The sequence below is a fragment of the Paenibacillus lactis genome (assembly GCF_017873605.1).
Classification (GTDB): Bacteria; Bacillota; Bacilli; order Paenibacillales; family Paenibacillaceae; genus Paenibacillus_AQ; species Paenibacillus_AQ lactis.
The window spans coordinates 230,686-287,956 of sequence record NZ_JAGGKI010000008.1; the positions used below are offsets into that span (position 1 = coordinate 230,686).

The following is a 57,271-nucleotide window of genomic DNA, read 5'->3' on the forward strand; positions in this document are numbered from 1 at the left end:
ATCAAGGCATACGTCAATATCCGATGTGCACCGACCTTGTCGCTTAGCCTTCCGAGGATCGGTGAGGCGATCATGTTGGAGAGGCCGGTTACCGCAACGACGAAGCCGGCCCATATCGCGATATCCTCGGCCGTGCCGTGAAGCTTCTGGACGTACAGCGGCAAGAGCGACATCGGACTGATCATTGCGAACTGCAGCAGAAACGTAACGGCGAACAGTGACGGAAGCTGCGGAATATGGCTGAGCTCCTTCAGGCCGCCGATAACCGAGACCTGAGGCGTGTGAGCGGCTTCCTCCCGGTCGAATTTTTCCTTAACCAGAAACAAGGCAAGCAGCGAAGCGGCAAATATCAGACCGCCTGTAATGAAGAAGATCGGACGGTATCCGACCCAGTTGGCCATGACGCCGCCGATCAAGGGGCCAAGGATCGTTCCGGCAACTTGTCCGGATTGCATGATGCCCATGGCAAAGCCCATCCGGTTCTTCGGCGTGGTGCCCGATACAAGCGATATCGCCGCCGGGTTGAAGCCGGAAATCGTCCCGTTCAGCAGACGCAAGGCAAGCAGATGCCATGGATGGGTGGCAAATCCCATACAGCCGATAACGATCGCCATGCCGAACCCCGAACGAAGCAGCATCAGCTTGCGGCCGTACTTGTCGGCCACCTTCCCCCAGATCGGTTGAAAAATAAATGAGGTCAGGAAGTTGGCTGCGAATATGAGTCCTGCCCATACTCCAATTTCCCGTTCCCCCGTGACATGGAGGTCCTGCGCCAAATACAGTGTCAGGAACGGGGTGATCATCGTCATCCCGGAGTTGACCAAAAACTGCCCGAACCAAAGCACAATGAGATTGATTTTCCAACGGTTCAATGTGCTCACTCACTTCCTTTCTAAGCTGTCCAGCCCGAAGTGATCCGGGCCCTCAAATTATGCATACCCTAAAAAATGCCGTTCTTTCAGTATAACACATCTGAAAAGCGCCAAATGTTGACAATGTCATAAGATTGTCATCTGATTTTCATAGGATGTCCATGTAAGACGGTTGTTACTTACTTTTAAAAAGGGCATAATGAACATTAGGAAACTTTATACACATTGATGAACTATGATGAACTATGATGAACTATTGATGGGGGCCTAATCATGACCTACAACGATCAATTTATCCGCGCATGCCGCAAGCAGGATATCAGCCATGTTCCTGTATGGTACATGCGGCAGGCCGGGCGCTATGACCCGGAGTACCGAAAGATTAAAGAGAAATACTCCCTTCTGGAAATTTGCAGCCAGCCCGAGCTTGCGGCTGAAGTGACGCTGATGCCGGTACGGAAGCTCGGTGTCGATGCGGCGATTCTATATTCCGACATCATGAATCCGGTTGCTTCGATCGGGGTCGACTTCGATATTGTGAAAAATATCGGGCCCGTTATCGATCAACCGATACGTACAGCAGCCGATGTCGAAAAGCTCCGCCCGATTGATGTGGAGGGCGATCTTGGACATGTGCTGGAAACGATCCGAATCTTGGACAGAGAGCTGGAGGTGCCGCTCATTACGTTTGCGGGCGCGCCGTTTACGATCGCCAGCTATTTGATCGAAGGAAGACCTTCGAAAAATTATCTGCGGACGAAAGAGCTCATGTACAGCGAGCCGAAGGTATGGTTCTCCTTGATGGACAAGCTCGGCGATATGGTCATCGCTTATCTGAGAGCGCATGTGAGCAATGGCGGCAAGGCGTTCCAGCTGTTCGACAGCTGGGTCGGCGCGCTGTCTCCTCAGGATTTCCGCACCTTCGTCCTGCCGACGATCGAACGGATTTTTGCGGAGCTGGCGGATTTGAACGTGCCTAAAATTTATTTTCCGGGCGTCAGCTCCGGAGAGCTGCTGCCGACCCTGACGGAACTCCGGGCCGACGTCATCGGCCTCGACTGGAGAGTGTCCATTAGCGAAGGGCGCCGCCGCTTGGGCGGTAAATATGCCGTTCAAGGCAACCTCGATCCGACCGTGCTCACCGGTCCGATGCCGCTGATTCAGCAGTATGCGAAAGAAATTATCGATCAAGGGATTCAAGAGCCCGGCTTTGTGTTTAACCTGGGGCATGGACTGTTTCCGGAAGCTTCGCTGGAGAAGCTGCGCGAGCTAACCTCCTACATCCATGAATACTCGGCGCAGGCATTAAAGACCGCCGCACAGCGAGCTTAGAGAACGAATACTTAATAGCTAGAGGTGAGAAGGTTATGAAGAATAAAATTGGCGTGTTGGTCATGTCCTACGGAACGCCGGAAAGCATGGAAGGAATCGAAAGCTATTATACCCATATCCGCCGGGGAAATAAGCCTTCCGAGGAGCAGCTGCGCGAGCTGACGGAACGCTATGAGGCCATCGTGGGAGGCGTGTTCCCGCTCCGCGAGAATACCGACCGGCAGGTCCGTACGCTGCAGGACACGCTGAACGTGGACCCCCGCGCGACGGATGTCGAATTCGTTTGCTATCAGGGACTGAAGCATGCAGCTCCGTATATTGAAGACGGCGTGGAGAAGATGGTGCAGGACGGGATTACGAAAGCGGTCGGAATCGTCCTTGCGCCCCATTATTCTACGATGAGCATCGGCTCTTACGTGAAGCGGGCGAAGGCGAAAGCCGACGAGCTTGGACTCGACATTTCGTTCGTGGAAAGCTATCATCTGCATCCGAAGCTGATCGAGGCATTTGCGGACCGGGTATCGGCGAAGCTGAACCAGTTCGAGGAAGCTGGAGCGAACCGGGATAGCGTGCGCGTGCTGTTCAGCGCTCACAGCCTTCCGGAACGGATTCTCTCCATGGGCGATCCTTACCAGGATCAATTGCTGGAGACATCGAAGGCTGTAGCGGAGAAGGCCGGCGTGAAGCATTGGCAGTTCACTTGGCAAAGCGCGGGACGGACGGCGGAGCCGTGGCTAGGCCCGGACATTCTGGATACGCTCCAGACGCTGAATAAAGAGGAGCAGGTCGAGGATGTGCTTGTCGCTCCTGTCGGCTTCGTCTCGGACCATCTCGAGGTGCTTTATGACCTGGATATTGAGGCGAAGAGCATCGCCAAAGAAATGGATATGCGGCTTGAGCGGATCGACTCGTTGAACAGTGATCCGCTGTATATGGAAGCGCTCAGCGATTCCATCATTACCCTTCTGAACCTGTAAACGCACACGCCTAGCGTTTATACGAACCGGATCATGTCAAGGCAGAACCCCCCGTTAACCGGGGGGTTCTATTCTTTATAGGGATGCTGGTATAATGGGAGAAGCGACCTAATGCGAAGATCTCATCAGTGAATGAAGGAGTGCCCTATGCATCTGTCACGATCGGAGAAAAGCAAGGCCAAGAAGAAGGCCCGTAAGCAGCGGAGCGGACAGGTATGGTTAATCCTTAACCTTTGCCTGATTATGATGATCGCTGCTCTGCTGATCTATTATTTTAAGTTTAAGCAGCACGACCCGGCCGCGGGAACGGCCTACCCGGATCAGGCGGGCATCGGCATGGAAGGCGGCAGGGAAGCGGACCCGGGATCCGGGAAGGGCGCTGGCTCCGGCTCGTTCGATACCGGCGAATTGGAAGATCCCGATCCGGAGATTCCGGTTGCTGAAATAGAGGAAGTGCGGGATTCCGGCGAGGAGGAGCGGGTCGTTCTGCATTTTGCCGGGGATAGTTTATTCTCGGGCAAAGTGGAGAACGCCCTTAAGCAGCATGGCTATGATTATCCGTACCGGCATCTCGGCACGGCGTTTCTGGACGATGATCTGACCGTCTTAAACCTGGAGACTCCGGTGACAACGCGAGGCGTAGCCGCCGCGAATAAACAATTCGTGTTCAAGTCATCGCCGGATGTGCTGCCTGCGCTGCGGGCTGCCGGGGTCGAGGCCGTAAATCTGGCCAATAACCACATCCTGGACCAGGGTCAGGATGGGCTGCTCGATACGCTCAAGCACCTGGACGACCACGAGATACGCTACGTAGGGGCCGGCAGGAATGAAAAAGAGGCCTTTGCGGCACAGTATTTCGAGCTTAAAGGAATGACGGTGGCACTTCTCGGCTTCAGCCGCGTGCTGCCCGAAACGACTTGGTATGCGCTGGAGAACCGGCCCGGGGTCGCCGGTGCTTATGATCATGTTTTGCCGAAAGCGGTTGAAGCTATCGCCGCGGCAAGGCAGAAGGCCGATCTCGTCATCGTGATTCCGCATTGGGGTCAGGAGCTGCATAAGACGCCGGATGCGAACCAGATCAATCTGTCCCGCGCCTTCATCGAAGCCGGCGCAGACCTGATCATCGGCGGACACCCGCATGTGCTGCAGGGACTGGAGCAATATAAAGGAAAATGGATTGCGTACAGCACGGGCAATTTTATTTTTACCAAATCCTCCAATGCCGATACGTGGAAGACCGCGGTCTTTCAAGCTTCCTGCAATAAGCAGGGTGCATGTGACATCAAGCTGACGCCATACCGGACGGAAATCGGACAGGTCATTCCGCTCGAAGGCAAGGAGGCAGAGGCCGTGCTGAAGGAAGTCCAGTCCCGATCGATCGGCGGCGTTACCGTTACGCCTCGAGGGGAGGTAATCCCGGGAACGGCCAAGGAAATCTAAGCTACCAGTTACACCAAGGAGGTGCCATCATGAACAATTTATGCGTGGCCCATCGCGGCTTCTCCGGCAAAGCTCCCGAAAATACGCGCGCAGCCATTCAGATGGCGATGGATGAGCCATTCGTGCATTGGATGGAAATCGACGTGCAGCTGACCCGGGACGGCGTTCCCGTCGTCATCCACGATTTCAGCGTGGATCGGACCACAACCGGGCGCGGGAAGGTAAAGGACCTGACCTGGCAGGAAATTCGGAGAATGGATGCAGGCCAGTGGAAAGGACGCCAGTTCAAGGGAGAGCAGGTTCCTTCGCTGGACGAAGTGCTGCAGATGGTCAAGGGACGGCTGAAGCTGAACATTGAACTCAAGACAAGCGGCGATATGTACCCGGGCTTGGAGGAGGCCGTTCTGGAGCGGATTCGCGCATACCATATGCTGCCGGATGTGGTGCTTACCTCCTTTGAGCCGAAGGCGCTCATCAAAGCGAAGGAATTGGAGCCTGAAGTTCGAACCGGACTTATTATCGATGCGCATCCCCGGAATTTGATATCCCGGCTTAAGCAAATGAAATGTTCGTTTTTATCAATCGGGTACTCCCATCTGGATGCGGCCTTTGCAGCCGAGCTGATGCGGAACGGGATCACGCCGATGGCCTGGACCGTGGATGATGCCAAGAGCATGCGGACACTGGCCAAGATGAGCCCGGACATTATGATCTGTACGAACCGCCCCGATACGTGGGGGCAGATTTTTATTCAGAAAATTGCGCCCAAAGTTCCGTTCTGGCGACGAAAATGGAGGTTCTAATACCATGTGTGCATTAGTGAGTAACGTATATTGTGTCGGACGCAATTATCAGCTGCATGCGGCAGAGCTCGGCAATGCCGTTCCGGAGGAGCCGATGATATTCCTCAAGCCTTCCCATGCTGTCGTTCCTTTGGACGGCAGCGTGCTGCAGCTGCCGCTGGACCGGGGCAGTCTTCATTTCGAAGGGGAGTTGGTCATCCAGGCAGCCCGGGATTACGAGCCGGGGATGAGCGTTGACGAGCTGGTCGATACGATGGCGCTCGGCATTGATTTTACGCTAAGGGACGTGCAGTCCGTTATTAAAGAAAAGGGACACCCTTGGACCGCGGCGAAAGCCTTCAAATCGTCCGCTCCGCTGACAGCATCCATCGCCTTTCCCGGCACGGAGTCGCTTGCGGATACGGACTTTACGGTGATCAAGAACGGGGAAGAGGTACAGCGGGGGAATGTGAAGGATATGATTTTCTCCCTTCAGACGATTGTCGACTATATCGGTAAGCATTATGGCTTGGGTAAAGGAGATTTGATCTTTACGGGAACGCCGGCGGGTGTCGGTCCGACTGTATCCGGTGATGTATTTGAGTTGTACTGGGGCGATGTCCGTCTGGGCCGCTGCGAAATCGGTTAAGCATTACGCGATAGAGGTGGAGGGGTCCTGGAATGGATTGGTTGATCGGTGCCGTCTGTGCGGCGATGGTGTCCGCAGCGGCTTACCGGAGACGATCGCTCTCGGAATCCGGCGCGGCCGCCGCGATTCTGATGGGTACGATTTATTACGGAGCGGGGAACTTGTTTTGGTTCGGGACCCTGCTTCTTTTTTTCATCACCTCGACGCTGTTGACGAGGTACGGAAAGAGAAGGAAGGCAGAGCTGGAGAAATCCTATGCGAAGACCGGACGCCGCGATGCGGGGCAGGTGTTCGCCAATGGGGGCATCGGCATGATCCTGTGCCTGCTACATGCTATTCAACCCTCCGAGCTTTGGGTGATGCTGTACATCGGCGTCATGGCAACGGTAACGGCGGATACGTGGGCAACGGAGCTGGGAAGTCTAAGCCGCAAGCAGCCCCGCTCCATTCTTGGCGGCAGGAAGCTGACAGCCGGCGAATCGGGCGGCATAACCTGGCTCGGATCCAGTGCGGCCGGGGCGGGAAGCCTGCTGATCGGAGCCGGAGGGTGGCTGCTGGCTGAATGGAGCGGGATGGATCCCTCCTTTCTGCCTTACCTGACGGCAGGCCTGACCGGAGGGCTGGTCGGTGCGTTTGCGGATTCGATCCTAGGAGCATCTCTTCAAGTTATGTACCGCTGCCAAGTTTGCGGCAGAGCGGTAGAGGTCTCCCGGCATTGCGGCAAGGCAACCGTCTATCATCGGGGCTTCCGCTGGCTTTCCAATGATGCGGTTAACCTGATCAGCTCGCTGCTCGGAGGGGCCGCGGCTTACGGGACGGCGCTTCTATTTACGATTTATTGAATTACTGACGGCTAAAGAGCGAAGCGAACACCGAAATTTATATACAGAAGTAGGGATCAGAAGAATGAATATCTTGACCGTTGAACAGTTGACGAAGAGCTATGGAGAGAAAATCCTGTTTCAGGATGCCTCCTTCGGTATGGAGGATGGGGATAAGATCGGCATCATTGGCGTAAACGGCACGGGAAAGTCCACCTTTCTGCGGGTTATCGCCGGCCTGGAGCCGCCGGATTCGGGTAAAATATCGATCGGCGGACGCATTCGGGTGCGCTATCTTGCCCAAAATCCGGAATTTGCTCCCGATAACACGGTGCTGCAGCAAGTATTTGAAGGCGAGCTGCCGGAGATGAAGGCGATCCGGGAATATACGGAAACGATGGAGCTGCTGGAGCTCCACCCGCATGATGAGGCGCTTCAGCAGAAGCTGCTGAAGCTGAGCCAGCAGATGGACAATCTTCAGGCCTGGCAGCTGGAGAGCGACGCCAAGATCATTCTGTCCAAACTCGGAATCCGGAATTATGATGCCAAGATGGGGACGCTGTCCGGCGGGCAGCGGAAGCGGGTCGCTTTGGCCGCCGCATTGATTCAGCCCTCGGATTTGCTCATCTTGGACGAGCCCACCAACCATATCGATAATGAATCGGTAGCCTGGCTGGAGCAGTATTTGCAAAAACGCCGGGGCGCGCTCCTCATGATTACGCATGACCGGTACTTCCTTGACCGCGTGGCCAACGTGATGCTGGAGCTGGACCACGGACGCCTATTCCGGTACGAGGCCAACTACAGCCGGTTTCTTGAATTGAAGGCAGAGCGGGAAGAGCGGGAAGCGGCATCCGAGCAGAAGCGGCAAAACTTGCTGCGAAATGAGCTTGCCTGGATCCGCCGCGGCGCGAAGGCCCGGACGACGAAGCAGAAGGCGAGAATTGAGCGGTTTGAGAAGCTCAAGGAGCAGGAGCCGGTCCACAGCTCGGGCGAGCTGGACGTCTCGGTTGCCTCGACGCGGCTCGGGCGCAAGATTTTGGAGATCGAAGGGCTTTAGAAAACGGTCGGCGACAAGGTTCTTATTGACGATCTGTCCTATATTGCCGTTCCTGAGGACCGGATCGGGATCGTCGGTCCTAACGGCAGCGGCAAATCGACCCTGCTGAATCTCATCGCAGGCCGGCTTGAGCCGGATTCCGGGAATATCGTGATGGGTCCGACGGTGAAGCTCGGTTATTTCACCCAGGAGCATCAGGAGATGGACGGAAGCCAGCGGGTGATCGAATATATTAAAGATGAGGCGGAGGTCGTCCGGACAGCAGACGGCTCTGCGATTACGGCAGCCCAGATGCTTGAGCGCTTCCTGTTCCCTCCGGCGATGCAGTGGACGCCGATTGCAAGGCTGTCGGGCGGCGAGAAACGCAGATTATATTTGCTGCGGGTGCTGATGAGCGCTCCGAATGTGCTGCTGCTCGACGAACCGACGAATGATCTGGACATCCAGACGCTGTCGGTCCTGGAACAGTACTTGGATGAGTTCCCCGGGGTTGTTATCGTCGTGTCTCACGATCGTTTCTTCTTGGACCGTACCGGCGATAAAATCATGGCTTTCGAAGGCCAAGGACGTGTGCGTGTGCACGTAGGCTCATACAGCGAGTATGCGGAATGGATGCTGCGCAATGGTGGGGAAGCTTCCGGATCCGGAGCATCAGGAAGCCGAGATAGCGCCGGTACAGGAGCAGCAGGAAGCCCATCGGGGGAAGGGAGGGCGGCAGGCAGCGGAAACGGCAGCCCGGCGAAGGAAGCGCCTCGTGAAAAGCTCAGGTTCAGCTACAACGAGCAGCGGGAGTTTGAACAGATCGATGGTTTGATCGAGGCAGCCGAGAATAAGCTCGCCGCTGTCCAGACCGAGATGGAGGCTGCCGGAAGCGATGCTGCGAGGCTCCAGGAGCTGCTTCAGGCACAGGAGGCATGCGAGCAGGAGCTGGAGCGGCTGATGGAGCGCTGGACGTATTTGAACGAGCTGGCGGAGAAGATAGAGCAGAGCAAGAAGTCGTAACTCGCCGTTCGATGAAAAAGGGACGCCCGTCGGCCAATGGCCGTAGCGGGCGTCCCTTTTTACCGGTTCGGAGCTTATTTCTTTACATCTTGATTATTTGACATAAGCGGCAAGCAGCTTCACCGTATTTAATACGGCCTGTTTATGCGTTCTTTCCATCGCATGGGATGCGTGAACGCCCGGTCCGATGAGCGCTGCTTTGATGTTGCTGCCTGCGCCGAGCGCGGCCGATGCATCCGAGCCGTAATGAGGGTACACGTCAACGGCATACGCAATGCCTTCCTGTTCGGCCAGCTGGATCAGACGGCTTGTCATTTCATAATCGTATGGACCGGAGGAATCCTTGGCGCAGATCGAAACGTCGGTTTCCTTGCAGCTTAAATCATCGCCGATACAGCCCATATCCACGGCGATGAGCTCCTTGATGTCCGAAGGAATGTAAGCTGCGCCGTGTCCGACCTCCTCGTAGTTCGAGATCAGTACTTTAACATTGTATTTCGGCTTCCAATTCTCGCGTTTCATGCTCTCCAGAAGGCCGAACAGCGCAGCAACGCTTGCCTTGTCGTCAAGATGCCGGGATTTGATAAAGCCGCTTGGCGTAATGACCGCACGGGCGTCGAAGGATACGAAATCGCCGACGCCGATGCCGAGCTTCTTCACATCATCCGCAGACTCAACCCATTCATCGATTCGGACTTCCATATTGGCTTCCTCGCGTTTGAACTCGCGGGCATCGCTGTAGACATGCACCGATGGGTGCGTGGACAGGATAGTGCCCGTATATTTCTTGCCGCTGCGGGTGTGAATGACGCAGTATTCGTTCTCAATGCTGTTCATCATATAACCGCCGACGGAAGTGAGCCTCAGCGTGCCTTCGGATTTGATGGCGCGAACCATGGCGCCGAGCGTATCCACATGCCCGCTCAAGCCTACCGTACGGCTGGTATCCTGTCCCGTGATGGACAGGATCGCCCCGCCTTTTTCATTCCAGGCCAGCGGGACGGAGAGGGAGGCAGCCTCCTTTTCGATTCGTTTCATGATATGTCCTGTATATCCGGTCGGACTTGGGGTATCCAGCAATTCCTTCAACAGATTGAGGATATAGGTTTCATTCGGTTGTATCGACATCTAGCAACAGCCTCCTCGGAGTTGTATGTATGAGCTTGGAACAACCAATGGAAGCATAGGATGTGAATCCATAGGCAGGAACCGTTATCTAGAGCTTCGGACCTTCCTTGGATTCTTCCTTCTGCTCTTCCTCCAGCTGGTGATCCGCGGCATGCATTTCAGGGGTGTATCCCGTAACCTCACGGATATGGATGAGCTGCTCTGCGAGCGAACGGATTTCCTTCTGCATCTGATATTGGCGGTAGATGCCGAATGCTCCGACGATCAATCCCCCGATCAGCGAGCAGCCAATAATCAGCAGGATTAGCGGGATGTCGACGGTACCGAACAGCAAATTCACCTGTACCGGATTGACGTTGATGACGGCAAATACAGCCGTGATTAATGCAAACAGCAGGGCAGCGATTAATGACCATTGAATCTTCACTGGGAACACCTCCTTCCTCACACAGTATAAAATCCCTTGCCTGCAAGGGCAAGGGATTTTATTCCACCGGTCAATTGAGATCGATTGAAACGCGGGTAAGTGCTTGATCGTTATTTCGTCAACTGCTCCATTTGGTTGATAATATCCTCGAAAACGCTCATCGCTTCGCGAATCGGCTCCGGCGAGGACATATCCACGCCGGCTTTCTTCAGGATGTTAATGGAATAGTCGCTGCCGCCGCTCTTAAGGAAGCCGAGGTAACGATCCACCGCCGGCTGGCCGTCTTCCAGAATTTGCTTCGAGAAGCTCGTTGCAGCGGAGAAGCCGGTCGCGTATTTGTATACATAGAAGCTGGTATAGAAGTGAGGGATGCGGGCCCACTCCATTCCGATCTCCTTGTCTACCTGCATGCCTTTACCGTGGTACTTGACGTTCAGGTCGTAATAAATGTCCGATAGATCCTGAGCCGTCAAGGATTCACCGCTCTCGGCGCGCTCATGGACGATCTTCTCGAATTCGGCGAACATCGTTTGCCGGAAGACGGTCGTCCGGAACTGATCGGCATAATAAGTGAGCAGGTACATCTTCTGTTTCGGATCCTTGGCGTTCTTAAGCAGGTAATCCATCAGCAGCGCTTCGTTCGTTGTGGAAGCCACTTCAGCCAAGAAGATCGTGTACTGCGCATCACGGTATTTTAAGTTGTTGTCGGAATAATACGAATGCAGCGCGTGCCCCATTTCGTGAGCCAGGGTGAACATGCTGTTCAGGTTATCCTTATGGTTCAGCAGCACGTAAGGATGGGTGCCGTAAGCGCCCCAGCTGTATGCGCCTGTACGCTTGTTTTCGTTCTCATAGACATCGATCCAGCCGTTGTCATAGCCTTCCTGCAGACTCTTCAGGTAATCCTCGCCAAGCGGGGCGAGTCCTTCCTTGGTCATCTGCTTCGCTTCCTCGTACGTAATGTCCCACTTGTACTCTTCGACAAGCGGCGCGAACAAATCGTACATATGCAGCTCATCCACGCCAAGCAGCTTCTTGCGAAGCTCCATGTAGCGGTGCAGGAGCGGGAGGCTCTCGTGGATCGTATCGATCAGGTTTGTGTAGACTTCCTTCGGAATGTTATCGCCATATAAAGCCATCTCCAGCACGGACGGATACTTTCGTACACGCGAGTAGAAGATGTTCTTGTTCACATTGGCATTAAGCGTCGCGGCCAAGGTGTTCTTCTGCTTGCCGTAGGTTTCGTAGACGGCTTTGAACGCACGCTCGCGGACTTCGCGATTCGGACTTTCAAGGAATTGAATGTAGTTCCCGTGGGTCAGCTCCACTTCCTTGCCGTCCTCGTTCTTGATTTTCGGAAACTTCATATCCGCGTTGTTCAGCATGCCGAATATGGTCTGCGGCGCAGAGGATAGATTTCCGACCTGGGCCAGAAGCGCTTCTTCGGTTTTGGAGAGCACATGGGCTTTCTCCCGCTTCATTTCAACAAGGGTGAATTGATATTCCTTCAGCAGGGGATCGGCAATCAATTGATCCAGCTCCGCATCGGAGAGGGCCAGAATTTCCGGCGTAATGAAGGAGAGGGATTCGCCCACCTCAACATTGAGCTTTTTGGCTTTGGCGGACAAAGCCTGATATGTAGGATTCGCGGTATCTTCGTCATGATGCATATGAGCATATACGTACAGACGCTCGGCATGGTAGGAAATTTCGTCTTCGAGCTCGAAGCATTCCTTGATTGAAGCGGCATTGTTTAATTTGCCTTGATAATCGGCCGTTTTCTTCAGCAGGTCCTTCAGCTTGGCAAAGCTGTCGTCCCATGCCTGTTGATCGGCGAACATGTCCTCAAGCTTCCATTGGTGCTCCTTCGGGACTTCGGAGCGTTTCAGTAGTTGTTCCATAGAGATCCTCCTTGCATGATATGTATTATTTGGAGTCCGGGCTTCTTCAGTATAGGCTTCGGAGCGGGCAGCGGCACAAGGCAGCAGGCAGAGGACCAGCGTAATGCAAAGCGCCTTGGAACCTTTCATGGCACAACCTCCTCGAATTCATCGCATTCGAGCGATAGTATGCCGCGTACCCGGCTCTTTCATCCTTATAAATTATGAGGAACCCAGATTAATAAAAGTGTATACAATAAGGTAAAAGGCAAACAAAATGAAGGCGGCGGCAATCAGGGCCATTCCGCGGCGCAGCCTTGCCGGGATCCGGTCACGATTCAGGATCATGATGGCGCCAAGGCTGAACGCCAAAATAATGAAGATGACAATATTCGTGGTATCCATCGTTTACACCTGCTTAAAGGAAGCCATGATGTCCTGCCATTCCTCTTCCCGTCCTTCGAAATCCTCTTTGGGGAAGCGATTCCTAGCCCATTCCATCAAGGCCGGCCGGCTCATGAAGGTATGCGTCTCTTCGCCCCACTGGTCGGAAATTTCGCGGAGTACAATGTAGCGGCCCTGAACCTCGACCGTCATCATGTTCCACTTGTCTTTTTTGTATATTTCATGTTTTTTGATCATATGCATTCTCCGTCCGCTACTTAGGCTTTTGGGTCAATGATAACGCACACAAGGGCTCAAAAGCAAATCATGATGACGTAAAAATATCGGTCCAAAAAAGCTCCATCTGGGGGTTTGACGGATTGCATTGTCGGAAAACATGGGATATAATATGGATATTCGCCATAGATGGCGGTATTTTTAGGAGGTTGTTCATTTGAAAGGTACAGTTAAATGGTTTAACGCAGAAAAAGGTTACGGCTTCATTTCCGTTGAAGGTGGCGAGGATGTATTCGTACACTTCTCCGCAATTCAAGAAGAAGGTTTCAAAACTTTGGAAGAAGGTCAAGCGGTAGAATTCGAAATTACAGAAGGTAACCGTGGTCCTCAAGCAGCCAACGTAACAAAACTGTAAGCTAACTCCGAAGAGGAGATCTTATAGAATTACCTAGGCATGAAGCACAGTTCTCCCTGAGAACTGTGTTTTTTTGCGTGGGATGGCCTGTTCACGGGTACAGCTGATCCATCATGGTTGGTATATTATGATTGTCTTCTTGGGGATAGCTGGAAGTAACGGCCTTCCACCATGGCCTTTGTGCCGTCAATGACGTGTGTTATTTGTGCAAAATGACCGATCATATTATAATAGGTTTGATTTGGATAGGTATAAAAAAGACAACCATGTGGAGGCAGAGTTCATTGAATAATCAAGAGCTAAGCCGCAAGGTTCCGCGAAGCCCGGTTGGATTGATGAGCCGGGTATACCGATATATTCTCCCGGAAGTGCGGGCTGAATTGGAGAAGTGGCGCCGGGAGGCTGAGCAAATTCCGGATGAGGAGCTTCGGAAGCAGGCGTTGGCCAGTATAGAGACGAAAAGATTCCACTGCCAGGGAGGCGCGGTATATGCCGCCGCCAATTTGCCAGAGAAGCATATACTCATCCCGTTGATTGTTGCTTACCAGACGATCAGCGATTATCTCGATAATTTATGTGACCGCAGCACTTCGCTGGATCCGGCGGATTTTCGGCAGCTCCATCAATCGATGCTGGATGCCGTTACGCCTGAAGACGAGATGGCGGATTATTACTCGCTCCGAACCGAGAGGGAGGATGGAGGCTATCTGGCCGGACTGGTGCAGACATGCCGGGACTGCATCGGCCAATTGTCGGGATATGAGGCAGCAAAGCCATACATAAGGAAATTGGCCGGGCTGTACACGGATCTGCAGGTTTACAAGCATATCCACCCGGATCAGCGGGAGGCTGCATTGCTTGAATGGTGGTCCCAGCATGCCCATCATACGCCGCACTTGCGGTGGAATGAGTTTGCTGCTGCAACGGGATCCACGCTGGGCGTATTCATGCTGTTTTTGGCTGCGACCGATCCGTTTTTGGATGATGAGGATGCATCCAGAATTCATGCCTCTTATTTTCCGAATGTATGCAGTCTCCACATTATGCTGGATTACCTGATTGATCAGGACGAAGACAGGCTGGGCGGCGATCTGAACTTTTGCAACTACTACGAAGATGCCGATACGATGCTGAACCGCATTGCTTCCATTGTCGATTGGGCCCGGAAGGATGTCAGAGCAATTCCCTCCACCCCTTTTCATCGGATGATCATTGAGGGATTACTGGCGTTATATTTATCCGATCCAAAAGTCAGCGAGCAGCAGCTGGTTCGCACCGTGTCCAAACGCCTGATGAGGAGAAGCCCGATGACAAGGCTGTTCTTCTACGTCAACAGTCGTTGGATTCGCAAGCATAAGCATGAGTGACATAGAAGGAGGAAACAAGAATTATGACAGCAGTCAAAAAAATTGCAGTTCTTACGAGCGGCGGGGATTCCCAGGGGATGAACGCAGCGCTTCGCGCCGTGGTGCGCAGCGGTTTGTATTATGGGCTTGAGGTATACGGGATCCAGCGCGGATACCAGGGGCTTCTCGAGAACGATATTATCAAGATGGATCTTCGCAGTGTTGGGGATATCATCCAGCGGGGAGGCACGATTCTTCGGTCGGCCCGATCCGCGGAGTTCAAGACGCCGGAAGGGCAGCAGAGGGGCGCTGATGTGCTGAATCAGCACGGCATCGACGGACTCGTTGTCATCGGCGGCGACGGCTCTTACCAAGGCGCTAACAAGCTGAGCAAGCTCGGCATCAAAACGATGGGTCTGCCGGGAACGATTGACAACGATATTTCCTTTACCGACTACACGATCGGCTTTGACACCGCGGTAAGCGTCGTTGTCGATGCGGTTAACAAATTGCGCGACACGATGTCCTCTCATGCGCGCTCATCCGTCGTCGAGGTCATGGGACGCCACTGCGGCGACATTGCGCTGCATGCAGGGCTTGCCTCCGGCGCAGAGACTATTTTGGTCCCTGAAGTGGAATTTAACCTGGATGAGGTGGCAGAGCGCCTCAGAGAGAACTTTGCGAAGGGCAAGCGCCACAGCATCATTATTGTAGCCGAAGGCGTGGGCCGGGGCGAAGACGTTGTCAGCAAGCTGAAGGAATGTCATGCTTCCATCGACGCCCGCGTAACCGTGCTTGGACATATTCAGCGCGGCGGTGCGCCAACGCCGTTCGACCGCAATCTTGCCAGCCGTCTCGGCGACTTCGCCGTACGCAGCCTGATCAACGGAGAATCGGATAAAGGGTGCGGCATCATCAAAGGCGAACTCGTCCTGACCGATATTGACAAGGTCGTGAATACGAAGAAGGAATTCAATCGAGAGTTGTACGATCTGGCACTTCGTCTGTCGCAGTAATCGAATTACGGATTTCCTTTAATGCACAACCAAAAGAAGACCGCCTTCCATTGCAGAAGCTGAAGCGCTGCAATGGAAGACGGTCTTTTTTAATCGGGCTATTGATGATGAGGAAGCGAGGAAGCGGCTGATCGAGCAGGCATCTGTTGCTCGGTGAATCTGCGCTGGATCTTGACCAGGCGCCTCAGCATAAGCGCTGCACCGGCGGCAAGGCCCGTTATGAGGCCGATCCAATAGCCGAAGGCGTGCCAATCCGTGTAATTGGCCAGTACATATCCGACGGGCAAGCCGATCACCCAGAACGAGACGAGGGCCAGGATGAAAGCCACATTCACATCTTTGTACCCCCGCAGCGCTCCCTGCGTCGGTGTCGCAATGGCGTCCGAGATCTGGAAGAAGATCGCATACAGGAGAAACTGCTGGATGAGTGCGATTACGGCAGGTTCATTCGAGTACAAGCCCGCAACCTGGCGTCCGGCAACAAGCATAATGACGGCCGTTATCAGCGAGAGGATGACGGCGGTGCCGATCCCAAGCTTGGCGTACTGCCATGCATCCTTCATCCGACCCGATCCGACCTCGTAGCCTACCAGGATCGTTAAGCTCATGCAGATGCTCAGCGGCAGCATGTACAGCGTGGAGGCAAAGTTCAAGGCTGCTTGGTGCGCGGCGATCGTAGCCGTATCAAAGCCGCTCATCAGCAACGTTACGGCTGCAAACACGGCGGTTTCCAGGAAGATCGAGAAGCCGATGGGCAATCCGATCTTCAAATGTCCCTTCCAAGCGCTGAAGGAAATCTTGGAGAAACTGCGGAAGATGCCGTATTCAGCAAACGGGTGCACCCGGTGGACGGTTATGATCGCAATGACCAGCACCGCCCAGTAGGTAATGGCGGATGCAACGCCGGCCCCGACGCCTCCAAGCCTGGGAAAGCCCCAAAAGCCATAGATAAAGAGGGCATTCAGCCCGACGTTGATCGGAAGCGTAATCAGGGTGATGACCATGGAAATTTTGGTTTGTCCAAGGGCATCGATAAAGCAGCGGAGCACCGTATAGGCGAACAGCGGAATAATGCCTGCCGAAATGGCGGCCAAAAACCTCGCGGCGACATGGCGAACCTCAGGCTCCAGGTTCATCGCTCCGAGAATGCTCGGGACGACGGCGTATCCCGCAGCGAGCACGATAACGGCCAGCAAGATGGACAGCCACAGTGCCTGGTTAACCTGATAGGCCACCTTGTTCTCCTGGCGCCCGCCGACCAGCTGGGAGACGACGGGGGTAATTCCCATCAGAATGCCGCTGAGTCCGGTCTGTACCGGAACCCAGATGCTGGTGGCGATCGCAACGCCGGCCAGATCGACGGAGCTGAATTTGCCGGACATATTCGTATCGAAAAAAGTAATGGCGGATAAAGCCAGCTGTGTTACGAGAATGGGGATGAGAATGACGGCGAACTGCCTCAGTTTCCCCTGGATCGTCGTGGTAGATTGCATGCTGCATATTGCCTTTCTCTCTTTAGTATTTGCACGCTGTCCGAATGCGAGCGGTGACCATTCGTTAGATTCGTGCCACACCGCGCGCAGTAAAAGAACCAAAGAATGACATCCTTTTAGGCTCGGACCGGGAAAGTGCATGTCCCACAATCATCATAGCATCCGATGTCAAGACATGAATCCTTCGCCAAGCCTCCATATTCGTAAATGGAGCGAAAGGTTCATTTACGTCCATATGCCGGCCGAAATAACTCAATCTCTCCGTTCAGGCATGGGAGCACAGCCCTGTTCGAGCAGTCTCATGAAAAAGAGCCCGGCCGCATGATCGGCCTGGCTCTTAAGGTTTATTTATACTTCACGCCTTCCGTATAACGGTTGGAGGCGTTCCAGAGCAAATACTCGTCGACTCCGGTATCTTTCAAGGCCCGAATCTGCTCTTCAATCTGCTTTTTCCCGTATTTGATATAATTCCCTTTGCCCAGCCAGCTGGCCGTGAAATCCTGAATCCATGGGCGGATGATCGGCTTATTGTCGCCCAGCTCTTTGAGTTTCTTGTGGGTATCCTCCATCGATCCCTTAATGGTCTGGTACGGAGCCTTATCCGGCACCTCGGCGCCGAACCAGCCCGTCGTGTAGTGGCTCGGGTATACCATCGGGCTGATAATATCCACATTATTCGATATCTTTACAAAATCCTGGCCGATTCCTTCTGCTGCCGGTACCGATGCCGCGTAGCCGAAAATATCGACGGAAACGCGGATGCCGAGCGGTGCAAGCTCTTCACGGGCATACTGGACGAAATCCGATACGACATCGACGCGGGACTGCTCGGTTTTCACATACTTCAAAGCGTCGGCCCGCTTCTCAAAGCCTTCCGGGAACCGGACATAGTCGAACTGGATCTCCTTAAAGCCGAGCTTGGCTGCTTCTTTGGCGATTTCGATATTGTAATCCCATACCTCTTTGCTGTACGGATTGACGAAGCTGTCTCCGCCGCCGTTGGTCCACACGGTGCCGTCTCCTTTGCGGAAGGACAGCTCCGGATTCTTCTTGGCCAGGATCGTATCCTTGAACACGACGACACGGGCGATCGGATAAATGTCATGCTTCTCCAGCCGTTTCATCAGCTGATGGATATCCTTGATAAAGGGCTGGGACTTTCCAAGCTTTTGAAGCTTCGGATTATCGGTTTTGTACGTTATGTAGCCTTCGTCGTCCTTGATATCGATGACCATGGCGTTCAGCTCCGTTGTGTCCATCAGGTCAATAAGCTGTGTCATTCTGGAGCCGCCGGCACTGTAAGCTGTTACATAAATGCCTTTGACTTTCGGTGCGTCGACTTGCGGGTCGATCTCGGTCGTATTCGGCTTGATGCCGTTCTGTCCCTGACCCTTCCCCTGATTTTGATGCATGCTCTGAATCACGGCGGAGTTCCAGGAAGCCTGCAATTGGGTTGTAAGCGGGCTCTCCTGCGCGCCGGAGCCGCCAAAGCCCGCGGCAGCCAAGATGAAAAATGCCAAGATGATGTTCATAATTACTCTCTCCCTTGTCTACATTCACCATGATTATAATGGAACCGCAGCTTTCAAAAAGAACAGGTTTGTTACATTCGCCCAAGATATGGAGCTAAAGCATGCGGTATTGGTTCATTAAACGGGTGAAGGGCAATTTAAACGACTTTTCCATATTTACCGAAAGTGGACATAATTACGATAGGAAATTGAAGGGAGGACAGTTAATTGCAGACGGATCGCCTAGATCAACGATCCTGCATCGGATTTTAGAAATGCACCGGCAAAGACGAGCGATAATGTTTAGGATGAGGGGCTTAAGCTTGGCCAAGCCGGGCTGTCGTCGTAGGAGAATTCGGGCAAAAAATGCCGCTGTTCAGCGGCATGCACCGGTGAACAACGGCATTGATCTTGCAAATATTTCAAGCGGATATTCCATTAATGCAGCAGCGTGTGGCTTTGGTGTTCGCAAATGCTGTACTGAATAATTTCCAAAGCGTCATCCTGCTCCAAAATATTCAGCCCGTCCCTCAAAACGATCATGGAATTTAGCTCGCTCTGTCTGAAGAACGGAATCATTTCCGGGAACCACTTCATGACGATCTGTGACAATTTTACCGTTTCCATTTCCATAAAAAATCACCCTCTCCTTCCAAATTTGGTCAGGCAGGACGTTCTTATTGTAAAACGGAAAAACATTAAAATTGGGGCAACGAAGAGTAGCTCATGAATATTGTAGGAACCTGGCATTCATATTATACCACAAAAATTGCCGTGTTTTCATCTTGGCAATTAGTTCTTGCGGAACTGTCCCATCACCGCAACCGTCTCCACGATGTTGACGAAGGCGTCCGGATCAGTCTGTGTAATGATATGCTTTAATTCAGCGAGCTCGTATTTCGTCGTGACCGTCATCAGCATGTCCTTCTCCTTGTGGCTGAACGCCCCCTGGGTTTTGATCTTCGTAACGCCCCGTGGGCGCTTGAGCAGCTTCTCCAGCAGGGCCTCGGTCTGATTCGTTACAATGAACACGGTCACTTTGATATGGCTGATGTGCAGCATATCGATCATTTTGCCCGCCAGGTAAATGGACACCATGGAGGCAAGCGCGAGGTTCCAGTCGTTCTCGAGATAAGTGACGGCCAGGATAACGATGGCGTTCAGCGATACCAGGACGCTGCCGACCGGAAAGTCGCGATATTTCGTGACGATGGAGCCGATGATGTCAAATCCCCCGGTCGAGCCGCCGACCCGGAAGGACAGGCCGGTTCCGAAGCCGACCAGGATTCCTCCGAAGACGGCGGAGAGGAGCATGTCGGTGGCGACGGCGCTGACCGGAATGATCTCGAGAAACACCGTTGTCACGAGGACCGAGAGCACGCTGAGCACGACAAAATGTTTTCCAAGCTGGAACCACCCTGCAAGGAGGATGGGAATGTTGAGCACGAAGTACAGGATGCTGATATTAAGCGGCGTGAAATAACCGATCAGCATGGCAACGCCGGAAACGCCGCCGCTGAGCAGATGGTGCGGAATCAGAAACAGATTGAAGCCTGCGGCAATGATGATGCCGCCGAATAGGATGGAGAAGTAGGTCCATAGACGCTTCAACATAGGAATCACCTCCCGGTTATTATGACTTCTTGAAGCTTGCTGGTATTCCAGAAATGTTTTGTGATATAATGTATTGGATATTCTTGAGTAGTCCGTTACAATGATAACTTTTTGGAAGCTTATCAGGATGATTATACATTAACCAGTTACACCGCTGGTGATCAGAGAGAAATATACCGGTTCACCTCATGCAGAAAATCCTGCTGGCCGGGAAAGCCTATAAACGTTACCACTACTTAAGAATACAGAGAAGAAAGTGGAGTCCACAGATAGAAGGAGTATGAACCTATTGAAAAATTTTGCAGATTTTGGCTTGGAGCCCCGAGTGCTTCAAGCGATTACGGAACTTGGATTTGAAGAAGCGACACCGATTCAATCCCAATCCATCCCGATTGCCCTCACCGGAAAGGACATGATCGGACAAGCACAGACAGGTACCGGTAAGACCGCAGCATTCGGCCTTCCTCTTATTCACAAAATCGCGAAAGAAGAAGAGCGGATCGTCGCTCTCGTCATGACGCCAACCCGCGAGCTCGCCATTCAGGTTGCCGAAGAGATCGGCAAATTGTCCAGATTTAAAGGGATCCGCTCCCTTGCGATTTACGGCGGACAAGATATAGGCCGGCAAATTCGCGCTTTGAAAAAGAAGCCTCAAATTATTATCGGCACACCTGGCCGATTGCTTGACCACATTAACCGGAAGACCATCCGGCTTGACGATGTTCAAACCGTCGTGCTGGACGAAGCGGATGAAATGCTGGACATGGGCTTCATGGATGATATCCAATCCATCCTGAAGCTGGTACCGGAAAATCGCCAAACCCTGCTGTTCTCCGCAACGATGCCTCCGAACATCCAGAAGCTGGCTTCCCAGTTCCTGAAGGATCCGGAGCATGTATCCGTCATTCCTAAGCATGTGAGCGCACCGCTGATCGACCAAGCCTACATCGAGGTTCCTGAGCGTCAGAAGTTCGAGGCGCTGAGCCGTCTCCTCGATATGGAATCGCCTGAGCTGGCGATTGTATTCGGCCGCACGAAGCGCCGTGTAGACGAATTGGCCGAAGCGCTGCAAAAACGCGGTTATTCCGCAGACGGCCTCCATGGCGACTTGTCTCAGCACCAGCGCGACACCGTTATGCGCAAGTTCCGCGACGGCAGCATCGATGTGCTGGTAGCAACCGACGTAGCCGCTCGGGGTCTGGACGTATCCGGCGTAACGCATGTCGTCAACTTCGACTTGCCGCAGGATCCGGAAAGCTATGTACACCGTATCGGCCGTACGGGCCGCGCAGGGAAAGAAGGAACGGCATGGTCCTTTGTTACCCCGCGTGAAATGGATCATCTGTACTTCATCGAGCGCGTTACCCGTCACCGGATTCCGCGCAAGCCGCTGCCAACGATGGCCGAAGCCATTGAAGGCAAGCAGCGCGTCATCGCTGAACGCGTATTGGAAATCATCGACCAAGGCGAGCTGACCGAATATAAAGGGCTTGCCATCCAGCTTCTGGAGCAGTATGACTCCGTTCAGCTGCTTGCAGCTGCGATGAAGCTCCTGACCGGAGACAAGAAGGAAGCAGCCGATATCCACCTTACGCCGGAGGATCCGATTCGCGCGAAGCGCCGGAAGCCGGACATCCGCAGCGGACGCAAGCCTAGCGGCGGTTATAACGGCCGCAGCGGAGGCTATCGCGGTAACCGCGAAGGCGGTGGCGGCAACCGCGGAGGCTACTCCAAGGGCGGCTACGGTCGTGACGGAGGCGGCAGCTACAATAACCGCGATGGCGGCTACAACCGTGACCGCAACAACAGCGGCGAACGTAAGCAGCGCAGCTACAGCGGCGGCGGCGAACGCCGTCCGAACCGCAGCGGAGACGAGTAATCCGATCGGCAGCGGCAATAGCCCGCTGGCCATCGCTTGAATGGAATGAAAAAGACGAAGCACCTGCCCGCATTCGCATGGGGCAGAGGCGCTTCGTCTTTTTTTACGAGTTCAATGGTGTTTAGCTTAGCTGTATCATGCATTTAAGCTGCTAATTCATCCATTAGATATAGAATGTGCTAAGGATAATAACAAGCAGGATGAAGAGAACCAGAACTACTCCAGTAGTTCCGCCATAACCGTAACCGCCTACGTTAGACATGCATATTCCCTCCTCTGATTAGTGAGAATTGAAGCATTGATTTGAATGGATTACGAGATATCCTATGGTGATATCAGGTTATGCGATTGGATATTCACCCAGACCGCCGCAAATTAGGCTCTGGTCATGCCTATGCGATATAAGGTATATTAATAGATACATGCATGCTTTGAGTGAGGAGGAAAAGATTTGGAAATGAAAGGAGCCATGGGTGGCTTATATAAGCTCACCGAATGGATTACCCGCATCGCGTTTTCTAATATTTTATGGGTTTTATGCACATCGCCATTCCTGTTTATCGTACTGACCAAATTCCTGATGGCCGTCCAGACGCCGGATGCTCATAACGAGCAGCTGCTGTCGAACTGGATTTTGGGGATCTTGTCGCCTTTTGTGCTGTTCCCTGCAACCGCTGCCCTTTTTACCGTAGTCCGCAAGTGGGTGATGGGGAACCCGGATGTACCTGTATTTAAAACGTTTTTCAAGGGCTATAAGGAAAATTATAAGCAAAGCATGATCGGCGGATTCGTCTACACCCTGCTGTTCGTGATTATGTATGTGGATTATACGGTGTATATGACGCAGCTTGGAGACGGCTTTCAGCTCGTCGGCATCGTTATGCTGGTGCTGCTCATCGTGCTGTTCGTCTCGTTGTTTAATTTCTTTTCCATGACGGTCCATTATGAGATGAAGACGACCCAGCTTCTGAAAAATGCGGTCCTGCTGACCTTGATTCGTCCGTTCCGGGTGTTTTCGACGCTTGCCGGAAGCGCTATCTTGGTATATATCGGCACGCAAATGCCTGTGCTGTTCGTGTTCTTCCTCTTCTGCCTGATGGCATTGTTCGCGTTCTTTAACTTCTATGCAACGTTTACCAAGATGCAGGAGCAGCAGGAGAAGATGAGACAAGCCGAGGAAGAGGAATCGGAGACGGAGCAGGCGCTGCTCGAAAGCATGGATAACGTCAAAACCGAGGATAAAGGATCGAAACCGCGAAATTCATAGGTTTACTTTTGCGGCAAAACCCCCTATAATAAGACTACATCCTGCGATGTTCGTTTCGGTTTTCCGTTGTTTTGAACCAATGACGATGTCTAGGGAGATCAATATGTAACCGTGGCTGGAAAGCCCTGTCTATATGACAAGGGGAATTCATAAGCGGTTCTGCGGTCACCCACCTGCTTAAGCAGGTTCGAAGACAATGTTTACCGGACGGCATAGGCGGGTTTCGTACTGATTATGAAGCGGCATCTCTTTATTTCGAATCCGAAGTGAAGAGATGCCTTTTTTTGCTGGATATAAAGGTTTGCTGAAAGCCTAAACAATGTTAAACTAGTAGGTAAAGGAACGGTCATTTATAAAGGAGGAACGGTCTTTGTCATTAAAACGAGTTCTAATCGGTATCGTGCGCAGCTATGACGGCACAAGCGACCGTGCGAAAGATCCCAAGCTGAAGACGCGTTATTACAATCTTTCAAAAGAAAAGTGTTTTGAAGAGGTTACCTCGACACTCAAAAAAATTCCGGGCTATAAAGTGCTGCATGAAGTAAAGTCCGTTGGAGAAATCACACTCGAGAAAAGAACGTCCTTCGGACGAACGCTGGACATTACCGTATCCGTGCTGGGCATCAGTCCCGTACGCAGCGCAGTTGATATGTATTCGGCCTCCCGCGGCTCGCTGGGCGACCTGGGGGCGAATTACCGGGTCATCCTGAACCTGTACGCTGTGCTGGACAAGAAGCTCGGCAAGTATAAAGTGGATGCTTAGGCAATAGATAAAAGCGGGAGAGCTGCTCTCCCGCTTTTTTAAAGGTGATGCTTTTATTTTCGTATGTAACCGCGGCTAAGCGGTTCTATCGAAGAGACTTCACGGCATCGACGGCCGCTTCGTAGTTCGGATGCTCTGTCATTTCACCGAGGTATTCCACATAGGCGATCTTGTCTTCCTTGTCGACCACGAAGATCGAGCGCATATCAAGCTGGAATTCCTTGATGAGCACGCCGTAGGCTTCCCCGAAAGAACGGGATTTGTAGTCCGACAGTGTAATGACACGGTCGACGCCGGCTGCTCCGCACCAGCGGGCTTGGGCGAACGGCAGGTCGGCGCTGATCGTCAGCACGACAACGTCGTCTCCGAGCCCTGCGGCTTCTTCGTTGAAGCGGCGGGTCTGCGCATCGCATACGCCGGTGTCGAGGGAAGGGACGACGCTGATCAGCTTGATTTTGCCTGCAAAGTCCTTAAGGGATGCATCCTCCAGCAGGTTTTTGCTCACCGTGAAATCAGGTGCCGAATCGCCAACCTTAAGCTGAGGTCCGATAAGTGTAATAGGATTGCCCTTGAATGTGGCAGCCCCCGTGCGTTCTTGAGCCATGAGAAATCTCCTCCTTGGATATCAAAGTTTGGTGATCAGGTTCATGGTACATTATAATCTTTTTAAAAAGGATATGTCCACTTTCCGGACGTCCTGTTTGGCTTGGAAGAGGAGGATGCTATGATATTTGTTCGTTATGAGAACTGGAGAAGCTATCTCCGTTATTATCCCGTCACTTCGCTGCTGCTGGTTGCAAACCTGGTGATGTTCTTTATTACGGTCTTCGACGGCGGCTCCCGAAATCCGATCACGCTGCTGAAATACGGGGCGCTGACGGATCTGCCGCAATTTACGGGGGAACCTTGGCGTTACGTGACGGCGATGTTTTTGCACAACGGGTTCGATCACCTGCTGTTTAACAGCTTTGCCCTGCTCGTCTTCGTCCCGCCGCTGGAGCGCATTATGGGAAGCTGGAAGTTCGGGCTGCTCTACCTGCTCAGCGGCATTCTGGGGAACGTGATCGCCCTGGCTTATTACGGCCGTATGGAAGGCTATGAGACTCTTGTGGGCGCGTCAGGCGCCATCTACGGGGCCTACGGAGCCTATCTGTATATTGCGCTCTTTCAACGGCATGTCATGGACATGGCGTCGCGCAGGACATTGTTCACTTTGCTGATCTTAGGGATTGTCCTCTCCTTTACGCCGGGAATCAGCCTCGTCGCGCATTTCGGCGGACTGATCGGCGGGTTTTTCCTCTATGGTCTGATGATTCGATTATTTAAGCAGAGGACTTAATCAGATCTGTAGAGGTGCTGTAACAAATATAATGAATGATCCGATAAAGTTTTCTAGGGAATGAGAATGGAGCGATAAAAGGCGTGGAATTACGACAGTTGCAATACTTTGTAAAGGTTGCGCAGAAGGAACACGTTACCCAAGCGGCGGAGGAGCTTCATGTGGCTCAGTCAGCCGTCAGCCGTCAGATTCATCAATTGGAAGAAGAGCTGGGTGTTAATTTGTTCATGCAGAAGGGCCGGAATCTGCAGCTGACTCCGGTCGGACAGCTTTTTTGCAAACGGGTGGAAAGCATCATGAAAGACTTGGAGCGGGCGGTCGTCGAAATTCATGAATTTCTGGACCCGGAGCAAGGGGAGATTCGCATCGGATTTCCTCACAGCCTTGGCATACACTTGATTCCTTCGATTGTAGCCGAGTTTCGGAAGAAGTATCCGAACGTCAAATTCCGGTTCAAGCAAGGCATGTTTCCGACGCTGATCCGGGATGTGGTGACGGCGGAGGTGGATCTGGCCTTCGTGTCGCCGTTTCCGGAACGGCATGAGCAGGTGGATGGAGATATCGTGCTGACGGAGGAGCTGTTCGCGATCCTGCCTCCGAATCATCCGCTGGCCGGCGAGAAGTCGATCAAGCTGGAGCAGCTCAAGGATGAGCGGTTTGTGCTGTTCAGCAAAGGCTACTCCCTCCGTCCGATCGTCTGGCATGCTTGTCTGGAAGCCGGATTCACCCCGAAGATCGCCTTCGAGGGGGAAGAGACGGATACGATTCGGGGACTGGTTGCAGCCGGCATGGGGGTTAGTCTGCTCCCCGAAATGGCGCTGTTTCAGACCAACCCGCTTCAGCCGGCCCGTGTTCAGATTTCCGAACCGAAGGTTACGCGTTCAATCGGCCTGATTCATCGCGCGGATGAGAAGCTTCCGCCTGTTGCCCAGGCCTTCCGCACATTCCTCCTTCAATATTTCGGGATTGATCCATCCGTCAAGCCGGAAGGAGAAGAAGGGGAGTCGGTTTCATCTCCCTAGTTAGCGCATTGCGGTTCGTTATTCGAATTATCATAAGTTTCCACAGAAAAAGGGCTTCCCTTTACGCCGGTAGCGGCTGTAAGGGGAGGCCCTTTGCTTGTTGCATCTTTGGATTGTCATCCGATCATGCCGCTAGCGGCCCGATCGGGGGTGATGGTAAGCAAGATTACTCTCGATTGCTTGTAAAGATCATAATGTAACGGATCAGCTCCAGCAAGGAAATCAGCGCTGCTGCGACATAGGTCAGAGCGGCAGCATTCAGTACCTTGGCCACACCGCGTTCTTCGTTGTTCGCAATATAACCTTCCTGAACCATCAACTGGCGGGCACGGCTGCTGGCGTTAAACTCGACAGGGAGTGTTACCAGCTGGAAAGCCACGGCGCAAGAGAAGAAGATGATACCGAGACCGACGAGGTTCATCGCCTGGAACAGGAACCCGGCAATTAGGAGAAACGGTGCGATGCCGGAAGCGAAGTTAACGACCGGGAACATCTTGTGACGCGCCACCAGCATCGGATAATGCTCGGCATGCTGGATTGCGTGGCCCACCTCGTGACATGCTACCGAAACCGCAGAGATCGAACGCTCGTAATATACCGGCTCCGACAAGCGAACCACCCGTTTAACGGGATCGTAATGGTCGGACAGTGCGCCCGGCACCGGTTCGATCGGCACATCGTGCAGACCGTTGGCGTCGAGCATGCGTCGTGCGGCATCATAGCCGGTCAATCCGGTGCTGTTGTCAACCTTAGCCCATTTATTAAACGTTCCTTTTACCCGGAACTGTGCCCATAAAGAGAAAATAAAAGCGATGATAATAAGAACAAACATCCAGTCAGCGTACATTTATCATACCCCCATCGTAATAAGATTGTGACTGCTACATGACTACATCGACGTGAATTGATTCAGCAAAATTTGAAGTGACTCGATACATGCAGCTCCTTTGGGCAAAATATTCGCAAGTACCTCCCGGGCCTGACTAGGCTTCATCTCACGAAGAAGCGGATTGAGCTCCTTGACGTTGCGCTCCAGCTGCTTCATCTGGATTTCCAGTTCGGTCAGCTTTTCGGTCATTTCGGAATCATTCGGTACGGATTTCCACCGGTTCAATCTGTCCTTAATCTCTTCGAGAGTATATTTCTCTTGCTTCAACTGATTAATACGTTCGAGCGTGCTTAAGGTTTCGGAACTGTACAAACGGTAATTTTTTAACGTCCGTTTTTCAGGGGAGATCAATCCCAGCTTGGTGTAATAATCAATGGTTCTTTCACTGATTCCGGCTGCCTTCGCCAGCTCTCCGATCCGGAAAAGGTTTCCTTTCATGATCCCCATAATGAAATCACCTCACAGGTTCTTTGATTGGACATTAATGAAAGCAATATATTTTCATTTTAATAGAAATATGATACATGATTCGGAACCGTACAGTCAAACGTCATAGTTGTGACGAATATGCTGGCCGATGCCCCTATACCGCTTCCTAAGAAATGTACGGAGAGTTTGCACTGTAAACACTATATGTTATATTTTATTACATAAAACGGCGGTTTGTTATCATTTTTTTGAAAAAAGCCGTTGAAATCGCGAAGGATGCTCCCTATAATAACAATAAGAATTTGAACTTGTGTTATATTATATGACATGAAGGGGAGTGCAAGGCTTGATGAAAAAAAGATGGATTGGTTTAATGGTGGGGATGCTCGCATTACTGGTGTTTCCGGTTAATGCGTTCGCCGCGGAAGAAGGGGCCTCAAACGTTGAATTGACGGCGGGATTAAACTCCGTATTCGTATTTCTGGCTGCCTTGCTTGTATTCTTTATGCAAGCCGGCTTCGCATTGCTGGAGGCAGGCTCGGTCCGGATGAAAAACGCCGGGCACGTCGCTGGGAAGACCTTCCTCACCTTCGGCATTTCGATTGTCGCATTCTGGGCGTTCGGATTTGGTCTGGCCTTCGGCAACGGCAACAGCTTCTTCGGGTTTGAGGGCTTCTTCCTAAGCGGAGATAATGCCGCAAGCTCATTCGACTCATTGTCGATTTATGATGTGCCGACAACGATTATGTTCTTATTCCATCTGTCCTTCGCTGCCGTATCCTTGGCAATCGCCTGCGGCGGCATGGCAGAACGCGCTAAGCTCAGCGTGTATATCGTGTTTGGACTGTTGTTCACGATCGTCATTTACCCGGTCGTTGCTCACTGGGTATGGGGCGGCGGCTGGCTCGGTGCTCTGGGGATGCAGGATTTCGCCGGTTCGACCGTCGTTCACTTGACCGGTGCTACGGCAGCTCTGGTAGCTACTATTCTGCTGAAGCCTCGTCTTGGCAAATACAACAAAGACGGGAAGCCCAACAGCATTCCCGGCCATAACCAAGTGCTGTCGGTTCTCGGTGTATTTATCATTTGGATCGGCTGGTTCGGCTTTAATCCGGGCAGCACCATTTCGGCGCTGACGGACGGATTCTTCGGCTTCGTTTCTTTAAATACGAATATCGCAGCGGCAGCAGGCGCGCTGGCAGCCCTGCTCATTTCTTGGGCGGTGCTCGGCAAAGCCGATATTCCAAGCATGCTCAACGGTATTCTGGCTGCATTCGTTGCAATCACCGGCGCTTGTGCATTCGTAGAGCCATGGGCCGCAGTCGTTATCGGTGCGATTGCAGGAACGATTACCTTTTTCACGGCGCAGTGGTTTGACCGCAAAGGCATCGACGATCCGGTATACGCGTTCTCCGTGCACGGCGTCGCCGGAATGTGGGGGGCGGTATCCACAGGCCTGTTCGCGGCTCCACGACTTGTTGAAATTACCGGCGTCGGTAAAGCAGGACTGTTCTACGGCGGAGGCTTCGGCCAGCTTGGCGTGCAGCTCCTCGGGCTGATCGGCACATTCGCATTCGTGCTCGTGATCTCCTTTATCATTTTGTACATTATGAAAGTAACGATGGGTCTTCGCGTAACGGAGGAAGAGGAGTTGATGGGTCTGGACATCAGCGAGCACGGAACGTATGGTTATCCGGAGCAAATGAAGCTGATGACCGAATCCGAAGTAAAATCGGGCAGCTTCCGTACCGGACCGAATCCGGCACCGGGCAGTGATCCTGCGCTTTAAGCATTACTGTCATGTGAATGATTGAATAAATAAGGAGGCCGCAGCATGGAATCCAAAGCATCCGTCAACCGGCTTCCGGAGCATTCGGAAATGCCGGACATTCAGAAAGCAAATTCAGTCGAGCAATTGCGTGATGTACGGATTACATGTCAACAGCAGCTGCTTGATCTGCGCCCCAAGATGGAGTTTTTGGAGTGGGTCGCTTCCGTGAACAGCATGCATGACCAGATCAACAGGCGCGCAGCGGAGCTCTGTGAGCAGAACATGTGGGAGGCCGGCTTCGGACGGCTTCCCGCACGTTATGCTTTTGTTGCTTTTGGCAGCATCGGAAGGCAGGAGGCGACATTATGGAGCGATCAAGATAACGGTCTGATCATCGGCGATGAGATGCAGGGGGAGGATCTGGCATATTTCCGCGAATTCGGTTTGAGACTCGCCGACATGCTGGAAGTGCTGGGTTATCCAAAATGTCCGGGCAGGGTGATGTGCTCCGAGCCCTTGTGGAGTATGCGTCTTGAAGACTGGAAGAATCAGATCCTTGAATGGAGCAGTAATCACGAGTGGGAGCCGATCCGGAATCTGATCATAGCCTCCGATCTTCGCCTCATCGCCGGATGCCCCGAGCTTTCTGATGCATGGCTGTCCCATTTCCGAAGCTCGGTGGCGCAGCATCCGGGAATTACGCATGCCGTGTTGCGAAACACGGTCCGGCATAAAGCTACGCTAAACGTGATGGGCAGAATCGTGACCGAAAGGTTCGGCGAGCATGCAGGCGATTTTGACGTGAAATACGGGATGTATATCCCGCTGGTGAACAGCATTCGAACGATGGCGCTACAGCGGGGAATTATCGAGCATTCCACCTTGAAGCGGATGGAGAAAGTGATGCTGCTCGAAGGGGATAATTTGCTGCTCGAGAGCGTGCAGCGCGCATTCCTTACAGCCTTGCGTTACCGTAACGATACTCCTTGGCGCATCGAGGATGGGCTGGTCAAGAGCAGCGGTTATATTCAGAAAGAGCAGCTTAAGAACAAAAACGTGCAGTATGAGCTCCGCGATACGCTGGGCGTGGTGAGACGGATTCACCGCTCCTTGCAGCGAGAGCATCGTTTTGCGGAAAGGAGGAACCTATGACAGAGCCAGTCCAACCGGGCGGAGGGTTCTGGAATATGCTCCGCCCCCGCAACATCCATTCCGCCATCACGTCAATGCGCGGTGCCCAGACGGCGCAGCAGCTTGCCTTTATCCGTTCGCAAATGAAGGATAACCGGAGGCCGGAAGCTTTGGGGACGCCCCTGAACGAGTTGGAGGTCGTCGTGTTCGATCTGGAGACGACAGGGTTCCATCATCAGCACGGTGATGAAATCTTATCGTTCGGAGCGGTCAGGGCCATAGGAGAGCGAATCATCGAAGAGGATGAATTCCACATGATCGTTAACAGCGGCGCTCCGGTGCCTCCTTCGATCACGGAGCTGACGGGCATAACGCAGGCTATGGTCGATGAAGCCCCGCCTTTAGTGGAGGGGCTTCGCGATTTCATGAGCTTTGTCGGCGGCAGTGTTCTGGTTGCCCATGCTGCCGCGCATGACCGGGGGTTTCTGAATGCGGCGCTGTGGAAAACGTCTAAGGTCCGTCTCTCCCACAGACTGCTGGATACGATGATGCTGGCACAGAAGCTCTTCCCCGGACAAACTGGCTACAGCCTGGATGAGCTGCTGCAAAGCAGCGGCATTCCGGTGGAAGGAAGGCACCAGGCATTGTCCGATGCCCGGATGACCGCCCGCCTGTGGACGCGCTATATACGGGAAATCCAGGAGCGGGGCTTTGCCGAAACGCTTGGCGATATGTACGTTTATTTAGGCAAGGATTGAATCGCAGCACGAGCCCCGAGCCGTTTCCGGCCGTTGAAGGGCCAGTAGCAGTATCGTTCAGCAGCCGGGGTGGGCTGTCTAACCATCGTCCCGGATCTCGAAGGTATGAGGGAGGAGCGATTGTATTTTCTTAACCCCTCGTTCATCCTTGTCCATGCGTGCTTCAACCCGGTAGGCGTTCAGCTTAAGCTCTTCTGTCCCGGTTCCAGCCGGTGTGCCGATGAGATAAATACTGAACAGGCCGCCGAAGGCCTGCAGGTCGGCAAGGTCCTTCCGTGAGGGCTCCGGGTGGGAGGAGGGATGGCTGTGGAACAAGCCGATGATGCCGCGCTTCGACAGGAGAAGGCGGGTCCATTCCGCCGGCTCAAGCCGAAAATGATGCAGCGGATCCTCGGCGGTATTCGGTACAGGTATAAATTCCGATACGCTTATCGGTGCATTTTGATGATTCCCCTGCCCGATAAGGATTCCGCATGCCTCTTGAGGAAGCGCGGCGTATGTATAAGCAGCCATCTGCTCGAATACGGGCCTGCAGAGGAGAATGGGGCGGAACGGATTCTCTGATTTATTCATGGTCATCCTCCAATTACTATCTTCGTGCTGCGTGGTTTGAAAGCTGCCGGTTTCAGGGTACAATAGGTATTGGATGCTGATTGATATTAGCGGGGATACGCTTCTTCAAAGCAGCATCCTACTAAGTATAGCAAAGGAATCCATACCCATGAAACGTAACATCATGATCCTGGTTCTGATCATTATCGCGGCGGGTGCCGTCATTTATAATCAGGCCGGCGACGATATCGAGGCCGTCTTCTTGCAGGAGAAGCCTCTTCCGACCGAGACGGGAGCCAAAGCAGGGCTGCTCGCCCCGACTTTTACGCTCCAAGGCTTTGATGACAAAGAGACGTATTCCGCCGGAGGCCCGCGTGATAAGGCGCTGCTGATCAACTTCTGGGCGTCCTGGTGCGGTCCCTGCCAGCAGGAAGCGCCGGAGCTTAACAAGCTGGCGGAGCAGTACGCAGATGAACTGGAGATTTACGGGATTAATGTAGGCAAATACGATAATAAGAAAAAAGCAGAGCAGTTTATTCAAGACTACAATCTTCGTTATCCGATCCTCACGGACCCGAAGGGGGAGGTGTTCGAGGGGCTGTACCATGGCCAAGCCTTCCCTACGAACGTCCTGATCGATCGCAACGGCGTCATCCAGGAAATCATACTCGGTGCGCCTGATCCGAAAGATCTGCACAAGAAGGTTGCGAAGCTTGTCAAGGAGTAAGCGGCGGCATATAAAAAAGCGCAGGTATCCGATCTTGCTTGGATACCCGCGCTCTTTTTCGTTAAGTGGAGTAGTGATTAGTGATTGACCAGCCCCTGCCGTTTCTCGGCTGCATGCACATGCTCCGGCGATATTTGGCCGAGGAGGGCATATCTCATACTGTCGACCAGCGCCTCCCAGCTCGCTTCGATGACGTTGCTGGATACGCCGACCGTATTCCATGAATTCTCGAAGTTTTTCGATTCGATCAATACGCGGACCTTCGCGGCAGTGGCGTCTTTATCATCCAGGACGCGCACTTTATAGTCGGCCAGATGCATTTCCTTAAGCGTTGGAAAGTATTGAACGAGCGCCTTACGGAGCGCGTTGTCAAGCGCATTGACCGGTCCGTTGCCTTCAGCCGCCGTGTAGATACTCTCCCCGGCAACGTTCACCTTAACGAAGGCCTCGGAGACTACCGGCTGTCCGGCTGCCTTCTCGACAAGCATTTTGAAGGATTCGAAGGTGAACAACTCCTTCAGCTCCCCGCTCGCTTCCCGCAGCAGCAGCTCCAAGGATGCGTCGGCACCCTCGAACTGGTAGCCTTCATGCTCAAGCTCCTTGATCTTTCCGATAATATGCTTTGACTGCTCGCTTGCCGGATCGAGCGCTATGCCCATATCTTGAGCCTTGGAGACGACATTGCTCTGGCCGGCCAGCTCGGATACGAGCACCCGCTGCTTGTTCCCGACCTTCTCAGGCTCGATGTGCTCGTACGTCCGGGAATCGCGCAAAATGGCGGAGACGTGGATGCCGCCCTTGTGGGCAAAGGCCGCATTGCCGACATACGGCTGATTGACCGGCATGTTGACATTGGCAATTTCGCTGATATATCTTGCGGTATTGGTCAAGGTCCGCAGATTCTCTTCGCCGATGCATTCGTAACCGAGCTTCAGCTGCAGATTCGGGATGATGGAGCACAGATTCGCGTTACCGCAGCGTTCCCCGTATCCGTTCATCGTTCCCTGAACGTGGCGGACCCCGGCCTGTACAGCGCTTAGCGTATTGGCTACCGCCAGCTCGCAGTCATTGTGCGTATGAATCCCCAGGTTGGCACCTGGCAGAGGGCCTTGCAAAGAAGTGACGATCTGCGAAATTTCATGCGGCAGGCTGCCCCCGTTCGTGTCGCACATGACGAGCCAATCGGCGCCTGCTTCACGGGCTTTGGACAACACGGCAACCGCATACTCCGGATTATTCTTATAGCCGTCGAAGAAGTGCTCGGCGTCAAAGATAACCTCGAGTCCCTTCTGCTTAAGAAAGGCGATGGAATCATAGATCATGGACAGATTCTCTTCCAGCGTCGTCTGAAGCGCCGTATGGACATGGAAATCCCATGACTTCCCTACCAGCGTCGCGGCCTGTACGCCCGACTCCAGGATTCGCTTCAGATTCGCATCCTGCTCCGCAACGGAACCTTTGCGGCGGGTGCTGCCGAACGCCGTTATTTTGGAGGTTAAGCGAAGCTCCTGGACTCTTTTGAAAAACTCGATGTCCTTGCTGTTGCTTCCCGGGATCCCGCCTTCAATATAATGAACACCAAGAGCATCCAGCTTCTTGGCAATTTTGACCTTGTCGTCCGCTGACAGGCTGACTCCTTCGCCTTGGGTTCCGTCGCGAAGCGTCGTATCAAAGATGGAAATGGACTTAGACATGATGTCCTCCTTTTTGGGTGTCCGGGATGGACTGTTTTTAGTTTGTGTGTGATTCATTCATAGCGCTTGCATTCCAGATGCCGCAAGCCTGAAGCAGTGCTTCTTATGATGCTTGTTGGTATACGATTTTCTTATAATTTTGTATTATAGCATTTCTTTGCGGGAAAGTAACAGAGTAAAACAAACTTTTAAGAAAGCAAGCCGTCTTGACCGTTCGATTCGTCGAGGGGTATGCTGTAGGCGTCAGGAATGTAACCTTATCCTTATCGAATATGAGATTAACCGCGTCTCGGATTTAAGATAGAACCGTACCAAACAGAAAGAAGGTATCCCCATGGGACATATTGATGATTATTATCCGGCCAGCGGCCGCGTCATTCTACATGTGGATATGAATGCTTTTTACTGCTCGGTGCATGAGGCGGAAGAGCCGGAGCTGTATCGCGGCAAGCCGACGGCCGTCGCCGGGAGCGTCGAGCTGCGCAAAGGGGTCATCGTTACCTGCTCCTATGCTGCACGTGCCCTCGGCATTCGCACGGGAATGAATGTAAGGCAGGCGCTGCGGCTGTACCCGGACCTGATCATCATTCAGCCTGATTTCCATCTGTACCGGAAGTACTCCAATGCGTTTATGAATATAGCGTATGCTTACACGCCGCTGCTGGAAGCGACGTCGATCGACGAATGCTATCTGGATATTACCGGCTCCAAGCAATTCGGCACACCGCTCGATATCGCGAAGGAGATCCAGGAACGGATCCGCGAGGAGCTGTCCCTGCCATGCTCCGTCGGCATCGCGCCGAACAAGCTGCTCGCCAAGATGGCGTCGGACATGAAGAAGCCGAGCGGGCTCTCGGTGCTCCGGATCCGGGATGTGCCGAATGTGCTGTGGGGCAAGCCGTGCGCCGAGCTGTTCGGCATCGGCCGCAAGACGGCCGAGAAGCTTCGCAAGCTGAACATTCTCACCATCGGCGATCTGGCCAAAGCCGATGAACATTTGCTGACTTCGGCCTTTGGCGTGACGGGGGCTTGGATGAAGCGCGCCGCGAACGGGATTGACCATTCACCTGTCGTGGCGGAACGGGAGCAGAGCAAATCCATCGGGCACACGACGACGCTGCCGCAGGACGTCACCTCGAGTGACGAAGCGAAGCGCGTGCTGCTGAATTTAAGCGATCAGGTTGCGCGCCGGCTAAGGCGTAAGGGCTTGATGGCCAGCGGGATCCAGATTACCCTGCGCACGCCGGATATGAAGACGATCACCCGATCGAAGCAGCTTTCCGTTCCGACCGAGAATACGGAAGACATCTACCGGGAAGCCTGTGTATTGTATGATCGGCATTGGAAGCAGGAACGCCCGCTTAGGCTGCTCGGCGTCACGCTGCAGCAGCTTGCCCGGAAGGAGGAAGCGGCGATTCAGCTCGATCTGTTCGATTATGAGAAGCAGCCGAAGAAGGAGTCGCTGACCCGGGTTATGGACGAGCTGCGCAATAAATTCGGGGAGAGCGCCGTGCTGACGGCCGGCATGCTGGGTGATGATCCGTCGTCCCTCATCCGCGATCATAAACGGAGAGGAACATCGCTGCAGATGGACTTTGCCAGAGAGCATGGCCAATCGCGAAATAACGAAGATTAGACGTCGTTTTGTCGGAATATGTTAGGAAATTTATTTGTATTCCTAAAAAAATTGTATTAATATATGAAGATGGCGGAGCAAATCCGTTGGCTTGTATTTTGTTCATTTAAAAGAATGTTTATAGATATACAGGAGGAAGAGAGACTATGGCTAAATACACCTGGGTTGATAAAGATACATGCATCGCATGCGGCGCTTGCGGAGCAACAGCCCCTGATATTTACGATTATGATGATGAAGGCCTGGCGGAAGTAATCTTTAACGGGGACAATAACCGCGGGGTGACGGAAATACCGGAAGACATGCACGACGATATGCTCGATGCTTGCGACGGTTGCCCGACGGATTCGATCCGCATCGCTGACGAACCGTTCAACGCTGAATAATTGCGAGTCGGCTAAATACTATAACATCCTATATTTATGAACTCATAACTTACGTCCCCTGCCTGCAGCGGCAGGGGACGTTTTTCGTATGCGCAAATGACGATAATTGCGAGCGACATACACGAGAGAGTGGCGTAAGACTAAGATGACATGGGGCAGAAAATATGGGGCTAGCATGACATAAGGACATAAGGCTAGAATGACATATGGCATCAATCTGTAATTTATACATATTCCGGATGCAGGATCCGATATAAAGGATATGGACATATCCAGATCTAGATAACAATTGAAGCCGTATTGGAGGCTCTCATATGAACAATTCAATGTACCTTAAAAGGTATGTGGAGACCCATCCCGATAACAAGATGGCCTGGTATTTGCTGGGCAAGGAGTACGAGCGGGCAGGAGAGCAGGGCAAGGCCACTTACTGCTATAACCGGGCTGAGGAGGTATACGAGGCCTTCGAGCTAAGCAAAGTCCCTTCGGACATATGGAAAAATTACGAGCAGCGTCTGCTGCAGCTCGAGCGGGAGAAGGAGCTCAAGCGGAGGCGGAACCGGCGCTGGCTGGTAGCCCTCGCGCTGCTGCTCCTCGTTCTCATTCCGCCTGCGCAAGCTCCGGGATATCCGGGAGGATTGCCGGCGGAAGCCGATGCTCAGCCTGAAGCCCCGGCTTCCGCAGCGGCGATCAGGCAAGCGGTGGGCGAACGTGCGGGTAAACCGATGTTCACAGCTGTGGCCGAAGGCAGGAACGCAGTAGCCGGCGACGGGGCGGACGAAGAGGGAGACAGCGCATTGCCTCGCCTTCTAATGCATCCCGAGCAATTACCTTCATGGTCGGTTGCGCTTGGTATGCCTCTCCGGGGCAAGTGGCTGCTCTGGAGCAGCGATATGGAGCGGTTATATGCATTGCATCGGGACCGGGCAGGGGAAATAGCGATTACGCCGTTCGAAGGAGCTGCCGGAGAATGCGAGTGCGAGCCGCAAAGCAGTGCGGGATTGGCCCGCAGCGCGAAGCAGTGGGCGGATCTGCAATTGGAGACGGCCGTGCTGGAGAAGGCGGTGGAGAACTATCAAACACGGCACGGGCGGCTGCCGAGTTCGCTGGATGAGCTGACTCGGCCGTTTCCGAACAACTGGCTGTCCGGGCGCTCGACTGCGATGGAGGACATGTTTGATGTCCTGATTCAGCTGAAACAGGACGATGCCCCTCCCGGCAAGGTACAAGACGATGCCAAGGGGAATGCGGAAGAAGGAGAAGCGGCGGACAAGCCCGGATACTGGGGCACCTCGCCGGACGGAGCTCCGTATTTCAAGGAGCCGCTGCAGGTCATCATTGACAAGGACAAGCATCGCCTCGCCGTGGTCAGCGGTAAGATCATGCTTCGGAACTATGCGGTCGGGCTTGGCGGAGCCAAGACGCCGCTTGGGGATTTTCAGATCAGCGATAAGGTGGTTAACCCGAATGGGACGACCAGAGGCCCCTACGGCACACGAGGCATGCAGTTATCCGATACGCAGTACGCGATACACGGCACGGAGGATTTGGACAGCATCGGCGCGGACGAGTCCGAGGGCTGCATCCGGATGCTGAAAGAGGATGTCGAAGAGCTGTTCGATCTCGTTCCGATGGGAACCTCGGTGAAAATTCGGGAAGGGGTTCTGCCTGACGACCTGTGGACGCCGAAAGAGCGCTTCAAGCTGAAGCACAGCCAGGGTCAGACCAACCCCGCCAAAGTGTATCACTGGCTTGATTAAGGCTGGGAAATCACAATCAGTACGATAATGAGGATAACAAGGAGTGCGATGCCTGTGCCGATCCACAGCAGAGCTTTCTTGTTAACCTCTTCTTTTTTTTGCTGCAGGACTGGAGGCTTTCGTTTGGCTGACATATGGCGTTCCCTTCTTTCTCAATGAAATAATCGCTGATTTCCTTATATTGTATAGGGTTTGCGCCCAAAAATCCATAACATGTCCGTACGCAAGCGCGCCCGGTTTATGCCCAAAAACTTTCTTTTTGCGGCGGAAACGGATAAACTGAAGGGTAGAGAAATTAATTGGATGAGAGGAAGAGTCGATGTGCTGTACCGCAATATAGGCAAACCTTTATTTTTCAAAATGGACCCGGAAAAGGCCCACCATCTCGTGGTCGGCGGCCTTGGGCGTGCCTCCGGCGTCATCGGCGCGGAAGCGGTCATGCGGGGGATGTATGGCGTGAGCGAAACCCCGGATTTGGCCGTGGACCTGTTCGGACTTCACTTCCCGACACCGGTCGGGCTTGCCGCCGGTTTGGATAAAAATGCGCAAGCCGTCAAGGGATTTTCCTCCATCGGCTTTGGTTTTATGGAAGTTGGTACGGTTACGCCGAAAGCCCAGCCGGGTAATGAACAGCCGAGGCTGTTCCGTTTGCCTCCGGATGAGGCGCTCATCAATCGAATGGGCTTTAATAACGAAGGCGCCGATGCGATGGCGAAGAGGCTGTCCGCGCTCAAGGAGCGCCGGATTCCGGTAGCGGTCAACATCGGTAAAAATAAAGTTACGCCGAACGAGAAGGCGAATGGCGACTACGAGGCCTGCATCCAGGCTTTGTTTCCGTATGGCGATTTTTTCGTGGTGAATATCAGCTCGCCGAACACGCCGGACCTGCGGAGCTTGCAGCACGGCAGCGAGCTCTCGTCATTGCTGGAAGCGGTGATGAACGAGATGAACCGGCAGGCGGAGATTCACGGCAGCCGGAAGGCTGTGCTCGTCAAGATTGCGCCGGACGTGAGCGATGCCGAGCTGGAGTACATGGTGGAGACGATCCGTGCCAGCGGGGTGTCCGGCATTATTGCTACCAACACAACGCTCTCCAGGGAGGGGCTTACGCACACCAACGCCAAAGAGACCGGCGGGCTCAGCGGGAAGCCGCTGCGCGAGCGCTCGACTGAAATCATCTCCAGGATTTATAAGCAGACCGGCGGAGCGCTGCCGATCATCGGCTCCGGGGGAATCTTCACGGCAGCCGATGCCTATGAGAAAATACGCGCAGGCGCCAGCCTGGTAGAAATTTATACGGCACTTATCTATGAAGGGCCCGAGGTCAACCGCAAGCTGCACGCCGGTTTGAGGCAGCTGCTGGCCAAGGACGGCTTCAGCCATATTTCCGAAGCTGTCGGGGCGAATCATCGGTAAAGGGGTAAAGACAGGAGGCAAGGGCAATGGACGTTAGAGACTGGGGGACATTTTTGCTTCCGTACGAGCAGACCGTTGAAGAATTGAAGGTCAAATTCAAGACGATGCGCGCAGAGCTGAAGAAACGGGAGGAATATGCGCCTATCGAATTCGTAACGGGCCGGGTCAAGCGGATATCGAGCATTCTGGACAAGGCAAAACGCCTTAATGTTCCTATGGATCAGCTGGAAACCGGAATCGAGGATATCGCGGGCATCCGGATCATGTGCCAATTCGTGGAAGACATCCGGCGGGTTGCCGAGTATATTCGGGCACGGAAGGACCTGACGGTATTATATGAGAAGGATTATATAACAAACTTTAAGGAAAGCGGCTATCGCAGCTTCCATATGATCATCGAGTATCCGGTGCAGACCGCGCTCGGGCAGAAGAAGGTGCTAGCCGAGATTCAAATCCGGACGCTTGCGATGAATTTCTGGGCTACGATCGAGCACTCGCTCAGCTATAAATATAGAGAAAGCCTGCCTGACGATATCCGGGAACGTCTGAAAAAGGCCGGAGAAGCGGCGAACACGCTCGATACCGAAATGTCCAGCATCCGCGAGGAAATACTGGAAGCGCAGCGTCGGTTCGAGGATGATTCCAACATAACGACCCAGGTGCTGCATGCGATTCACCAGCTGTATTTTTTCCACCTGGTCAACGAAGCGATCTCCTTCCAGGAGCGCTTTAACGCCATCTGGCAGGAGCATGACATGGAGGAAATGAAGCTGCTCTTGGACGAGGTGAAGGAGCTGTTGTCACAGGCCAAGAAGAAAGTGAACGAGTACGATGTATGAGCGGCTGTACGTAGCGTTCCTCGTTTACTTCAACCGGGACCGGGACTATTTCGAATGTCATGAGGTGCTGGAGGAGCTTTGGCTCGATACGGATAAGGATCCGAGATACAAGGGGCTCCTTCAAGCGGCTGTCGCCTTGTTCCATTTCCGGAACGATAACATTCGGGGCGGATTGAAGATGTTTCGCAGCGCCGTAAACAAGCTCGAAGGCTATGCCGAAGATGAGCTGGGCATCCGGATGGGAAAACTGGTGGAGGAGATGCGGGAGTATGTCCGCGGACTGTCCGGGTACGAGCAATACCCGATTCCGTATCGGGATTTGACGATCGACATCGTGGATCCGAAGCTTCGGAAAGCCGTCGATGAGGCCTCGAGGCATATTCCTCCGAATGTGCCGCAGCGGCGTAAGCCGGAACGGCCGCGTGCGAAGCAAGGATTGTCCTCTTAATCCGGGAAGCGAAATGCATGGTCGGAAATATCGATCAAGGAGTTAGCGCAAGATATAGAAAAGATAAACAAGAGCTGCCCGTCAGTAGAATAATCTACTTGAGAGCAGCTCTTCTTTTTGCAAATATATCGAATCAGGACTCGGTGCCTTTATATTTATTGTCGATAAATTGCTTGATTTCATCGACGGATTTGCCTTCGTCATGAAGCCGCTTCGCATCCTGAAGCTCGGTAAGGCATATGCCGCACTGGGCGCCATGGTCCGTCCATTTCACCTCGCCGTCCTTGTTCTCGGCGATGAAGCAGCGGTGAAGGGAATCGTGATAGCCGGTTTCCTCGTCCATGCAGCCGCAGTAGCATTTGATCTCTTTAATGATATCTTCCAGTTCGCCGACCGTCGCATAGGTCGCCTGCGTATTGTCGGTGTAGCTTGATAGGAATTTCGGCATCTCGCTCACGCTTGCCGTTGTTTCATACCGTTCGGAGGCGGCCCCATGATGATGCCCTGCGGTAGCAGATTCCTTGCCGCCGCATGCGGCAAGTAGCATGCCTGACAGCATGAAGGTAAATAGGATGGCCCGAGTGCGCTTCATTTCGTCACACTCCCTTTATATTTGTCCAGGAATTGCTTGAAATCGTCCAAGCTGTACCCTTCCGATGCACCTTCCGGCTTCAAACCGCCGACCATGCGTTCCTTCTCCACACCGTTCTCGAAGTAGACAAGGGTAGGGGTGAACTCGATATTGTAATCTCTCCAGCCTTCCTGATATTCACGCAGATTGTACTGGTGCAGTGAAATGCCGGCGTCGCTGGCCAGCGGCATCAGTTCAGGGGTTGTCGCCCGGCAATGCGGACAGTCGGATGCGAAGAAGTATACGAAGAAGTTCTCCTTGTTGTTGACCTTGTCCTTCAACTGATCCGGAAGTATGATATTCTGATAGTTCGGATCATTCAGCAGCTCTTGCGTAGCCGGATTCAGGCTGGATATTTTCTTGCCGCCGTACAGGTCGCTCTTCCCGCCCGAGAGGTTCAGAATGACAAGCGCCGCAACAAGGACAACAAATACGCCTCCGAATGCGTAAAGCGCTGTGTAGTTATTCTTTTTTTTTCGATTCATGAATACACCCCTTAAGGATTAATAATAAGCGCACAAGTGAGAGTTCAAAAAGGTCGAGTTACTTTATGACCCCCTTCGTGATCAAAAGACGACTTTTTGAACAACCTCTATAAGGACTTGTCCTTTTTAATGTAGTTTATTATACAATATTAACGGTAGGAGCGGAACATGCGAAACGCCGCTACATATTGACGAAATAAGCGGGCAACAGATCTGATACAGAACAGGTAGGTACTAAACATGGCATTACGTCTGCCCTCGCCGTTTCAGGCGAAGATGAAAACACTGCTGGGACCGAACTATGACAATTTTATGAAATCCTACGAACAGCCTCCGTTTGCCGGGATCCGGGTCAACACGCTGAAGATTTCGGATGAAGATTTCCGCCGCATCTCGCCATATAAGCTGGACCCGATACCTTGGTGCAAGACCGGCTATTATATTGAAGAAGGGGAGCGCCCGGGACGGCACCCGTATTATCATGCGGGGCTGTATTATATTCAGGAGCCGAGCGCCATGGCTCCGGTTGAGCTCCTTGGCGTTGAGCCGGGCGATGTCGTGCTGGACCTGTGCGCCGCACCGGGCGGGAAATCGACGCAAATAGCTGCCAAGCTGCAGGGTAAGGGGGTGCTGGTCAGCAATGACCTGCATCCGGACCGCACCAAAGCGCTGGCCAAAAACTTGGAAATGTACGGGGTACGCAATGCCATTGTGCTTAATGACAGCCCGGAGCGGATTGCCGAGGCCTTTCCCGAGGCCTTTACGAAAATACTGATTGACGCACCCTGCTCAGGTGAAGGCATGTTCCGCAAGGACGAGTCGATGCTGAAATATTGGGAGGAGTCGTCCCCGCTGACGTTTGCCGAAATGCAGCGCGACATTTTGCATTCAGCCGTGAAGATGCTGCGTCCGGGAGGAACGCTTGTATATTCTACATGTACCTTCTCGCCGGAGGAGAATGAGGGAATGATTGCAGAGCTTCTGATGAAGCATCCGGATTTCCGGGTCATACCGATCGATCATTCGGGCCCGTTTTCGCCGGGGGAAACCGAGTGGTTAGCTCGGCACATGGAACATATCTCCGCTGAAGTGCGTGAGCAGGTCGCCGGAACAGGCAGGCTGTGGCCGCATAAAGTTCAAGGGGAAGGCCATTTTGTTGCCGTTCTGCGCCGGGAAGGCGAGCTTGCACGGATGGAGGAAGCTGATGAACAAGCGCCCCCTGTTCATGTGGATACTGCTGCCGGCGGCCACCTGGCGGTCTCATCCGGTAAGGAGAAGCGAAGCGAACGCAAGGGACGGGGGTCCCTCCGGGATCCGCGCAAAGGCAATCCGCGCGGAGGCGGAAGAGGCGGTCAGCATGATTCGACTCGCCAGCAAGGCTCCGGGCGTCCTGCCGACTCCATCTCGCTGGAACCTTTTACAACGTTTCTGAGGGAGGATCTGCCAGGAACTCTACATGGTTATACGGTTACCTACGGGAATCATGTGTATTTGTCCCCGTTACCGAAAGAACGCCTGGAGAGGCTCAAGGTGATTCGCCCCGGGTGGTATATGGGTCAGATCAAGAACGAACGCTTTGTTCCCGGCCACCCGCTGGCAACCGCTCTTCGCGCTGAGGAATTCGTGCGGACGATCAGCCTGCATTCGGAAGACGGGGAAGCGATCCGTTACCTGAAGGGCGAGACGCTGTCGATACCGGAGGAGCGGCTGCAAGTTTTCGGGGCTGCAGAAGGAAAGGGATATGTGTTAGTCTGTATAGATGGCTACTCGGCAGGCTGGGGCAAATGGCAGGGCGGCATGCTTAAGAACGAATATCCGGCAGGTTGGAGGTGGACATCCGTATGAGAGCAAAGGGAAAAACGACACAGCGGTTGGATAAGGTGTTGTCCAATATGGGGTTCGGCTCCAGGGCCGAGCTGAAGAAGAAGGCCAAGAGCGGCAGCATTGTAGTGAATGGCACTGTCGTAAAAGATCCGGGGAAGCATGTGGATCCGTATACGGATTCGATCGAAATCGATGGGGAAACCATCGCCTATCGGGAGTTTGTGTATCTCATGCTGCATAAGCCTCCAGGCGTGATCTCGGCGACGGAGGATGTGCGGGAACGGACGGTACTGGATCTTCTGGATGAAAAGTATCTTGTATTCGAGCCTTTTCCCGTTGGAAGATTGGATAAAGATACGGAGGGCCTGCTGCTGCTGACCAATGACGGCAAGCTCGCACATGAGCTGCTGTCACCCCGAAAGCATGTGCCTAAGACCTATCAGGCGATCGTCGAAGGACGGGTGGACGAGGAGGATATCCGGCAATTTTCCAGGGGCGTGACTTTGGATGACGGTTATGTAACCTTGCCGTCGGAGCTCGTTATCGACGCCTTGGAAGAGCAAGGCGATGGAAGCATCCGCTCCCGCATTACGCTGACCATCCATGAAGGCAAGTTCCACCAGGTCAAGCGAATGTTCGAAGCGGTCGGCAAAAAGGTGATTTACCTCAAGCGGATCAGTATGGGAACCCTCCGGCTGGACGAATCGCTCGAGATCGGCTCTTACCGGGAGCTGACGAAAGCGGAGCTGGCCGGGATCGGACGGGCGACGGACGAATAAAATGGACGAGCTAAAGATATAGACAACGATAAAAAGTGGATAAGGATGGGTAGAGAATGGCATACAAATTAGTAGCGCTTGACGTAGACGGGACGCTTCTGAATGATGAGCATGAAATAACCGAGGTAACCAGGAACACCGTGATGGAAGCTGCAAGGCAGGGGATTGAGATCGTGCTGTGCACGGGCCGCGGACCGCTCAACTCGATTCCGTTCATGGAGAGCATGGGGCTCGGCGGTTATGTAATCAGTCATAACGGGGCGGCTACGGTGGAGGTTGAAACGAAGCGAATCGTTCACCAGTTCGGCATGGAGCAGGCGGAGCTGGATCCGTTTATGACCTATTGCCGGGAGCGGGGTGTTCATTTCGACATCAATACAGCCTTCGAAATGTATGTAGACAATGTGGAGGAGCTTGCAGGCCCTGTCCGGCATATGTATGAAAATTACTTGATGATGCCGAGCAATCTCCCGGCCTGGGAGGAGCTGCCCGACCCGGTTGTCAAATTTACCGCCTTCGGCGAACCCGGGGATATGGACGCCGTCCTCAAGGACTGGAGCACATGGACGATGACCCTTAATATGCTCCGCAGCGGCGAATACTTCATCGATCTGATGCATGCGGAGGCCTCCAAGGGCAGTGCGCTGAAGCAGCTTGCCGCGAAAAGGGGATACCGGCAGGAAGAGGTGCTTGCCATCGGCAACTATTATAACGATATTACGATGCTTACATTTGCCGGCATGGGCATTGCCATGGACAACTCGCCGGTCGAGGTAAAGGCTGCTGCGAATGCGGTGACCGCGTCCAACAACGAAGACGGCGTTCACGAAGCTTTGGTCAAATACTGCTTGTCCTAGTGCTATTATGCTCCGCGCATAAAACAAGGCGCTGCTGCAACCACGGATATGTGGCTGCAGCAGCGCCTTATTTGCTTGAATGACGGTTCACATGAATCTACCGCAATGTCGTCAAGCATGAAGGAGCCTTAAATGTCACTGTCATTACTTAAACTGGCGCAGGCCCTTAGGCAGGTGATTCTTGAGCTGTCCGCCGCTGGCCTTGCCCCATCCGAGCGGCAGCCCGTCGGTCGTCACGAGGGTCCATCCTTTATAATCGGCTGGAACCGATAGCGTTTCACCCCTAAGGTAGGCCGAGACCTCGGCCGAATCCGGGGGCAGATCGACGGCGCGAGCGGCTTGCTCCGGCTTGCTGGCCATCGCGAGCGCGTGGGCGGGCTCGATCCGGTTCTTCTTGAGGTGGGCGAGATGAAGGCCGGCACGGAGAATTTTCAGCCCGCGCAGCTGATGCTCGCTCCAGCTCCAGCCTTCGCCGGCCGGCAGCCAATAGAGCTCATCCCCGAACAACAGAGGAGCGCCCGGAGGCAGCTCATGGCCCGGTAAGTCCTGCTCTGCCCACGCTTTAAACGCTTCAAGGGCGGATCGCTCCGCCGAGGGCTTGTCTCCTCGGCGTGATTTGCCGCCTCGCTTGGACTCTGCCTCCGTGTGAGGCTGCTCGCCCGCTGATCCTCCCTCCGCGTTCTTGACGAGGACGGCCACGAAGTGGCCTTCTCCCCGTTCCCGGTGCGGCCACAGGCGCTTCATGCCGCAAAGCTGAAGCTCAGGATACCGGGCGAGGATGCGCTGCACCATGTTCTCGTTCTCGTCTTCGTTGAAGGTGCAGGTGGAGTAGGCTAAAGTGCCTCCAGGCTTCAGCATGGCACAAGCGTCCTGCACAATGTCCCATTGCCTGGAGACGCATAGCTCCACGTGGGAAGGCGACCACTCTTCGATCGCGCCGGGATCCTTGCGGAACATCCCTTCGCCCGAGCAGGGGGCGTCCAGCATAATCCGGTCGAAGCATCCGGCGAAGCGCCGGGAGAGCTCGTCCGGTGCAGCACTGGTCACGACGGCATTGGAAATACCCATTCGTTCCACGTTCTCGGAGAGGATTCTGGCCCGCTCCGGATGAATCTCATTGGCGATGAGCAGGCCGCGTCCCGCCATTTTGGAAGCAATGTGGCTGGTTTTTCCTCCCGGCGCCGCAGCAAGGTCAAGGATCGTCTCTCCCGGCTGCGGGTCAAGCAGCTCTACCGCTGACATCGCCGAGGGTTCCTGAATATAATATAGTCCGGCAGTATGGTACGGATGCTTGCCGGGACGTACCGTTTCATCGTAATAATAACCTGTATCGCACCAGGGAACCGGTGTCAGCCGGAAATCCCGCAGGATGTTCCGTACAGGTTCAGCAGCCCGTTCCGCCTTCAGCAGATTAAGACGAAGGCCTTGCGTGCGGGGCATGTCATAGCTGGCAAAAAAATCGTCCGACTCCTCTCGAAGCAGCTCCTGCATACGGGAGACGAAGTCGGCGGGCAGTTGTTCCTTTCCCATCCGGTCAGCAGCTCCTTTTTCGTGCAAAATATCCGTTGTTCTCTCTCGTAACCACGAGCAGCTCACGCAGAAGCAACTATAAGGTAACGGCACTTAGGAAGGCGGCCGCGCCAGGACGAAACATCATGCGAATTCCATGCGGCAACTTCCCGGGCTCTTGAGGAACGGTCAATAGTTTATCACGCGGCAGCGGTGCTCGTAAAGAATACATTACGACCCGCTCTGCCGCAAAAAAAGACCGCCCTGATTAAGGGACGGCCTTGGCCTTTACTGGACGGCGGCTTCCTTCGGCTCATTGAGCAATTCCTCCAAAGAGCGGTAATCGGTAACCTTATTCTTACCCGTCGTTTTTGAATGATACATCGCTTTGTCGGCTTGATTCATCAGCTCGTCCCCCTGGACGCCCTGACGGAGCACGCTGTATCCGACACTGATGGTCACGATGGTCTCCGCAGCCACGCGGGCCCGGATATTCTCGGCAACCTGGGAGGGCTTGATCTTGCGATCCACCACGAGCGCAACCAGCTCCTCGCCTCCGTATCGGCCGGTAATCCCGATCCCGTCTAGCTCCTCTTCCATGATGGCAGCCACTTGCTTCAGCACTTCATCGGCTCTGGCGTGGCCCTGGGTATCGTTCAGCTTCTTGAAATTGTCAATATCGCAGAAGATCGCGGATATCTTCAAAGCCTGGGCAGTGTAGTGATCCAGGTATTTCATGAAATGTCTCCGGTTGTATAGGCCGGTCAAGCCATCCGTGATCGCCGAGCGATAGATGGATTGCATCAGTTCTACGATCCGCCGGAACAGGATGAAGAATACAAGGGTGTAGAACAACACCGGGAGCGCGAGCGCAAAGCCCTGCAGCGGGATGGATACGATGCCTGTGTAGGTTTGTACGGCTTGAAGCGCGAACCACAGAGCGTAGGCGGCAAGTCCGACCGCATATTTCACGGGCTGCCCGATGCGCGGAACCCCTTTCGTAAAGGCGACATATAAAGCGCAGAGCAAGATGACGTCAAAATATACGCTTTGCCAGACCGGATCAATGGTGAAGGACAGAAATGATGGAAGAATCAGCGGAAGCAATAGAAGGGCGGCGGTCAGCAGCGGGAGCCAGTAATGCATCGTCTTGATTTTGCGGTACAGCATGACAACGGACATATTGAGCAGCACGAATGAGAAGAGGCGGATGATGCGAAGCACGATCGGTTCTGGCGAAAAATCGACAATTCCGATCCATGCCGAATGGATGTTCAGACCCTCGTGTGTCATAATGAAAGAGAAAGCGGCCGCCATATAAATATATGCGCTCTTCCGCTGCCTGCTGTACATAAAAAGGCACATGATCAGCATCATGAACGCGATGCAAGCCCCGCAGACAGCGAATATCATTGGCAGAGGCGAAGTCGACCAAGAGGTCAAATCTGTGGACAAATGGCTTCACTCCTGTAGGTTTCCTTTGCATGAAACATATGTTCTAATATATCATATCGAAAAAGATTCTGGAAAGAGATTTAAAGAAAGAGATTTATAGAAAGGGAGATCCCCATGAAACTTCTTCAAGCATTATTCTTCCCTCCTGAACAGCCGGGCGGCGTATCGTCGATGATTCCATATTTGCAGGAACGGTTCCATTCCTCCCGATGGGAGATGGAGATGTTCTGGCTCCCGAAGCGGATCCGCAATAAAGGCCACGAGGATCCGGTCTTTCATACCTTTGATTGGAAGGAATTCGAGGAAAGTCCGATTGTTGCAAAATATATACAGACCTACCGGGATTATTTATGGTGGACCCGGCTGCGCATCCAAAAGCCTTATGATCTCATTCATAGCCATCATCCGATTGCAGGCATGTCCATGAAAGCCGTATTCCCGGAGGTTCCGCTTATCCAAACCGTCCATTCGAGTTATGAGCGGGAGCTGATTTTGAACGGAAAAATTCGAGAGGGCGGGCCTGAGCACCGTTTCCTCACCTCTCTGTACAAAGAGCTTGAGTTTATCAGCGACCGTCTGGTGACGGTGTCGGAATCCTTCAAGTCCTATATGTCTCCATATGTGGATCAAGCCGATTCGATCGAGGTCATCCATAACGGATTCGACGATCGGCGCTTTAAGCCGGTTCCCCATGAAAATACGGTCCCTCAGCTGGTGACTGTATGCCGCCTTGTTCCTGCGAAGGGACTGGATATTCTGCTCCAGGCTTGCGCCGAGCTGAAACGAAAAGGCCATGATTATGTCCTTCATATCATCGGAGACGGCCCTGCTCGCCAAGAGCTGGAGGAGATGGCCAAATCGCTGGGCATTTACCAGGAAACGATATTTTACGGTTATACGCTTCATCCCGAGGAATTCATGCCATTCTTTGATATCTTCGTTCTGCCATCGAGGGCGGAAGCCTTCGGCTCCGTATTCGCGGAGGCGGCGCTGAGCTGCCTTGCGCTAGTCGGCACCAATGTCGGCGGTATTGCGGAGCAGATTGAGGACGGGGTGAACGGGCTGCTGGTACCGACGGAGGATCCGAATGCGCTGGCGGACGCCCTGGAGAAGGTCATCGTGGACCCGCTGTACCGGTATGAGCTGGCCCGGACCGCGTCGGATAAGGCGAAAAACCAATATTCGTTGTCCCGTTCAGTCAATCAGCTGAAAAAAATGTATTTGAATTATCAACCGAAGAAAGAGAGCTAAAGAGCGGCTATGGCTTCATTTCGATTTATACATGCTGCGGACCTCCATCTAGACAGTCCGTTCATCGGCCTGCGGGGACTGGATGACGGGATGCGCTCCTTCATTCAGGATTCGACCTTCCGGGCGCTGGAACGGCTGGTTCGGCTTGCCGTAAGCGAGCAGGTGGATTTTATGGTCATTAGCGGCGATATTTATGACAGTTCCAACATTTCGCTCCGCGCGCAGCTTCGCTTCCTGGATGCGATGGAGTCCTTGGCGCGGGAGGGAATAGCGGTATACGTTATCCATGGAAACCACGATCCGCTGGACAGCGCGAAGCTTGCGGTGAAGCTGCCCCCGAACGTTCAAGAGTTCGGGGCCGAGCCTTCCCGGGTGACGGCCGTCCGGCGTTCGGACAAGCGGGAGGTGGCGCAGATCACCGGCATGTCCTATCCGACATCGAAGGTGACGGATAATATTGCGCTTACCTATCCGCAGGCAACCCGGGAGCTTTATCATATCGGGCTGCTTCATGCGAATGTGGATGGCGATGCCCAGCACGAAACGTACGCGCCGTGCACGCGTAAGGATTTGTCGCAGGCCGGTTATCACTACTGGGCGCTCGGGCATATCCATACCCGTCGGATGCTGCAGGAATCGCCCTATATTGTGTATCCGGGCAATATTCAAGGGCGGCATATCAAGGAAACCGGACCGAAAGGGTGCTATGTCGTCGATGTCGACGAGGGGTATAACACCGTGCTGAGCTTCCATGAGCTGGACTCCATGCGGTGGAGCCTGGTGCAAGCGCCGATCGATGGATGCGGCAGCGTGGACGAATGGAGGCAATACCTGGAGCGTACGCTCGGGCAGGTTGCGGAGGAAAACAGGGAGAAGCTCAGTTTGGTCCGGGTCATGATCACGGGCCGCAGTCCTGTCCACCGGCAGCTTGAAAACGGCTACGTGCTCGATGAGCTGCTAAGCGAGATGAGGAGAAGGGAAGCGGCTAAGGCGAAGACCCAGGGCTACGGCGGCTGCGTCTGGATCGAGGGCTTCGCGCTTCAATCCGGGGATGTGCTTGATCTGGACCGTCTGCTTGCCGAGGACAGCTTCGCCGGGGAACTGCTCCGTCTTGCTCGCAAGGAGCAGTCGGAGCAGCGCTTGCTTGCGGACGACGGGATTGTACCCTATGCATTGGCGCCGCTGATGGAGCATGCCGAAATCCGGGCGCTGCTCGAACGCATGCCCGCCGAAGAACTGCTGGACTGGCTGCGCAGGGCGGAGGAGCTGACGCTTACGCTGCTGACTCAAGAGTCTAAGCGGGGAGAAGGTGCCGGGATATGAGGCTTGAGCGGTTGCATATTCAGGGGTTCGGCGGCGTACAGGACAAGCGTATCCCGATCGAGGCGCCGGTAACGGTACTGTACGGGCCGAATGAAGCGGGTAAGAGCACGGTGCTGTATTTTATAAGAGCAATGCTGTACGGCTTTCCCGGAAAGAGTGTGCCGGCGGAGCGCGGTGAACCGGCGGATTCCGGCGTTCATGGGGGAGAATTGCGCTTCTTGGACGATGAGGGAACGTTATGGACGATCCGCCGCTTTGGTCAGCCGAGTGAGGGCTCTGCGGGAAGCCGGAAGGAACGCGTACATATCCAGAAGCAGGCCGGTGACGGCACGGTGCTTGAGCTGGGGCAGTATGACCTTGAACGGGAAGCGCTCGGCGGTGTATCGAAAGATATGTTCCGGCAGCTGTTTGCCATCTCGCTTAGCGAGCTGCAGGAAATTCGCAGCCTGCAGTCCGCCGAGATCAGCGGCTATCTGTTCCATGCCGGAATCGGCGGCGGCGCGAATATTTTGGAAGCCGAGCGCCGATTGACGCAGGAGATGGACAAGCTGTATAAGCCGCGGGGCAAAGTACAGCATGCGGCAAAGCTGCTGCAGTCCATCGAGCAGCTCAAGGCGGAGGTGACAGAGAGCAGGACGTATGTCCCTCGTTATAACGAGGTCATCGATGCTATCCGGGAAACGGAGGACCGGCTGGAGAGGCTGGAGCTTGAACGCGCGGACACTGCAGAGGATCTAACGCTGCTGCGCAAGGCGATTGATATCCGCCCGTTGTGGCTGGCTTGGCGTGAGGCCAAGCTGGAGCTGGACGGCTTGCCGGATTGCGGCAGCTTCCCGCCGGAGGGTGCCGCGAGGTGGGAGAGAATCGAAGAGGAGCTGCTGCAGCTGGAGGCGCAGATCCAGCGGATCGAGCGTGCGCTCGGGGATACCGAGGCGAAGCTTGCCGACATGCCCCGGCTGACATGGCTGGAGGAGCAGGGACAGCGAATTGAGGATTTATGGGGCAAGCGGAGTTTGTATGAGGCGGGAAACCGCGAGCTTGCACAGCTTACGGCAGAGCAAACGGCCCAGGCCGACCGTCTTGCAGGGCTGCTGCGAAGCATCGATCCGGGCTGGACCGAGGCGGAGCTGCTCGCGCTGTCCACCTCGGCGGCCGAACGCGAGGAGGTTCGGCGGCTCGGAGCTGCCTTTGCCGGCTATGACCGCCGGATGGAGCAGCTGTCGCTGGAGCTGCGCGGAGCCCAGCGGGCGGCAGTCGCTGCGGAGTCTGAATTAAGCGAAGCACGGCGGCAGCTGCGCGAGGAGATGGAGCGGGGGAAAGAGAATTTTGCGATGCTTAAGCCCCGCTCGCCACAAGAGACGGCCATGCTATGGAGCCGGCTTCAGCAGACGGCGGAGCGCTGGCGGGAGCGAAGGCTCAGCCAGGCCCTGCCTGAGCTTAAGGCTTCCGGGGCAAGCGAGCATGGCTGGCTGCCGTCCGCTTATTCGGGCCTGCTTGCCGTCATGGCCATATTAACGGTTGTCCTGGTGTCCTTCCTGTTCTGGAGCGGTGCGAACGGCGCAGCAGCTATATCCGGCGTGCTCATGCTGGCGGGTATGGTCTATGTGATCTGGAGCGGCCGAAGAAATGTGAAGGACAGTCCTTCCCGGGAATCCTCCCCTTCTGCCGGGGAGCCCGGCGGAGATGATGCCCATGAGGTTGAACAACTGTTGTCGGAGCTTGTTTCCAGTCCATACCATGCTGCCGCTGCGACGCTGGAGTATCGGGGGAGCCGACGGGCGAAGACCGAAGCGCGGCCTGCGCGGGATCCGCTCGCGGTGGAGGCTCAGCTGCGGGAGCTCCGATCGGTCATGGATGCCTGGCAGGCATGGCGTCAGCGGCTGGACCGCTTGACGTCCGAGTGCCTTTCGGCCGAGGAGAAGGTTAAGCTCCAGGCTGCCGAGCGATCGGCGATCGAGAGTGCAATTCAAAGTGAAGAGAGGCGGTTTGTCCAGCTGGAGCGGCAGTGGGAATCCTGGCTGATGCAGCGTTTGCTGCCGCAGAGCCTGTCGCCTGATGCGATGCTGGATATGTTTAGTGCGATTGAGCAGGGGCAAGAGATCGTGCGGCAGCAGAGAGCGAGAGCGGCAAAGATCGCTGAGCTAACGCGAGATGCCAAGGCTTATGCGGCTTCCTGCCTTGAGCTGGCTCAGGGCGAACAGGACCCGGAGCGAAACAGAGAGTCCCTGACTACCCCGGATGCCATTCTGTCTTTGCTCGGCGATTTGCACCGGCGCTGGAAGCAGTATCAAGAGGCTTCGGCACAGCGGGAATCGCTTCGGCATCGGCTCTTGGAGCTGCAGGAAGAAGCGGCAGCCGCGGACGAAGCCCGCTCGGCAGTGCTGCAGCGGAAGGAACAGCTGCTCGGCTTGTCCGGGGCAGCCGACGGGGAAGCCTATCTGCGGATGGGCGCTGCCGCACGGCGAAAGGAAGAGCTGGAGCGCACGGTCCGTCATCATGAAATCACGATGTTCAGCGGGCTGGGCAGCCAGCTCCGAAGCCAGGTCTTACAGCTGCTTGAATCGGCCGACGGTGCGGCGCTGGAGGCCATGCTCAAAGAGCGGGAGGCGGCCGATGCCTCTTTGGCTGAGCTGCGGGATGAGCTTCAGGAGCGGCGCGGAAGATTGCTGCAGGAGCGGGAATCGCTGGAGGCCGCCGGGAATCGCGACTCTGCGAACCAGCAGCTGGAGGAGCAGCGGGCAGAGCTGAAGGAGCTCGTCAGCCAATATGCCGTTCGCGCCATTGCAGCTGGGCTGATTGAGCGCACAAGACGCTTCTATGAACAGGAGAAGCAGCCGCAGGTGCTGCGGCTTGCTTCCCGCTATTTCTCGAAGCTTACAGGCGGCACCTACAGCAGGATCGTTATGCGCATGGGAGATCATGCCCTATTAGCCGAGCGGCCGGACGGCGGGCTTGTCGAGAGCGCGAAGTTGAGCCGGGGGACGGCGGAGCAGCTGTATCTGGCGATGCGGCTTGCTCTGGTACAATCCATGCCGCATGCGGCGGGCATTCCGCTTATGCTCGATGATCTGTTCGTCAATTTTGACAGCCGGCGGCTCGGGTATGTCCTGGAGCTGATATCCGAGCTGTCGCACAGCCGCCAGATCGTCATGATGACGTGTCATCCGCACGTTACAGATCAGATCCGGCAGCGTATTCCCGGGGCGCAAGTCATCGTAATGTAAATATAAGGGAAGACCGGTTCCAGTCGGAGGAAACCGGTCTTTTTTTCGATTAAATGCTGGTCGCTTACTTCGTGTTCGTCAAGGGGGTGCCGAACAAGGTGAGGCGCAGCACCCACAGCAGGCAGAGGCCGCCAAAGATCGGATAGAGCAGCGACAGCAGCGAACTGAAGCCGAATTGGCTGAAGAAATAGCAGAACAGCATGATCCCGAAAGTGATCGTTCTTGAGGACCATGAGGTCCACTGCTGCACCTGCAGTGTTATCCCGTATATATTCGCCACGAAGGTGCTGAAGATTTCGAGGAAGATCAGGATCAGGTAGATCATTTGCACGAACCAGCCGAGATGAGCGGCAATGCTCCCCATCGGAATTTCAAACTGGGCGATGCCGGGCATCTGCGCGGATAAGGCGAAATGGGCAGCCATCAGCATAAATCCAACCCCCGCTCCGCCGAGGATGCCGCCCCATTTTACGACATTCGTATTTTCGGTCTGATTGCCGAGGGGCACCAGTACGGGCATCGCCAGCACCAAATTAAAGGCGGTGTACAGAAGCGGGGCCAGCCATGCCGCGGGCAGGCTCTGATCCGTCGTTAAGGTGAGAAACCGGGTGGCGCCGGGAGCCTGGAACGTCTGCGAGATCACCGCAATGGATAATGTAATCATCATGGGGACGACGAGCGAGTTCATGGTCATGATGGACTGGATGCCCTTTCTCAGAATGAAGTAGGCCCCGATCATGGTTACGAACAAGCCGGTCTGATAACCGATATTTAAATGCTCCACGAACACCGACCCGGCGCCGGCCAGCATGATGCTGTTGACGCCAAGCAGAATGACGAACATGAACACGCTGATCCAGCTCCCTGACTTCGAGCCGAACAAAAATTTATTTAAATCCTCGAACGATTTCGCGCCGATCCGCCTGGAGATCATCAGGATTTTCGTGCCGAGCCAAATGAACAAACCGGTTGCGAGAATGATGGTAAGGGTTGCCCAGTGACCGTATTGGGTAAAAAACTGTAGGATTTCACGGCCGGTGGCAAAGCCTGCGCCGACGATGGTTCCGATATATGTGAAAGCGATCTGGAAAACACGGATAATATCCTTCAAGCGCTAAGCCCCCTTGCTAATGGTGTGATCGGCACATCTGTGTATAGTACAAGGTATGCCTGACCGCGCATGGACATGACTCGAACCTGTCCTGCCACGCTGGGTTTAGGGGGATTGTGCTTGGTGCTTGCGCTTCCCAGCACACTGGCGGGAAGCGCACTGCCATGCAGCGCACTGCCATGCAGCACACTGCCATGCAGCACACTGCCATGCATCGCACAAGCGAGCATCACACTGCAACATCCTTACACCGTGCTTCAGAAGGGGCACATGGTAAGGTGAACCGATGGCTCCACTCCCAATGTCAGGTATAATGACGAATTCCCGTGTAATTACATGACGGATAAGTGACGGGTGGAGCGTTTGTACTTGCCGTACAAGGGTTGAATATGTTACTTTTACGACAAAGGAATGGGTGGGAGGTCATTGTGGATGGATTGGTTAAAGGAGCGGATTGTTAAAGAGGGGGTCGTGCTGTCGGATCAGGTGCTGATCTTGGACGCCCTGCTGACGCATCAAGTGGACCCGGCTCTTATTATGGATATGGGCAGGGAATTTGCTAGGCGTTTTCGGGATCAAGGCGTGACGAAGGTGATTACGCTGGAATCCTCCGGCATATCGGTCGCGTTTGCGGCTGCGCTGGAGCTCGGGGTGCCGATGGTGTTCGCCCGGCGGAAAAAGACGCTGCTCGCCGATCCGGATGCTTTATGCGAACGGGTTCCGTCTTTTACAAAAGGGATTGTGACCGACATCATGGTGTCCAGGCAGTATATACGGGATAATGACAGAGTACTCTTCATTGACGATATTATTGCCAATGGCGATGCAGCCAGAGGCTTGATCAAAATTATCAGCCGGGCCGGCGCGGAGCTTGTTGGTCTTGGCGTCGTGATCGAGAAAAGCTTCCAGGCGGGTGCGCGGACACTCCGCGAGCAGAATGTTCGCGTGGAATCCCTGGTCACCATTTCTTCGCTGGAGGACGGACATATTCATTTCGACTAGCCGGGATGCAGGTGATCCCGATCGATCCTGCCGATGCAGTCGCATCCGCGCGCTGCCGATACCAACTGCCGCCCTAAGCGAAGCTTGGCGAACCTTGTTTTTTTAAGTGGGCAACCGCTTGTCGATTCGAATTTTCGGCCTAAAATCACAACAAATTCTTTTCGCCCCGGGCATTTTCGCTTATAATAAAGAGGTATAGGCAAGAGAGAGGAGGCAGCAACATGGGGAAACAACCTGTAACCGAGCCGTTTATGATTGAGAAGCTGAATGAAGCGAAGGTACACTTTGAACGTGCTTTGGACTGTAAACATACGGAGTTCGATGATCTATATCCCTATATGATTGAACATCCTCAGTTTTTCTGGTACAAACGATATGTTGCCTGGTCCGAACTTCTGACGATTGCCGGTCTATGCGAAGAGCTTTCCTTCGAGTGGAAGGAGCAGTTTACGCCGCAGCAAGTGGAATATATCGAGAAGCGCGTCATGTCTTCGACGGTGCTGGATTTCTGGTACGAGAAGAATGACAGCATTGAGCCAGCGCAGCGTTAATGGGAATATAGAACATCTGAGGCTTCAGATGTTTATCCATATCGTACAGGAAGACCTAAATGGTTTCATTTAGGTCTTTTTGTTACGGCTTTAGCCAGTTGAGCTCGCGAAGCGTGCGAAACAAAAAACCACCCGCTATGCGGGTGGAGGGATCGAGGGTTTGACCAACAAGACCAT

The 57,271-nt window shown here is 54.0% G+C and carries 55 protein-coding genes, 1 other RNA gene and 1 pseudogene (1 of these 57 cut by a window edge); 34 read left to right on the forward strand and 23 right to left on the reverse strand.

The genetic code is table 11. From position 1 onward, the window contains the following. A protein-coding gene (locus J2Z18_RS16680; protein ID WP_007127680.1) for an MFS transporter crosses the window boundary here: on the reverse strand, window positions 1-881 show its 5' portion. 340 nt of this gene lie to the left of the window's left edge; only the first 881 of its 1,221 coding nucleotides appear in the window; it begins with the start codon at window positions 879-881; its stop codon lies off the left edge, out of view. 264 nt (window positions 882-1,145) lie between these two features. Between J2Z18_RS16680 and hemE the strand changes: the two genes are divergently transcribed. From hemE to J2Z18_RS16715, 7 genes and pseudogenes are all read left to right on the forward strand, one after another. After that, a complete protein-coding gene (gene hemE, locus J2Z18_RS16685) occupies window positions 1,146-2,204 on the forward strand; it encodes a uroporphyrinogen decarboxylase (protein ID WP_210095051.1) in 1,059 nt (352 codons plus the stop codon). Between the two features lie 35 nt (window positions 2,205-2,239). Beyond that, window positions 2,240-3,181 carry a ferrochelatase gene (gene hemH / locus J2Z18_RS16690; RefSeq protein WP_210095052.1) on the forward strand — a complete coding sequence of 314 codons (942 nt, stop codon included), beginning with the start codon at window positions 2,240-2,242 and terminating at the stop codon, window positions 3,179-3,181. A 147-nt stretch (window positions 3,182-3,328) separates the two neighbouring features. Further along, window positions 3,329-4,621 carry a CapA family protein gene (locus J2Z18_RS16695; protein WP_210095053.1) on the forward strand — a complete coding sequence of 431 codons (1,293 nt, stop codon included), beginning with the start codon at window positions 3,329-3,331 and terminating at the stop codon, window positions 4,619-4,621. A 29-nt stretch (window positions 4,622-4,650) separates the two neighbouring features. Continuing rightward, window positions 4,651-5,424, forward strand: coding sequence for a glycerophosphodiester phosphodiesterase (locus J2Z18_RS16700; protein WP_210095054.1), 774 nt, complete (start codon window positions 4,651-4,653; stop codon window positions 5,422-5,424). A 4-nt stretch (window positions 5,425-5,428) separates the two neighbouring features. After that, the gene (locus tag J2Z18_RS16705; protein WP_210095055.1) at window positions 5,429-6,052 is read left to right on the forward strand and encodes a fumarylacetoacetate hydrolase family protein; all 624 of its coding nucleotides are present in this window, start codon (window positions 5,429-5,431) and stop codon (window positions 6,050-6,052) included. 32 nt (window positions 6,053-6,084) lie between these two features. Then, window positions 6,085-6,894, forward strand: a complete 810-nt coding sequence (locus tag J2Z18_RS16710) for a DUF92 domain-containing protein (protein WP_210095056.1) — start codon at window positions 6,085-6,087, stop codon at window positions 6,892-6,894. A gap of 64 nt (window positions 6,895-6,958) precedes the next feature. Continuing rightward, window positions 6,959-8,935: pseudogene (locus J2Z18_RS16715) on the forward strand (ABC-F family ATP-binding cassette domain-containing protein). A gap of 93 nt (window positions 8,936-9,028) precedes the next feature. Here the strand turns inward: J2Z18_RS16715 and J2Z18_RS16720 are convergent. The 5 genes from J2Z18_RS16720 to J2Z18_RS16740 all read right to left on the reverse strand — a co-directional run bounded on the left by J2Z18_RS16720 (window position 9,029) and on the right by J2Z18_RS16740 (window position 13,012). Further along, window positions 9,029-10,063 (reverse strand): M42 family metallopeptidase, encoded by a 1,035-nt coding sequence (locus J2Z18_RS16720; protein ID WP_007127688.1) that lies wholly within the window; start codon window positions 10,061-10,063, stop codon window positions 9,029-9,031. Between the two features lie 88 nt (window positions 10,064-10,151). Continuing rightward, a complete protein-coding gene (locus J2Z18_RS16725; RefSeq protein WP_007127689.1) occupies window positions 10,152-10,490 on the reverse strand; it encodes a LapA family protein in 339 nt (112 codons plus the stop codon). Between the two features lie 110 nt (window positions 10,491-10,600). After that, a complete protein-coding gene (gene pepF, locus J2Z18_RS16730; RefSeq protein ID WP_007127690.1) occupies window positions 10,601-12,391 on the reverse strand; it encodes an oligoendopeptidase F in 1,791 nt (596 codons plus the stop codon). 201 nt (window positions 12,392-12,592) lie between these two features. Continuing rightward, window positions 12,593-12,775: a hypothetical protein gene (locus tag J2Z18_RS16735; RefSeq protein WP_007127691.1), complete on the reverse strand. Its 183-nt coding sequence runs from the start codon at window positions 12,773-12,775 to the stop codon at window positions 12,593-12,595. A gap of 3 nt (window positions 12,776-12,778) precedes the next feature. Beyond that, window positions 12,779-13,012 (reverse strand): hypothetical protein, encoded by a 234-nt coding sequence (locus J2Z18_RS16740; RefSeq protein ID WP_007127692.1) that lies wholly within the window; start codon window positions 13,010-13,012, stop codon window positions 12,779-12,781. Window positions 13,013-13,208: 196 nt separating this feature from the next. On the opposite strand from J2Z18_RS16740, the gene J2Z18_RS16745 reads away from it, so the two are divergent. From J2Z18_RS16745 to pfkA, 3 genes are all read left to right on the forward strand, one after another. Continuing rightward, entirely contained in the window at window positions 13,209-13,406 is a 198-nt protein-coding gene (locus J2Z18_RS16745) for a cold-shock protein (RefSeq protein ID WP_028405178.1), read from the forward strand. 284 nt (window positions 13,407-13,690) lie between these two features. Next, on the forward strand, window positions 13,691-14,773 hold the full coding sequence (locus J2Z18_RS16750) for a tetraprenyl-beta-curcumene synthase family protein (RefSeq protein WP_007127693.1): 1,083 nt from the start codon (window positions 13,691-13,693) through the stop codon (window positions 14,771-14,773). A 23-nt stretch (window positions 14,774-14,796) separates the two neighbouring features. Further along, complete coding sequence (gene pfkA / locus J2Z18_RS16755) at window positions 14,797-15,768, forward strand: 6-phosphofructokinase (protein WP_007127694.1); 972 nt, start codon at window positions 14,797-14,799, stop codon at window positions 15,766-15,768. Window positions 15,769-15,866: 98 nt separating this feature from the next. Here the strand turns inward: pfkA and J2Z18_RS16760 are convergent, their stop codons facing one another. The 4 genes from J2Z18_RS16760 to J2Z18_RS16775 form a co-directional block, all read right to left on the reverse strand. Continuing rightward, window positions 15,867-17,261 (reverse strand): MATE family efflux transporter, encoded by a 1,395-nt coding sequence (locus J2Z18_RS16760; RefSeq protein WP_210095061.1) that lies wholly within the window; start codon window positions 17,259-17,261, stop codon window positions 15,867-15,869. Between the two features lie 344 nt (window positions 17,262-17,605). Then, window positions 17,606-18,793: a putative glycoside hydrolase gene (locus J2Z18_RS16765; protein ID WP_210095057.1), complete on the reverse strand. Its 1,188-nt coding sequence runs from the start codon at window positions 18,791-18,793 to the stop codon at window positions 17,606-17,608. A 417-nt stretch (window positions 18,794-19,210) separates the two neighbouring features. Further along, window positions 19,211-19,405 (reverse strand): hypothetical protein, encoded by a 195-nt coding sequence (locus J2Z18_RS16770; protein ID WP_007127697.1) that lies wholly within the window; start codon window positions 19,403-19,405, stop codon window positions 19,211-19,213. Window positions 19,406-19,564: 159 nt separating this feature from the next. Beyond that, window positions 19,565-20,386, reverse strand: coding sequence for a YitT family protein (locus J2Z18_RS16775; RefSeq protein WP_007127698.1), 822 nt, complete (start codon window positions 20,384-20,386; stop codon window positions 19,565-19,567). 289 nt (window positions 20,387-20,675) lie between these two features. Between J2Z18_RS16775 and cshA the strand changes: the two genes are divergently transcribed. After that, window positions 20,676-22,265 carry a degradosome RNA helicase CshA gene (gene cshA / locus J2Z18_RS16780; RefSeq protein ID WP_007127699.1) on the forward strand — a complete coding sequence of 530 codons (1,590 nt, stop codon included), beginning with the start codon at window positions 20,676-20,678 and terminating at the stop codon, window positions 22,263-22,265. A gap of 163 nt (window positions 22,266-22,428) precedes the next feature. Here the strand turns inward: cshA and J2Z18_RS16785 are convergent, their stop codons facing one another. Then, on the reverse strand, window positions 22,429-22,527 hold the full coding sequence (locus tag J2Z18_RS16785; protein WP_007127700.1) for a hypothetical protein: 99 nt from the start codon (window positions 22,525-22,527) through the stop codon (window positions 22,429-22,431). Window positions 22,528-22,716: 189 nt separating this feature from the next. On the opposite strand from J2Z18_RS16785, the gene J2Z18_RS16790 reads away from it, so the two are divergent. From J2Z18_RS16790 to J2Z18_RS16800, 3 genes are all read left to right on the forward strand, one after another. After that, entirely contained in the window at window positions 22,717-23,532 is an 816-nt protein-coding gene (locus J2Z18_RS16790) for a YesL family protein (protein ID WP_007127701.1), read from the forward strand. A gap of 35 nt (window positions 23,533-23,567) precedes the next feature. Next, window positions 23,568-23,759: non-coding RNA, 6S RNA (gene ssrS, locus J2Z18_RS16795), on the forward strand. A 143-nt stretch (window positions 23,760-23,902) separates the two neighbouring features. Continuing rightward, window positions 23,903-24,295, forward strand: a complete 393-nt coding sequence (locus J2Z18_RS16800) for a DUF1499 domain-containing protein (RefSeq protein WP_007127702.1) — start codon at window positions 23,903-23,905, stop codon at window positions 24,293-24,295. An 85-nt stretch (window positions 24,296-24,380) separates the two neighbouring features. Here J2Z18_RS16800 and tpx read toward each other — a convergent pair whose 3' ends face one another. Continuing rightward, window positions 24,381-24,899 (reverse strand): thiol peroxidase, encoded by a 519-nt coding sequence (tpx, locus tag J2Z18_RS16805; RefSeq protein ID WP_007127703.1) that lies wholly within the window; start codon window positions 24,897-24,899, stop codon window positions 24,381-24,383. Between the two features lie 120 nt (window positions 24,900-25,019). Between tpx and J2Z18_RS16810 the strand changes: the two genes are divergently transcribed. Further along, a complete protein-coding gene (locus tag J2Z18_RS16810; protein WP_007127704.1) occupies window positions 25,020-25,634 on the forward strand; it encodes a rhomboid family intramembrane serine protease in 615 nt (204 codons plus the stop codon). Between the two features lie 83 nt (window positions 25,635-25,717). Then, window positions 25,718-26,656, forward strand: coding sequence for a glutamate biosynthesis transcriptional regulator GltC (gene gltC, locus J2Z18_RS16815; protein ID WP_007127705.1), 939 nt, complete (start codon window positions 25,718-25,720; stop codon window positions 26,654-26,656). A 166-nt stretch (window positions 26,657-26,822) separates the two neighbouring features. Here the strand turns inward: gltC and J2Z18_RS16820 are convergent, their stop codons facing one another. Both J2Z18_RS16820 and J2Z18_RS16825 read right to left on the reverse strand, forming a co-directional pair. Next, complete coding sequence (locus J2Z18_RS16820; RefSeq protein WP_007127706.1) at window positions 26,823-27,503, reverse strand: zinc metallopeptidase; 681 nt, start codon at window positions 27,501-27,503, stop codon at window positions 26,823-26,825. Between the two features lie 42 nt (window positions 27,504-27,545). Beyond that, window positions 27,546-27,992, reverse strand: a complete 447-nt coding sequence (locus J2Z18_RS16825; RefSeq protein ID WP_007127707.1) for a MerR family transcriptional regulator — start codon at window positions 27,990-27,992, stop codon at window positions 27,546-27,548. A gap of 331 nt (window positions 27,993-28,323) precedes the next feature. Here J2Z18_RS16825 and J2Z18_RS16830 point away from each other — a divergent pair, with 331 nt between their 5' ends. The 3 genes from J2Z18_RS16830 to J2Z18_RS16840 are packed head-to-tail and all read left to right on the forward strand — an operon-like array spanning window position 28,324 to window position 31,634. Further along, window positions 28,324-29,763: an ammonium transporter gene (locus J2Z18_RS16830; protein ID WP_007127708.1), complete on the forward strand. Its 1,440-nt coding sequence runs from the start codon at window positions 28,324-28,326 to the stop codon at window positions 29,761-29,763. Between the two features lie 45 nt (window positions 29,764-29,808). Continuing rightward, a complete protein-coding gene (locus J2Z18_RS16835; RefSeq protein WP_007127709.1) occupies window positions 29,809-30,897 on the forward strand; it encodes a DUF294 nucleotidyltransferase-like domain-containing protein in 1,089 nt (362 codons plus the stop codon). Further along, window positions 30,894-31,634 (forward strand): exonuclease domain-containing protein, encoded by a 741-nt coding sequence (locus J2Z18_RS16840; protein ID WP_007127710.1) that lies wholly within the window; start codon window positions 30,894-30,896, stop codon window positions 31,632-31,634. Before J2Z18_RS16835 ends, J2Z18_RS16840 begins: the two co-directional genes overlap by 4 nt. A gap of 78 nt (window positions 31,635-31,712) precedes the next feature. Here J2Z18_RS16840 and J2Z18_RS16845 read toward each other — a convergent pair whose 3' ends face one another. Next, a complete protein-coding gene (locus J2Z18_RS16845) occupies window positions 31,713-32,207 on the reverse strand; it encodes a M67 family metallopeptidase (RefSeq protein ID WP_007127711.1) in 495 nt (164 codons plus the stop codon). A gap of 148 nt (window positions 32,208-32,355) precedes the next feature. On the opposite strand from J2Z18_RS16845, the gene J2Z18_RS16850 reads away from it, so the two are divergent. Beyond that, window positions 32,356-32,913, forward strand: coding sequence for a TlpA family protein disulfide reductase (locus J2Z18_RS16850; protein WP_007127712.1), 558 nt, complete (start codon window positions 32,356-32,358; stop codon window positions 32,911-32,913). 77 nt (window positions 32,914-32,990) lie between these two features. Here the strand turns inward: J2Z18_RS16850 and cimA are convergent, their stop codons facing one another. Further along, window positions 32,991-34,607 carry a citramalate synthase gene (cimA, locus tag J2Z18_RS16855; protein WP_007127713.1) on the reverse strand — a complete coding sequence of 539 codons (1,617 nt, stop codon included), beginning with the start codon at window positions 34,605-34,607 and terminating at the stop codon, window positions 32,991-32,993. A gap of 334 nt (window positions 34,608-34,941) precedes the next feature. On the opposite strand from cimA, the gene J2Z18_RS16860 reads away from it, so the two are divergent. The 3 genes from J2Z18_RS16860 (at window position 34,942) to J2Z18_RS16870 (ending at window position 38,389) form a co-directional block, all read left to right on the forward strand. Then, complete coding sequence (locus J2Z18_RS16860) at window positions 34,942-36,243, forward strand: DNA polymerase IV (RefSeq protein ID WP_007127714.1); 1,302 nt, start codon at window positions 34,942-34,944, stop codon at window positions 36,241-36,243. A 146-nt stretch (window positions 36,244-36,389) separates the two neighbouring features. Beyond that, window positions 36,390-36,629 (forward strand): ferredoxin, encoded by a 240-nt coding sequence (locus J2Z18_RS16865; protein ID WP_007127715.1) that lies wholly within the window; start codon window positions 36,390-36,392, stop codon window positions 36,627-36,629. 314 nt (window positions 36,630-36,943) lie between these two features. After that, window positions 36,944-38,389, forward strand: coding sequence for a L,D-transpeptidase (locus J2Z18_RS16870; RefSeq protein WP_007127716.1), 1,446 nt, complete (start codon window positions 36,944-36,946; stop codon window positions 38,387-38,389). On the opposite strand, the gene J2Z18_RS16875 is transcribed toward J2Z18_RS16870, so the two are convergent. Further along, window positions 38,386-38,523, reverse strand: coding sequence for a hypothetical protein (locus J2Z18_RS16875; protein ID WP_007127717.1), 138 nt, complete (start codon window positions 38,521-38,523; stop codon window positions 38,386-38,388). The two genes, J2Z18_RS16870 and J2Z18_RS16875, sit on opposite strands and share 4 nt — an antisense overlap. 187 nt (window positions 38,524-38,710) lie before the next feature. Here J2Z18_RS16875 and J2Z18_RS16880 point away from each other — a divergent pair, with 187 nt between their 5' ends. The 3 genes from J2Z18_RS16880 to J2Z18_RS16890 are packed head-to-tail and all read left to right on the forward strand — an operon-like array spanning window position 38,711 to window position 41,092. Then, window positions 38,711-39,805, forward strand: coding sequence for a quinone-dependent dihydroorotate dehydrogenase (locus J2Z18_RS16880; RefSeq protein ID WP_007127718.1), 1,095 nt, complete (start codon window positions 38,711-38,713; stop codon window positions 39,803-39,805). A 26-nt stretch (window positions 39,806-39,831) separates the two neighbouring features. Then, window positions 39,832-40,644 (forward strand): GTP diphosphokinase, encoded by an 813-nt coding sequence (yjbM, locus tag J2Z18_RS16885; RefSeq protein WP_007127719.1) that lies wholly within the window; start codon window positions 39,832-39,834, stop codon window positions 40,642-40,644. Continuing rightward, window positions 40,637-41,092: a DUF309 domain-containing protein gene (locus J2Z18_RS16890; RefSeq protein WP_007127720.1), complete on the forward strand. Its 456-nt coding sequence runs from the start codon at window positions 40,637-40,639 to the stop codon at window positions 41,090-41,092. The genes yjbM and J2Z18_RS16890 overlap by 8 nt, the downstream gene beginning before the upstream one ends. A gap of 133 nt (window positions 41,093-41,225) precedes the next feature. Here the strand turns inward: J2Z18_RS16890 and J2Z18_RS16895 are convergent, their stop codons facing one another. Both J2Z18_RS16895 and J2Z18_RS16900 read right to left on the reverse strand, forming a co-directional pair. Next, entirely contained in the window at window positions 41,226-41,684 is a 459-nt protein-coding gene (locus tag J2Z18_RS16895) for a PCYCGC motif-containing (lipo)protein (protein ID WP_007127721.1), read from the reverse strand. Continuing rightward, window positions 41,681-42,208 (reverse strand): thioredoxin family protein, encoded by a 528-nt coding sequence (locus tag J2Z18_RS16900; RefSeq protein ID WP_007127722.1) that lies wholly within the window; start codon window positions 42,206-42,208, stop codon window positions 41,681-41,683. The genes J2Z18_RS16895 and J2Z18_RS16900 overlap by 4 nt, the downstream gene beginning before the upstream one ends. 240 nt (window positions 42,209-42,448) lie before the next feature. On the opposite strand from J2Z18_RS16900, the gene J2Z18_RS16905 reads away from it, so the two are divergent. From J2Z18_RS16905 to J2Z18_RS16915, 3 genes are read left to right on the forward strand one after another with little or no spacing between them, the layout of a single operon-like run. Further along, window positions 42,449-44,053, forward strand: coding sequence for an RsmB/NOP family class I SAM-dependent RNA methyltransferase (locus J2Z18_RS16905; protein WP_007127723.1), 1,605 nt, complete (start codon window positions 42,449-42,451; stop codon window positions 44,051-44,053). Continuing rightward, window positions 44,050-44,811, forward strand: coding sequence for a pseudouridine synthase (locus tag J2Z18_RS16910; RefSeq protein ID WP_007127724.1), 762 nt, complete (start codon window positions 44,050-44,052; stop codon window positions 44,809-44,811). The genes J2Z18_RS16905 and J2Z18_RS16910 overlap by 4 nt, the downstream gene beginning before the upstream one ends. 56 nt (window positions 44,812-44,867) lie before the next feature. Further along, a complete protein-coding gene (locus J2Z18_RS16915) occupies window positions 44,868-45,668 on the forward strand; it encodes a Cof-type HAD-IIB family hydrolase (protein ID WP_007127725.1) in 801 nt (266 codons plus the stop codon). 144 nt (window positions 45,669-45,812) lie between these two features. Here J2Z18_RS16915 and J2Z18_RS16920 read toward each other — a convergent pair whose 3' ends face one another. Further along, complete coding sequence (locus J2Z18_RS16920; protein WP_007127726.1) at window positions 45,813-47,198, reverse strand: RsmB/NOP family class I SAM-dependent RNA methyltransferase; 1,386 nt, start codon at window positions 47,196-47,198, stop codon at window positions 45,813-45,815. A 267-nt stretch (window positions 47,199-47,465) separates the two neighbouring features. Then, the gene (locus J2Z18_RS16925) at window positions 47,466-48,632 is read right to left on the reverse strand and encodes a GGDEF domain-containing protein (RefSeq protein WP_007127727.1); all 1,167 of its coding nucleotides are present in this window, start codon (window positions 48,630-48,632) and stop codon (window positions 47,466-47,468) included. Window positions 48,633-48,746: 114 nt separating this feature from the next. Here J2Z18_RS16925 and J2Z18_RS16930 point away from each other — a divergent pair, with 114 nt between their 5' ends. Genes J2Z18_RS16930 through J2Z18_RS16940 form a run of 3 tightly spaced genes read left to right on the forward strand, consistent with a single transcriptional unit; the run spans window position 48,747 to window position 54,430 of the window. Then, window positions 48,747-49,883, forward strand: coding sequence for a glycosyltransferase family 4 protein (locus J2Z18_RS16930; protein WP_007127728.1), 1,137 nt, complete (start codon window positions 48,747-48,749; stop codon window positions 49,881-49,883). Between the two features lie 9 nt (window positions 49,884-49,892). Beyond that, window positions 49,893-51,206, forward strand: coding sequence for a metallophosphoesterase family protein (locus J2Z18_RS16935; RefSeq protein WP_007127729.1), 1,314 nt, complete (start codon window positions 49,893-49,895; stop codon window positions 51,204-51,206). Further along, complete coding sequence (locus J2Z18_RS16940; protein WP_007127730.1) at window positions 51,203-54,430, forward strand: AAA family ATPase; 3,228 nt, start codon at window positions 51,203-51,205, stop codon at window positions 54,428-54,430. The genes J2Z18_RS16935 and J2Z18_RS16940 overlap by 4 nt, the downstream gene beginning before the upstream one ends. A 64-nt stretch (window positions 54,431-54,494) precedes the next feature. On the opposite strand, the gene J2Z18_RS16945 is transcribed toward J2Z18_RS16940, so the two are convergent. Together J2Z18_RS16945 and J2Z18_RS16950 are read right to left on the reverse strand one after the other, a co-directional pair. Continuing rightward, window positions 54,495-55,541: a YkvI family membrane protein gene (locus tag J2Z18_RS16945; protein WP_007127731.1), complete on the reverse strand. Its 1,047-nt coding sequence runs from the start codon at window positions 55,539-55,541 to the stop codon at window positions 54,495-54,497. Next, window positions 55,538-55,774, reverse strand: a complete 237-nt coding sequence (locus J2Z18_RS16950) for a hypothetical protein (protein WP_210095058.1) — start codon at window positions 55,772-55,774, stop codon at window positions 55,538-55,540. The genes J2Z18_RS16945 and J2Z18_RS16950 overlap by 4 nt, the downstream gene beginning before the upstream one ends. A gap of 199 nt (window positions 55,775-55,973) precedes the next feature. Here J2Z18_RS16950 and J2Z18_RS16955 point away from each other — a divergent pair, with 199 nt between their 5' ends. Beyond that, a complete protein-coding gene (locus J2Z18_RS16955) occupies window positions 55,974-56,543 on the forward strand; it encodes a xanthine phosphoribosyltransferase (protein ID WP_007127732.1) in 570 nt (189 codons plus the stop codon). 221 nt (window positions 56,544-56,764) lie between these two features. Next, on the forward strand, window positions 56,765-57,094 hold the full coding sequence (locus J2Z18_RS16960) for a hypothetical protein (protein ID WP_007127733.1): 330 nt from the start codon (window positions 56,765-56,767) through the stop codon (window positions 57,092-57,094). Window positions 57,095-57,271 lie beyond the last annotated feature (177 nt).

Coding starts and splice junctions, on each gene's coding strand:
- J2Z18_RS16875 (WP_007127717.1), bottom strand. CDS start 38,523: ATGTCAGCCAAACGAAAGCCTCCAGTCCTGCAGCAAAAAAAAGAAGAG.
- J2Z18_RS16920 (WP_007127726.1), bottom strand. CDS start 47,198: ATGGGAAAGGAACAACTGCCCGCCGACTTCGTCTCCCGTATGCAGGAG.
- J2Z18_RS16850 (WP_007127712.1), top strand. CDS start 32,356: ATGAAACGTAACATCATGATCCTGGTTCTGATCATTATCGCGGCGGGT.
- tpx (WP_007127703.1), bottom strand. CDS start 24,899: ATGGCTCAAGAACGCACGGGGGCTGCCACATTCAAGGGCAATCCTATT.
- J2Z18_RS16890 (WP_007127720.1), top strand. CDS start 40,637: ATGTATGAGCGGCTGTACGTAGCGTTCCTCGTTTACTTCAACCGGGAC.
- pfkA (WP_007127694.1), top strand. CDS start 14,797: ATGACAGCAGTCAAAAAAATTGCAGTTCTTACGAGCGGCGGGGATTCC.
- J2Z18_RS16895 (WP_007127721.1), bottom strand. CDS start 41,684: ATGAAGCGCACTCGGGCCATCCTATTTACCTTCATGCTGTCAGGCATG.
- J2Z18_RS16955 (WP_007127732.1), top strand. CDS start 55,974: ATGGATTGGTTAAAGGAGCGGATTGTTAAAGAGGGGGTCGTGCTGTCG.
- J2Z18_RS16935 (WP_007127729.1), top strand. CDS start 49,893: ATGGCTTCATTTCGATTTATACATGCTGCGGACCTCCATCTAGACAGT.
- J2Z18_RS16940 (WP_007127730.1), top strand. CDS start 51,203: ATGAGGCTTGAGCGGTTGCATATTCAGGGGTTCGGCGGCGTACAGGAC.
- J2Z18_RS16740 (WP_007127692.1), bottom strand. CDS start 13,012: ATGATCAAAAAACATGAAATATACAAAAAAGACAAGTGGAACATGATG.
- J2Z18_RS16760 (WP_210095061.1), bottom strand. CDS start 17,261: ATGCAATCTACCACGACGATCCAGGGGAAACTGAGGCAGTTCGCCGTC.
- J2Z18_RS16860 (WP_007127714.1), top strand. CDS start 34,942: ATGGGACATATTGATGATTATTATCCGGCCAGCGGCCGCGTCATTCTA.
- hemE (WP_210095051.1), top strand. CDS start 1,146: ATGACCTACAACGATCAATTTATCCGCGCATGCCGCAAGCAGGATATC.
- J2Z18_RS16820 (WP_007127706.1), bottom strand. CDS start 27,503: ATGTACGCTGACTGGATGTTTGTTCTTATTATCATCGCTTTTATTTTC.
- J2Z18_RS16930 (WP_007127728.1), top strand. CDS start 48,747: ATGAAACTTCTTCAAGCATTATTCTTCCCTCCTGAACAGCCGGGCGGC.
- cimA (WP_007127713.1), bottom strand. CDS start 34,607: ATGTCTAAGTCCATTTCCATCTTTGATACGACGCTTCGCGACGGAACC.
- J2Z18_RS16915 (WP_007127725.1), top strand. CDS start 44,868: ATGGCATACAAATTAGTAGCGCTTGACGTAGACGGGACGCTTCTGAAT.
- J2Z18_RS16900 (WP_007127722.1), bottom strand. CDS start 42,208: ATGAATCGAAAAAAAAAGAATAACTACACAGCGCTTTACGCATTCGGA.
- hemH (WP_210095052.1), top strand. CDS start 2,240: ATGAAGAATAAAATTGGCGTGTTGGTCATGTCCTACGGAACGCCGGAA.
- J2Z18_RS16785 (WP_007127700.1), bottom strand. CDS start 22,527: ATGTCTAACGTAGGCGGTTACGGTTATGGCGGAACTACTGGAGTAGTT.
- J2Z18_RS16905 (WP_007127723.1), top strand. CDS start 42,449: ATGGCATTACGTCTGCCCTCGCCGTTTCAGGCGAAGATGAAAACACTG.
- J2Z18_RS16765 (WP_210095057.1), bottom strand. CDS start 18,793: ATGAACATCATCTTGGCATTTTTCATCTTGGCTGCCGCGGGCTTTGGC.
- J2Z18_RS16720 (WP_007127688.1), bottom strand. CDS start 10,063: ATGTCGATACAACCGAATGAAACCTATATCCTCAATCTGTTGAAGGAA.
- J2Z18_RS16830 (WP_007127708.1), top strand. CDS start 28,324: ATGAAAAAAAGATGGATTGGTTTAATGGTGGGGATGCTCGCATTACTG.
- J2Z18_RS16910 (WP_007127724.1), top strand. CDS start 44,050: ATGAGAGCAAAGGGAAAAACGACACAGCGGTTGGATAAGGTGTTGTCC.
- J2Z18_RS16705 (WP_210095055.1), top strand. CDS start 5,429: ATGTGTGCATTAGTGAGTAACGTATATTGTGTCGGACGCAATTATCAG.
- J2Z18_RS16735 (WP_007127691.1), bottom strand. CDS start 12,775: ATGGATACCACGAATATTGTCATCTTCATTATTTTGGCGTTCAGCCTT.
- J2Z18_RS16840 (WP_007127710.1), top strand. CDS start 30,894: ATGACAGAGCCAGTCCAACCGGGCGGAGGGTTCTGGAATATGCTCCGC.
- J2Z18_RS16775 (WP_007127698.1), bottom strand. CDS start 20,386: ATGTTGAAGCGTCTATGGACCTACTTCTCCATCCTATTCGGCGGCATC.
- J2Z18_RS16700 (WP_210095054.1), top strand. CDS start 4,651: ATGAACAATTTATGCGTGGCCCATCGCGGCTTCTCCGGCAAAGCTCCC.
- J2Z18_RS16865 (WP_007127715.1), top strand. CDS start 36,390: ATGGCTAAATACACCTGGGTTGATAAAGATACATGCATCGCATGCGGC.
- J2Z18_RS16710 (WP_210095056.1), top strand. CDS start 6,085: ATGGATTGGTTGATCGGTGCCGTCTGTGCGGCGATGGTGTCCGCAGCG.
- J2Z18_RS16695 (WP_210095053.1), top strand. CDS start 3,329: ATGCATCTGTCACGATCGGAGAAAAGCAAGGCCAAGAAGAAGGCCCGT.
- J2Z18_RS16960 (WP_007127733.1), top strand. CDS start 56,765: ATGGGGAAACAACCTGTAACCGAGCCGTTTATGATTGAGAAGCTGAAT.
- J2Z18_RS16870 (WP_007127716.1), top strand. CDS start 36,944: ATGAACAATTCAATGTACCTTAAAAGGTATGTGGAGACCCATCCCGAT.
- J2Z18_RS16835 (WP_007127709.1), top strand. CDS start 29,809: ATGGAATCCAAAGCATCCGTCAACCGGCTTCCGGAGCATTCGGAAATG.
- J2Z18_RS16770 (WP_007127697.1), bottom strand. CDS start 19,405: ATGGAAATGGAAACGGTAAAATTGTCACAGATCGTCATGAAGTGGTTC.
- pepF (WP_007127690.1), bottom strand. CDS start 12,391: ATGGAACAACTACTGAAACGCTCCGAAGTCCCGAAGGAGCACCAATGG.
- J2Z18_RS16810 (WP_007127704.1), top strand. CDS start 25,020: ATGATATTTGTTCGTTATGAGAACTGGAGAAGCTATCTCCGTTATTAT.
- J2Z18_RS16825 (WP_007127707.1), bottom strand. CDS start 27,992: ATGGGGATCATGAAAGGAAACCTTTTCCGGATCGGAGAGCTGGCGAAG.
- J2Z18_RS16845 (WP_007127711.1), bottom strand. CDS start 32,207: ATGAATAAATCAGAGAATCCGTTCCGCCCCATTCTCCTCTGCAGGCCC.
- yjbM (WP_007127719.1), top strand. CDS start 39,832: ATGGACGTTAGAGACTGGGGGACATTTTTGCTTCCGTACGAGCAGACC.